Genomic DNA, 56,490 nt, shown 5'->3' on the forward strand with positions numbered 1-56,490 from the left:
TCGGTCCCATCATCGCCGCACCTCCGCTCATAAAACGAGTGAATCAGCGACAGACCGACCAATCAATGGACTTTTTCAACACTATCCGGACCTTACTGCCATTCGTCCCAATGATTTGAATGACCGCTCATGGTTCCAATGTAGTCAGGCATCTTCGGCTGAGCGCGCCGTTAGCCATGTCACGACATTGACGACCGATTCATTGGTTTTGGCGGTTCGTGGCATGAGGACATAGAAATCATTTCCGCTCGCGTCCCAAGCTGCACCAACCTCGATCAAACGTCGGGCTTCAAGGTCATTAGCCACCAGAAACCGGCTTACCAACGCCAAACCTTGCCCGGCGATTGCTGCATCGACCGCAAGGGAGGTTTGGCTCAGACGAAGGTGACGAGGAGACTGGTCCCGTACGCCTAAATGCGCAAGATAGCTGGGCCATAGGTCATGGGTATCATGGACCTTCGGCTGGTTGGCGAGGTTTTCTGGGTCAAGATGAGCGTCACCTTTGGCCGCAAACTTTGGCGCGGCGACAGCGATTAGCGACTGCTTGAACAAGAGCGTTACGTCCAGCGATGCGCCAAATGGCGGCGATCCCTGGCGCACTGCAAGGTCTATCCCGTCGCTGTGGAAGCTGGAAACTCTTTCGGTCGCCATAATCCGCAAATCGATATCCGGGTGCGCTGCGGTGAAGTCCGGTAGGTTGGGGATCAGCCATTTCGCAGCAAAGGTCGGTGTGACACTGATAAGAACTTTATTCGGCTCTGGTTTCAGTTCGGCAGTTGCGGCTCGAAGGTCTACGAACACTCCGGCAATGCGGTTGTGATAGCTGCGCCCGACTGGCGTAAAAGCCAAGCCTTTCGGCACCCTTTCAAACAAGACCACATCAAGATGCGCTTCGAGCTGGCGTACCTGTTGTGCAACGGCCCCTTGCGTAACGCCCAATTCATCGGCGGCTGAGCGGAAGCTGAGGCGGCGACCGGCTGCATCGAACGCACGCAAACTGTTGAGCGGGGGAAGTTCGGTCATTTTTCAATAGTAATTCTACTGTCATGCAACATCAATTCTGAATCGAATTTCACCAAAAAAATAACCATGTATGGTTCAATCAAGAAAGGATACTCGACATGACAGTAGAAAAAGTAGCTTTGATCACGGCTGGCGGCAGCGGCATGGGCGCGGATGCAGCCCGCAAATTGGCAGAAGATGGGTTCAAAGTCGGCATCCTGTCCTCGTCCGGCAAGGGTGAGGCGCTCGGCGGAGAACTCGGCGGCTTTGGCGTGACTGGCTCTAACCTTGATGGAGAAGCGCTGAACGCTCTGGTCGAGGGTGCGAAGGATCGTTGGGGCCGTATCGATGTCTTGGTGAACTCTGCTGGCCACGGACCGAAAGGACCGGTTCTCGAAATCAGCGACGACGATTGGCATCAAGGGATGGAAGTCTACCTGATGAACGTGATCCGTCCGACAAGGCTTGTCACACCCACAATGCAGGCGCAGCGCGGCGGGGCGATCATCAACATCTCAACCTTTGCGGCATTTGAACCTGACCCTCTTTTCCCAACGTCGGGGGTCTTCCGGGCCGGGCTTGCTGCATTCACGAAACTCTATTCGGATAAATATGCGTCCGAGAACATTCGCATGAACAACGTCCTTCCGGGATTCATAGACAGTCTGCCCGAAACCGAAGACCGCAAAGCGCGTATTCCCATGGGGCGCTACGGTTTCGCTTCGGAGGTGTCTTCTCTCATTTCGTGGCTCGCCTCGAATCATGGTGGCTACATGACAGGACAAAACTTGCGTCTCGACGGAGGATTGACACGTGCAGTCTGATACCTTGGCGCTCGCGTCATCGCGCGAGCGCCTTGTCTTCGCGGTCAAGTGGGGCGCATCCGCAGTTCAGATCATGGGATACACCGCGACCGGGTTTGGCTGGACACCATGGAACCTCTACCTGTTTCTTGTCGGAGTCGTGGGTTGGTTCGCCGTCGGCGCTCTATGGAATGACAAGGCGCTCATGCTGGTCCACCTTGTCGCGCTAGGCGCAATGATTGCAGGTATGGCAAGCGGCTGACACAAAAGAGCGGTCATTAGTGCGTCTTGCAGCATCGGTCAAAGAGGGCTCGAACCTGACATTGAAGTGCCGGTGATCTTGGTGTCAGTGGCACATGGTAGCCTTTCACTGCGCGGGATGTGTCGGCAGGTTCGGCATCGCCACCCAGCCCGGCAATTCATCCGGCGCGACCGAGACATGCAGGCGTTCTGACTGGTCCCGCCCGACCTTGCGGTGTTTGCGCAGCAAAAATATCTTGCCCCAGCCGCGCCAGGTTCCAACCGATTGCGCATGGGCATCCGTCGGGAAACGGGTGCGCCAGCCTTCGGGCATCGGCAGCCCGTGCATCTCGGCCTTGTCCAGCATCCAGATCAACGAGATATTGCTGAGCGGCCGGGCCTCTTCATAGCCGTTCAGCTGGCCGCCGATATCGCCGTGGGTGCCACGGAACCAGACCTGTTCCACATGGCCGTTGAACTCGGGCTTGCATCGCCACAGAACCGGCTCGAACACCTCGCGCGTTTCGTCGAGGGCCAGCGCGTGATAGCCATGCAGAGTGGCAGGGCCCAGCTGGTGGTTGTGAAAGGCATGACGATCCTCGGCCCAGCGCCACAGAAGCGGCAGGCGCAGGCCCAGCGCCTTGACCGTGTCCCAGACACCGACCATCTCGATCTTGACGTTGTCGTGGCAGAACTTGCGGCGGAAATCGCGGGCGGCGGTGCCGCTGACATTGCATTCATAATGGCGGTAGGCTTGCAGGATGTTCCGCTCGGTCGCGTGTTCGGCCTTGAGCAGGCCGATCATGTCGATCACCCCGGCAAGGCTGCGCACGCCGTAGGCCCCACGGGAATAACCGATGAAATAAATCCGGTCACCGGGCTTGTAGCGTGACGCCAGATAGCCATAGGCGCGGCGGATCTGGCGGTTGATACCCCGGCCCATCATCACGTCCATGGTGGATTTCCAGCTTTCCCACTGCACGCCCGCCTCGTAGAACACCGACACCTTGCTGCCCATTTCGCAGCACAGGCGATAGGTCTGACCGGCATGGGTTTCGAACCCCGGTTCGAGGGTGGACATGGTGCCATCTAGGATAATAACGTGGCTGATCGGTTCGCGGTGCCGCGTTTCGGCGGAGTGCTCGGACCGTAAGGGCCGCCCGAGCCATCCCAGAACCTTCCTACTCAGCCGCGACAGTTTCATGCGTCAGCAATTCCCAAACTTTATGAGGTGTGAAAGGCATATCCGCCTGCCGCACCCCGTGATCCCAGAGCGCATCCTGAACCGCGTTCGCCACAGCGGCCAGAGCGCCCACCGTGCCGGCCTCGCCGCATCCTTTCATCCCCATCGGGTTGGAAGTTGACGGCACCGGCGCCGAGGTAAACTTTATCATGGGTACGTCCACCGCGCGGGGCAAGGCGTAATCCATAAACGATGCCGTGAGCAGCTGTCCGTGATCATCATGCACCACATGTTCCGACAGCGCCTGCCCGATGCCCTGAACCACCCCGCCATGCACCTGCCCTTCGGCCAGCATCGGGTTGATAAGATTTCCGAAATCATCAACCACGGTGTAGCGGTCCACACGGGTTTCGCCGGTGACGGAATCGATCACGACCTCGGCAACATGCGCGCCGTTGGGATAGCTGCGGGCATCCAATTGCGCGCGGGACTCATGCGTCAGCAAGTCCAAACGCCCGTCGGCGCGCGCCATGGCCGCGGCTTCGGTCAGGGTCGGCGTCAGGTTCGAGCCCGGCGCGCGGAATGTTTCATGGTCAAATCGCACATCACTGTCCTCGACCCCCATCTTATCGGCCAGATAAGGCGTGAATGCGGCGATCATCTTGTCAATGGTGGCGAGGGTCGCGGTACTTTGCACCGTCACCGAGCGCGAGCCACCGGTTCCGCCGCCATGGCCAAGCCGGTCGGTATCACCCTGAATGACGGTGATCCTGTCCATCGGGACGCCGGTCTGATCGGACAGGAACTGGGCATAAACCGTCTCGTGCCCCTGCCCGTTCGATTGTGTGCCGACATAAAGGTTCACCGTGCCATCCTCGCAAAACTCGACCTTCGAGTTCTCGGAAGGGTCCCCCAAAATACTTTCGATATAGTAACAAAGACCCTGCCCCCGGATCAGACCGCGTTCGGCATCGGCGGCCTTGCGGGCTTCGAACCCGCTGGTCTGGCTGGCCGCGCGGCGCAGGACCATGTCGAAATCGCCGACATCATAGGTTTCACCCGTGGCAGAGGTGTAGGGGAAATCGCCGGGTCTGATGAAGTTTTTGCGCCGCAACTCCCACGGGTCAACGCACAGTTCGCGTGCCGCGCGGTCCATCACGCGTTCCAGCACATAGATCGCTTCGGGGCGTCCGGCACCGCGATAGGCGTCGACCTGTGTTGTCGTGGTATAGAACCCCTCGACCCGGAGATAGGTGGTCTGAACGTCATAGACCCCCATCAGCACCTTGCTGAACAGGCTTGTCTGGATCGCCTGCGCGAAATGGCTGTTATAGGCACCAAGGTTGACTTTGCTGTGGACGCGGTAGGCGGTGATCCGGTGGTCGGCATCAAAGGCCAGCTCGGCCAGAGAGGTCAGGTCGCGGCCGTGGTGATCGGACAGCATTGCCTCGGACCGGTCGGACATCCAGTGCACGGGTTGACCCAGTTTCATCGCGGCCACGGCCACGCAGAAATATTCGGGATATGGCATCACCTTCATGCCGAACCCGCCCCCCACATCCGGGGTGGTGACACGGATCGCATCCGCATCGAGTTTCAGCTTTTGCGCCAGCTGTGCCTTCATCGCCCAGACACCCTGCCCGCCATAGGAAAAGTGCAGACGCCCGCCAGACCAATCGGCCTGACAGCCCCGCGGCTCGAGCGAGCTGATGATGACGCGGTTGTCGTGCACGTTCAGCGACACGGTATGGGCGGCGGCCTGAAAGGCGGCTTTGGTCGCGGCCTCATCACCCAAGCCCCAGTCAAACGCGCGATTGTCGGGCGTTTGCGGGTGCAGGGCCTCACCCCCCGCGTTCACGTCCAGCTTGGCGGGGCGTTCCCGGATATCCATCCAGATCAGCTCGACCGCGCCCTGCGCCTGAACCAGCGTATCAGCGATGACAACGGCCACGGGTTCGCCCACAAAGCGCACCCGGTCCCTCGCCAGCATGTGCCGATCCGGCGCGGCAGAGCCGGTTCCGTCGCGGTTGGTCAAGGTTGCGGCATTCATCACTGTATCGATGCCCGAGGCGGCAAGATCGTCCAATGTCATGACCAGCCGCACCCCGTCGGCATCCCGCGCGGATTCAAGATCCAGCGCGGTGATATCGCCATGGGCCACAGGGCTGCGGAAGAAAGCGGCAAACAGCGCATTGTCGGGCACGGCATCGTCCATATAGCGCCCCTGCCCGGTCAGGAACCGCTGATCCTCGGTCCGTTTTACGGGCTGGCTTTTGCCGAATTTTTCCATGGGATGCTCCTGTCACTGCCTTGATGGCGACACTAGCCCTGCGCTCGCTTATGTCCAGCGCCTTGCATGAAAGCGTCTGGCGACACCGATGTCGTAAACAGGATTGCAGGAGCCACAGAGGGATTCGTAGGCTGTTTGAAAATGCAGCCTGCCGGAGGTCCCCCATGCCCGAACCCATTTCCCTGTCACAGGGCCGCCTGGACGCCCCATCGGTCGACGCGTATTGGCAAGACGGGTTTGCCTTTCCCATCACTGTCTTTTCGCCGGATGAGACCGAACAGTTCCGGGCCGAGCTGGAGCAGATCGAGGAGACCTGGCGCGTGGCTGACCTTCCGCTGCCGCTGAACATGTACAAACGCCTGAACGCCCATGTGGTGATGCCGCTGGTCGCCCGTATCGCACTGGACCCCAGGGTTCTGGACGTCGTCGAAGGAATACTGGGACCGGACTTGCTGCTGTGGTCTGCGGAACTGTTCATCAAAGAGCCACGCACGACGCAGGTTGTTGGAATGCATCAGGACCTGACCTATTGGGGGATGGGCGAAACACCGGATCAGATGACCGCGTGGATCGCATTGTCGCCTGCCACGGTAGCAAGCGGCTGCATGGACTTTGTCAGAGGCAGCCACAAAAACCCGATCCTGCCCCATAACGATACGTTTTCAGACAACAACCTGCTGTCGCGCGGGCAGGAGGTGGCTGTCGATGTGGCAGACGAGGACAAAACACATATTGAACTGCAGCCGGGTCAGATGTCGCTGCACCATGGCCTCACAATCCATGGCTCGGGGCCCAATACGTCGGACGATCGGCGGATCGGGCTGGCGATCCGGTATCTGAACCCGAACGCACAGCAAAAAGTGGCGGACCGCGATTACGCGGTTTTGGCGCGGGGCGAAGACCGGGTGGGCAATTTCATCCTCATCGAACCACCGACCGAGTTGTTTTCGCAGCCAGCCTTGGCGCTTCATGCCCGCATTCGGGAGGATCAGGCCAAGGCGATGACACAAGGCGCGGCACAAAGCACGCACCTGTACGGAAACGAGGCGACCGGCACGGGGTGACTTCGGCAATCGTCGCCGCACAGGGCCTTCCCCTTCCCGTCTCCATTCGCTATTGCAGGCGCTGACCCGAATTTGTTGACGCAGGACGCATCCCATGGCGATGGAAAAGACATTCAACGCGGCCGAGGCCGAGGCCCGTATCTATGAGGCCTGGGAACAGGCCGGAGCCTTCAAGGCAGGCGCGAACCGTTCGCGCGAGGAAAGCTTTACCATCATGATCCCGCCGCCCAACGTGACGGGCGCGCTGCATGTGGGTCATGCGTTCAACAACACGTTGCAGGATATCCTGATCCGCTGGCACCGGATGCGGGGCTTTGACACGCTGTGGCAGCCGGGGCAGGACCACGCGGGCATTGCCACCCAGATGCAGGTGGAAAAGATGCTGGCGGCGCAGGGCAACGAAGGTCGGCGCGAATTGGGACGCGAGAAATTCCTTGCGAAAGTCTGGGAGTGGAAGGGCGAATACGGCGGCACGATCATTGAACAACTCAAGCGCCTGGGCGCCAGCTGCGACTGGTCGCGCAACGCCTTTACCATGGCGGGCGCGCCAGGTGACCCGCGCACCGGGCACGAGAACAGCCCGAATTTCCATGATGCCGTTATCAAGGTCTTCGTCGACATGTACGAAAAGGGCCTGATCTATCGCGGCAAGCGACTGGTCAACTGGGACCCGCATTTCGAGACGGCGATTTCGGACCTTGAGGTCGAGAATATTGAAACGCCGGGCCACATGTGGCACTTCAAGTACCCCTTGGCGGGCGGCGAGACATATGAGTATTTGGAAAAAGATGAAGATGGGAACGTAATCCTTCGCGAAGAGCGGGATTATATTTCGATCGCGACGACCCGCCCTGAAACCATGCTGGGCGACGGTGCTGTGGCCGTGCATCCGTCGGATGAGCGGTACGCGCCGATCGTCGGCAAACTGTGCGAAATTCCGGTTGGCCCGAAAGAGCATCGCCGCCAGATCCCGATCATCACCGATGAGTATCCCGATCCCGATTTCGGCTCGGGCGCTGTGAAGATCACCGGTGCGCATGACTTCAACGACAATATGGTGGCCAGGCGCTGCGGCATTCCGATGTACCGCCTGATGGACACCAAAGGCGCGATGCGGGCTGATGGCGCGCCTTACGCCGAAGAGGCGGGCAAGGCGCAGGAATACGCGCGCGGCAAAGCGTTCACCGAGAATGAGATCGACGCGATCAACCTGATCCCGGATCACCTGCGCGGACTGGACCGGTTCGAGGCGCGTGCCAAGGTGGTCGAAGAGATCACCCGCGAAGGTCTGGCTGTTATGTGTCCAGCGGACGATCCGCGTCTGGGATCGAGCTGGGCTGAAGCCCGGCCTACAGAGGGCGAAGACGGTGGGCAGGACTTCAGCCCGGCACTTGTCCCACTGGTCGAGAGCAAACCGATCATGCAACCCTTTGGCGACCGCTCGAAAGTCGTCATCGAGCCGATGTTCACCGACCAGTGGTTTGTGGATGCCGAAAAGGTCGTCGGTCCTGCGCTGGATGCGGTCAAGGATGGCACGGTCAAGATTATCCCTGAATCGGGCGAGAAAACCTATTACCACTGGCTGGAAAACATCGAGCCCTGGTGCATCTCGCGCCAGCTGTGGTGGGGACATCAGATTCCGGTTTGGTATGGGCCAGGGATCAAGGATGGCACAGTCTCGCATCAAGCAGAAAGACAACCTTTTTGCGCTCCAACATTCGCAGAAGCGAAGACCAAAGCCGCCAAGTTTTATGCTGATGCGCTCGGTTATGAGATAGACTTTATCGAGATGCCGCCAATGGAAGGCTCATCACGGGGAAGCGAGGCCTTTATTGGATCTATCAACTTTGGACCGATCCAAGATGTTAGTCTCATTCGCGACCCCGACGTCCTCGACACCTGGTTCTCATCCGGCCTCTGGCCCATCGGCACGCTGGGCTGGCCCGAAGATACCGAGGAAATGCACCGCTATTTCCCGACAGACGTTCTGATCACCGGCTTCGACATCCTGTTCTTCTGGGTCGCCCGGATGATGATGATGCAATTGGCCGTGGTCGATCAGATCCCGTTCCACACCGTCTACCTGCACCAGCTCGTCCGCGACGAGAAGGGCAAGAAGATGTCTAAGACCACCGGCAACGTCATCGACCCGCTGGAAATCGTCGACGAGTTCGGTGCCGACGCGCTGCGCTTTACCAACGCTTCGATGGCGGCCATTGGCGGCGTTCTGAAACTGTCGCGCGAGCGCATCACCGGCTATCGCAACTTCGGCACCAAGCTTTGGAATGCCGTCCGCTTTGCCGAGATGAACGAGGTCTTTACCGACGCCGTCCCGCAACTGGACGTGGCCGACCTGCAGCCCAAGGCCGCCGTAAACCGCTGGATCATCGGCGAAACCGCCCGTGTGCGGGCGGAGGTCGACGCGGCGCTGGAGAGCTATCGCTTCAACGATGCCGCCAACGGCCTGTACGCCTTTGTCTGGGGCAAGGTCTGCGATTGGTACGTGGAACTGTCGAAACCCCTGCTGCAGGGTGACGACGCCCAAGCACAGGTCGAAACCCGCGCCACCATGCGCTGGGTTCTGGATCAGTGCATGGTTCTGCTGCACCCGATCATGCCCTTCATTACCGAAGAGCTGTGGGGCCTGACCGGCAACCGCGCGAAAATGGTCGTCCATGCCGACTGGCCGACTTACGGCACGGAACTGGTCGACGCCGACGCTGATCGTGAGATGAACTGGGTGATCTCGGTGATCGAGAACACCCGCTCGGCCCGTGCGCAGATGCGGGTGCCTGCGGGTCTTTACGTGCCGATGCTGGTGACCGAGATCGACGCCAACGGCCAAGCCGCGTGGGACCGCAACGAGGCGCTGATCAAACGTCTGGCCCGCATCGACAGCCTGACCAGCGCGGACGCGCTGCCCAAGGGCACCATCTCGATTGCCGCTCCCGGAGCCTCCTTCGGCCTGCCGCTGGCGGATATCATCGACATTGGCGCGGAAAAGGAGCGGTTGGAGAAAGCAAAGGGCAAGCTGGCCAAGGAACTGGGTGGCCTGCGTGGGCGTCTGAACAACCCCAAATTCGTGGCCTCGGCCCCGGATGAGGTGGTCGAGGAAGCCAAAGCCAACCTCGCCGCACGCGAGGAAGAAGAAGCCAAGCTGAACGAGGCGCTGGCCCGTCTGGCCGAGATCGCCTGATCTTCATCTTTTCAAAAATACTCATACCCCGAACCCCGCCGCTGATCTGGCGGGGTTTTCTTTTGCGCGTTCAGACCTTGCCCGTCCCTGCCGCCGCTTGTTAGCAATCACCAACCCCAACCGCCCGAGGCAGTCATGACCCAGTTTGCCCCACCGCTCCAGACAGTCTCGACCGGGCTTGTTGTCGCCATTGTCGGATTCTTCAGTTCATTTCCTATCGTGTTGCAGGGGCTGGCCGCGATGGGGGCGTCTCCGGCGCAGGCGGCCTCGGGCCTGATGATGGCGGCCATCGCAATGGGACTGACCGCCATTGTTCTGAGCCTGTGGTACCGGCAACCGATCAGCGTCGCCTGGTCGACGCCGGGGGCGGCGCTGCTGGCGGTGTCCGCGACACCGGCGCTGGGGTTTGCCGAGGCGACGGGCGCCTTCCTGTGTGCAGGGGCGCTGACGGTTCTGGCCGGGCTTTGGCGGCCACTGGGGCGGCTGGCGGCCGCCATTCCGACGACTCTGGCACAGGCCATGCTGGGGGGGGTTCTGCTGCCGCTTTGCATTCTGCCCTTTCAGGCCGCAGTCGAATTGCCCGCGCAAGCCCTGCCGGTGATCCTGACATGGTTCATCGCGGGCCGGATCAACCGGCTGTTCGCTGTTCCGGCGGCCGTTGTCGCCGCCGCGCTGGTTGTGGTGCTGAACGCAGGCGACGCATCGGTGACCCCGGCGCGATGGCTGGCGGCACCGGTCTGGACCTCGCCCAGTTTCTCGCTGGCTTCGACCATCGGGATCGCCATCCCGCTGTTCATTGTCACGATGGCGACCCAGAATATTCCCGGCATCGCGGTGATGCGCAGCTTTGGCTATACCCCGGCACCGGGCAGGCTGTTTTCATCCGTGGGTGGGGCGAGCCTGTTATCTGCGCCATTTGGTGCACCTGCCACCTGCCTTGCGGCGATCACGGCTGCGATGTGTTCCAATGAAGACAGCCACCCCGACCCCGCGCAACGGTACTGGTCGGCCATCATGAGTGGTGTGTTCTATGGTGTATTCGGTATCTTTGCCGTGGCGATTACCGGCTTTGCATCCCATGCCGATCCGCTGTTGATGGGGACACTGACCGGTGTCGCCCTGATCGGCGTTCTGGCCAATTCGATTTTCGCAGCACTTGAGGTTCCGGCCGAGCGTGAGGCCGCGATGTTGACCTTTGCGATCACCGCATCGGGCGTCACCGTCTTTGGCCTGGGCGCGGCGGTTTGGGGTCTGCTGGTCGGCGGGCTGGCCTATCTGGTCAGCAACAGAGTTCGGTAGCCGCTTTCGCATCCCGCCCTTACCGGGTATAGTTGCGCCATGTTCGGTTCACTTGGAAAACTGGTGGAGCGCCAGATCAAAAAGGCACAGGCCGAGGGGCAGTTGCAGGGCCTTGTCGGCGAAGGTCTCCCCCTGCCCGACCGGTCCGGCGAGGCGCAGGGCGATCCGGCCATCGCCGCCGGGCACCGGATCATGGCGCAAGCCGGGGTTCTTCCCGAAGAGTTCGACATCAAAAAGAAACTGGATGCGGCCCGCAAAGCGTATCCGGCCCTGACCGACCCCGCGGAACGCCGGGCCGCGATGTCGGAGATCGCTGATCTGGAAATGCGTTACAACATGGCCCGCGATGCGCGGCGGGCTTTCATGCGCTGATCACTTGAACTCGGGCTTGCGGCCCTGCATCTGCGCCATCACGACCTCCATCTGATGAGGCTTGCCGATCAGCTCCACCTGCTCGGCGGATTCCGCCTTGAGAACGTCCGCACGGGGCTGGGTTTCGGCCACTTCGATCAGCCGCTTGGCGGCACGGATAGCCGAGGGGCTTTGACCGGCGATATTCTCGGCAATGGCCAGAGCTTCGGTCAGCGGGTCATCTGAAAGCTGCGTGACCAGTCCCCAATCCATCGCCTGCTGCGCGCCGATGGGCCGGGCCGTGTAGGTCAGCAGGCGCAGCACGTCCGAACGCACAAGCCGGGGCAGCAGAACCATGCCGCCCATATCGGGGATGATACCCCACTTCATCTCCATCACCGCCAGTTTCGCCTCGGGGTGCGCGATACGGATATCCGCGCCCAGAGCGATTTGCAGGCCACCGCCATAGGCGACACCCTGAATGGCGCAGATCACCGGCACCGGTACGCGACGCCAGATCAGCGCCAGCTCCTGCATTTCGTTGGCATCTTCGTGGCTGCGGGTCATCAGCCATTCGGTGGGGTCCATATGGGCCATCTTGGCAAAGCTTGCCATGTCGAGCCCGGCGCAGAAGCTTTTCCCCTCGCCCGACAAAACCACGGCGCGGGCGTCCGAGGCGGCGACCTCTTGCCCGGCAGAGAGCAATGCCTTGACCATCGCGTCATCCAGCGCGTTCATCTTGTCACCCCGGGTCAGGATGACATGGGCAACATGGTCTTGATAGGTGACGGATACGCGTGACATGGGGGACCTCCCGAAATTCAGTTGCGGCGACCATGCCCGGACGGGACGCCGATTTCCACTGCGACGTCAGGGCAGATCGCTGACAGGCATCCGCCCGAACCAGGGAGAATCGAGCGTCATGACATAGAACTGATCGCCCACGATCCGGCCCCCTGTCGTGATGCCAATACGGCCCTGCGGATCCTGTAGCGTGCGCAGGATCGTGCCTTCACCATCGAACTGAACCAGCATACCCCGATGGATCGGCGCCGGGCGCACAGCCGGGCCCAGCCGCCAGATCACCTTGCGCAGGAAGGGATACGGCATCAGCGCCTCGGACGGCACACGCGGGCTGGCGAAGGCCATCCAGTAGGTGCCATCGCCCTGTGCTTCGAGATTGTCGGGATAGCCCGGCAGATTGTCCAGCAAGACCTCTTGCTGACCGGCTTTCGGCCCGCTGAGCCACAGCTTGTGCACCCGTGCGCGGCCGGTCTCGGCGATCAGCAGGAAATCTGTATCGGGCGAGAGGGCAATGCCATTGGTATAGACGAATTCAGTGGCAATCTTTTCGGTGCTGCCGTCGGGTGTGTGACGGGCGACATAGCCTGTATCGGATTGTTCCCAGATGGTCAGGACCGAGGTCAGCTTGGTCCCGCCCATGGTTTCGGGGTCGAACCGGTCAGAGGAGTTCGAAAAATAGATCGTGCCGTCCTGTGCCACGTCCAGTTGGTTTGCATAGACCACGGGTGCACCGTTGATATCTGCCACCACGGATTCAAGCGTGCCCGACCCGGTCCAGCGCATCACCCCGCGAAAGCTGTCGGCAATATATAGCGCGCCATCCGGCCCGGCCCTGAGGCCCAGAGGACGCCCGCCAAGCTGGTCGACCACAACAGGGTCGGCCCCGTCAATCCGATAGAGCGTGCCAGACCGGCTGGTCGTATAGACCGCGCCGTCGGGCAGGATGGCGATATCTTCGGGGCCGGTTTCCCCATCCGGCAGGCGGATCAGCTGCGCGGCGTCCAGCGCGGTGTTTTCTGCGAAATCTCCTGTGAAACCGGCATCTTCCGGTATCTCAACGGCGACGGGGATAACGGGAACGGGCCAGAACAGAAGATAGGCAAGGCCCAGAAGAACAATGGCAGACAGTATGCGCATCTGCGCTCCTTACTTTTGTTTCAATACGTTCTGACGCGCGGGATGAGGTGCGCGCTTGCCCGAAGCTCGGGCTTGGGGTTATCTGCAGGCATGACAGGACCTCGATACACCCCGCTTGCCCAATCCCTGCCCGCCACCGTGCCCTTTGTGGGCCCCGAAACGCAAGAGCGTCAGCGCGGCGCGGCGTTCATTGCCCGTCTTGGGGCCAATGAGAGCGTGTTTGGCCCCTCGCCCCGCGCGATCCGGGCCATGGAGCAGGCCGCGTCTGATATCTGGATGTATGGCGATCCCGAGAATCACGATCTGCGCCATGCTTTGGCCGAGTATCATGGGGTAACCCCCGAAAATATCGTCGTAGGCGAAGGGATTGACGGGCTTCTGGGTTATCTTGTGCGTCTGATTGTAGGGCCCGGGGATGCGGTTGTAACCTCGGACGGGGCGTATCCGACGTTCAATTATCATGTGGCCGGGTTCGGTGGCGTTCTGCACAAGGTTCCCTATGCCGGGGATCACGAGGACCCGGCGGCCCTGTTTGCGAAGGCGGCCGAGGTGGGGGCAAAACTGGTCTATTTGGCCAATCCGGACAATCCGATGGGCAGCTGGCATTCCGGCGCGGATATCGTGGCGGCGATGGATGCCCTGCCCGAGGGTTGCCTGCTGATTCTGGATGAGGCTTATGTGGAATGCGCGCCAGAGGGGACAGCGGCACCCGTCAGCGCAGACGACCCTCGCGTGATCCGAATGCGGACATTTTCCAAGGTCTATGGCATGGCGGGCGCACGGGTTGGCTATGCCATTGGAGCGCCCGACCTGATTGCAGCCTTCAACAAGGTGCGCAACCATTTCGGCATGAACCGCGCGGCGCAGGCCGGGGCGCTGGCCGCGTTGCAGGATGGTGCGTGGCTGGAGCACATTCAGGCACAGATCGCAGAGGCGCGTGAGCGGATAGGAACGATTGCCCGCGAGAACGGGTTGGAGCCCCTGCCCTCGGCCACCAATTTCGTGACGATTGATTGCGGGCGGGATGGCGAGTTCGCCAGAGCGGTACTGGAGGCTTTGGTTGCGCGGGGTCTGTTTGTTCGGATGCCGTTTGCAGCGCCCCAGAACAGGTGCATCCGGGTAAGCTGTGGTGAAACAGCAGATCTGGATGCTTTTGCGGCCGCCTTGCCCAAGGCGCTAGTGGAGGTGCGGTCACATACTGCCTAGCACTGGTCTGTCTTGCCATCGGGGCAAAGGGGGGGCTGTCTGCCCCCCATCGCGCAATGCGCGATTCCCCCCGAGGATATTTTTGGCCAGATGAAGGGGCGGATCAGTGCTGTTCGTCTGACGTGTATCAGGCGGCCAGGACGGCGGCGGCGGCCTCGAGCGCGCCTTTGCCACGGGGGATATCAAGCGCGGCCATGGCCGTTTCCATACCGCCCAGCATCGCCATCACCATTTGCCCGTTGACATGGCCCATATGCCCGAGGCGGAAACAGCTGTCGTAATCCTCCATCCCAAGGCCAATGCCCAGTGTCAGGCCCAGTTGATGTTCGGTGAACGCGCGCAGGGCCGTGCCGCGCCCTGCGGTCAGGCGCAGGGCTGTAACGGCATGGCTGCGGTGGTCGCTGTCGGCAACGTTCAGATGCAGCGCGCCGCCTTCGGACCATGTTTCGCAGGCCGCCCAGATGGCAGTAGCCAGACGCTCATGGCGGGCCCAGACCTGTTCGACCCCTTCCGCATGGATCAGGTCGAGCGCGGCGCGCAGACCATAAAGGTGATGTGTCGGCGCGGTACCGTCGAAATACTGGTAGAACAGGTCGGGATTGGCGCGCGGCTGCCAGTCCCAGTATCGCGACACACGCGGCATGGCGGCCCGCTTGGCCTGTGCTTTGTCGTTGAAAAAGACAAAGCCTGTGCCTGCGGGGGTCATCAGGCCTTTCTGGCAGGCGGTGACCGTGACATCGACGCCCCATTCATCCATCTCGAACCGGTCGCATCCCAGCGAGGCGATGCAATCGGCCATCAACAGCGCCGGGTGGTCCAGATCGTCGAGCAGTTTGCGCAGTGCCGGGATATCGTTGCGGATCGAGCTTGATGTGTCCACATGAACCGCGAGAACGGCCTTGATCTGGTAGCTTTTGTCCGCGCGCAATGCGTCGGCAATTCGGTCGAGATCCCAGGCGGATGAGGTGCCAAAATCGATTAGTTGCACCTTTGCCCCGATGCCTTCGGCCATCTCGGCCCAGCCATGGGTGAACCGGCCCGAGGCAGGAGCCAGAACGGTTTCGCCGGGGGCGATCACGTTGGACAACGCGGCCTCCCACGTGCCGTGACCGTTGGCGATATAGATGGCGACGTCATGGCCTGTGCGAGCAACCCGGCGCAAATCGCGGGTCAACGCGGGCATCATGTCGATGAGCGCGCCATCGTAGATATTGGGCGACGGGCGATGCATCGCCTGCAGGACTGCGTCCGGCATCACCGACGGGCCCGGGATCGCCAAATAAGTTCGCCCCTGGGAGAGGGCAGATGTCTGTGTCATGGGGTCAACCTGTCTGAGTTGACGCCCACATTACCGAGGGGCTTCGCGGCGTCAATCCGCCAGCTTCGATGCCTCGCGCGCAAGTGTTTCGATCCCGGCCCAGTCGCCGCTTTCGACCATCTGCTTGGGCGCGACCCAGCTGCCACCGGCGCAGACCACATTGGACAGGGACAGGTAGTCACGGGCGTTGGACGGCGACACCCCGCCTGTCGGGCAAAAGCTGATCTGCGGCAGGGGTGCGCCGATGGCTTTGAGTGCGGGCGCGCCGCCCGAGGCCTCGGCCGGAAAGAATTTCAGCATGTCATAGCCTTTTTCCAGCAATGCCATCGCTTCGCTGGCCGTGGCCGCGCCGGGCAACAGCGGCAGGCCCTCGGCCTCGCACGCCGCGATGAGCGCGTCGGTTGCGCCCGGAGAGACGCCGAACTGCGCGCCCGCCTCTTTGGCGGCGCGGACGTCTTCCGGTGTGACCAGCGTACCTGCGCCGACCACGCCGCCGGGCACCTTGGCCATCGCGCGGATCGCGTCGAGCGCGGCGGGCGTGCGCAAAGTGACCTCAAGCGCTGGCAGACCGCCGGCGACCAATGCCTCGGCCAGCGGGCAGGCCTGCGCGACGTCATCGACAACCAGAACCGGAACGATCGGGGCCAGTGCGCAGATTTCACGGGTGCGTTGGGATTTGGACATGAGGTTAAACTCCGAAAATGCTGGCACCGGTGTCGGCCGAGCCGACATTCTGGCGGAACGCGCCAAAAAGATCGCGCCCTGTACCGTGTTGATTGGCGGACAGGTCGGCGGTGACGGGCGCACGGTCCAAAACGCCTGCGGTGAGGATTTCCAAATCACCCCTGACCGCGTCAACGCGCAGGATGTCACCATCCTGAAGGTATGCAATGGGGCCGCGGTCGAGCGCCTCGGGGACGACATGGATGGCGGCGGGTACTTTGCCGGATGCGCCAGACATACGGCCATCGGTGACCAGCGCCACTTTCTGGCCCCGGCCCTGCAGGATCGACAGCATGGGCGTCAGTGAGTGCAGTTCCGGCATCCCGTTGGCCTTGGGGCCCTGGAAGCGCACGACGACGATGACGTCACCGGTGAACTCGCCAGCCTTGAAGGCTGCCTTGACCGCGTCCTGGTCGTGGAAAACGCGGACCGGAGCCTCGACCACCTGATGTTCTGGCGCGACGGCTGATACTTTCATGACCCCGGTGCCCAGATTGCCGGTCAGGCGCGACAGGCCGCCGGTGGGCTGGAACGGATCGCGGGCGGGGCGGACGATCTTGTCATTCAGGCTGTGGCCTGTACCGTCTTGCCAGGTCAGCTCACCATTGATCAGCTTGGGCTCGCGCGTGTAATTGTGCAGGCCCTGCCCGGCGACGGTCAGCGTATCGGGGTGCAGCAAACCTTCTTCGAGCAACGTGCCGATGGTGAACCCAAGCCCGCCTGCGGCGTGGAAGTGGTTCACGTCGGCCAGACCGTTGGGATAGACCCGCGCGACCAGTGGAACAACGGCGGAGATATCGGAAAAATCCTGCCAATCCAGCACGATGCCCCCGGCGCGCGCCATGGCGATCAGGTGGATCAGCAGATTGGTCGAGCCTCCGGTCGCCATCAGGCCGACGATACCGTTCACAAAGGCCCGTTCGTCGAGCACCTGATAAACCGGGGTATAGCTGTTTCCCAGCGCGCTGAGCGACAGGGCGCGGCGCGCGCCCTCTTGGGTCAGCGCGTCGCGCAAGGGCGTGTTGGGATTGACGAAGCTGGAGCCCGGCAGGTGCAGGCCCATGAACTCCATCAGCATCTGGTTGGTATTGGCGGTGCCGTAGAAAGTGCAGGTGCCGGGGCCGTGATAGGCGGCCATTTCGGCGGCCATCAGTTCGTCGCGCCCGACCTCTCCGGCAGCGAATTTCTGACGGACCTTGGCCTTTTCGTCATTGGGCAGACCGCTGGTCATTGGTCCTGCGGGCAGGAACACGGCAGGCAGATGCCCGAACGCCTGCGCACCGATGATCAGACCAGGGACAATCTTGTCGCAGACGCCGAGGAAGACAGCCGCGTCATAAGTGTTGTGGCTGAGTGCTACGCCAGTTGCCAATGCGATCACGTCGCGTGAAAACAGCGACAATTCCATCCCTGCTTCGCCCTGGGTGACACCGTCGCACATGGCTGGCACGCCACCCGCGACCTGTGCGGTGCCTCCGGCAGCGCGGATCGCATAGCGGATCAGGGCGGGGTACCGTTCAAAAGGCTGATGGGCAGACAGCATGTCGTTATAGGCGGTGACGATGCCCAGATTGCCCGCCGTGCCGGTAGCCATGGATTGCTGGTCTTCACCCGCACCCGCATAGGCATGGGCCTGACCACTGCAGGACAGGTGCGCACGGGCGGGACCCTTGGATCTGGCCTGTTCCATCCGGTCGATATGGGGGCCGCGCAGACCGGCGCTGCGGTCGATGATCCGTTTGGTGACGTCGGAAATGACAGAGTGAACCATGATTACCCTCCGATCTGACGCCAGCGACGCCCATCGCGATGCATCAGCATCAGTGCTTCTTCGGGGCCTGAACTGCCCTGATCGTACTTGGCGGGTTTGTCCCCGCGCTGTTCCCAGCCGTGAATGATGGGATCGACCCAGGCCCAGGCGGCCTCGGCCTCGTCCCCGCGCATGAACAGGGTCTGATCGCCCCGGATGACATCCATGATCAGGCGTTCATATGCGTCCGGGGATTGCGAGTCATCACCCAGCGCGTCGGCAAAACTCATGTCCAGAGCAACATCGGACAGGCGGAACCCGCCCTGCCCCGGTTCCTTTATCGTTGTGCGCAGGGTGATGCCTTCGTCAGGTTGCAGACGGATCACCAGCACGTTGCCATGCAACGGGCCGACATTGGGAAAGATCGTGTGTGGCGGGTCGCGGAAGAACACCGCGATTTCAGAGGCACGGGCGCGCAGGCGTTTGCCTGTGCGCAGGTAGAACGGCACCCCGGCCCAGCGCCAGTTGCCGATATGGACCTTGAGTGCAATGAAGCTTTCGGTGCGGCTGGCCGGCTTGCCAACGTGATCAAGGTATCCGTCACCGCCCTTGCCCGTGCGATACTGACCACGGGCGATGTCCCTGGGTTCGACTGGTTCCAGCGCCTCGATCACCTTGACCTTCTCGTCACGCACTGCATTGGGAGAAAACTTTGACGGAGGTTCCATCGCGGTCAGGCACAGCAATTGCACCAGATGGTTCTGGATCATGTCCCGCATCGCGCCGGATTGATCGTAATAGGCCCCGCGCCCTTCGACCCCGACGGTTTCCGCCACTGTGATCTGCACATGATCGACATGGGTCGAGTTCCAAAGCGGCTCGAACAGGGAATTCGCAAAGCGCAGCGCCATCAGGTTCTGCACGGTTTCCTTGCCCAGATAATGGTCGATCCGGTAAATCTGGTGTTCCTTGAAACACGCCCGCAAGCCTTCGTTCAGCGCCCTGGCCGAGGCCAGATCATGGCCGAAAGGCTTTTCGACAACGATGCGGCTGTCCGGCGTGGCCAGACCGGCGTCATGCAGGCGCTGCGCAATGCCCGAAAACAGGCTGGGACCCACTGACAGGTAAAAGGCCCGCACCACGTCGGGGCGCAGCATCTTGGACAGATCGGACCATCCGGCATCGCCCAGTGCATCCACCGGCACGTATTCAACATGGGACAGGAACCGGTCCAATGTGTCCTTTTTGAACTTCGGCGCGAATTCCTGCATCGATGCACGGACCTGATCGCGAAACCCATCGCTGTCGATATCCGAGCGCGCCGTGCCGATGATCCGCGCCCCATCAGGCATCTGGCCGACCTCGAACCGATGGTACAGGCCCGGCAGGATCTTACGTTGCGCCAGATCCCCGGTCGCGCCGAACAACACAAGATCGAACGGCTCTACCGGAATTACGCGTGAAACCATCACAGGCTCCTTCTCGAGTTTGCCGATATCAGTTCAGCACGGCATGAAACGGCTCTGCGGCACACTGTTACCGCTAACATTGCCTGCGTGATAGAAAGCCTGCGCGAAAAAATCAAGCATAGTTTCCCCAAAAAGCGAGGTTTTGCGGGCTATACCTGACTGCGCAGCCACTCCATCACGGCCGGGCGCACGGATTGTTCGCCACGATGGCGCGCGTCGGCGATGATTTTTCGCACCTCCATCAGGTCGCACCGCAGCAACAGGCTTTTGACCGGACCAATCGACGCCGGGCGCATCGACAGGGTGCGAATACCCATGGCCGCAAGGCACAGCGCCTCGACCGGGCGGCCCGCATCCTCGCCACAGAAGCTGAGCGGGGTGTCCGAAAGCCCGCAGCGTTCGACAATGCGTTCCATCAGGCTCAGGAAACTGACATTCAACGTGTCATAGCGGCGGCGGACCAGTTCATTTTCGCGGTCAGCCGCAAAAAAGAACTGCTTGAGGTCGTTCCCGCCGATCGAGATGAAATCGACCTCGTCAAAGAACTTTTGCGGGGCAAAGGCCAGCGACGGGGTTTCCAGCATCGCGCCGACTTCAAGCGTTTCGGGCAGAACGTGGCCCAGTCGCTTTTCGCGTTCGATGGTTTTGTTTACCTCCCAGCGGGCTTCGCGATACTCCTCGGCCTGCGCGACAAAGGGGAACATGATGGTCAGTGGGCGGCCATTGGCGGCGCGCAGAAGGGCCTGCAACTGCATCCGCATCACGCCGCGTTTGTCCAGACCGACACGGATGGCGCGCCAACCCAGGGCCGGGTTGGGTTCGGCCACGTGTTTCATATAGGGCAGCACCTTGTCCGACCCGATATCCAGTGTGCGGAACACCACCCTTTTGTCACCTGCCGCATCCAGAACCCGCTGATACTGGGTGACCAGCTCGGACCGTTTGGGCATCTGATTGCGGATCAGGAATTGCAGCTCGGTTCGGAACAGGCCAACACCTTCGGCACCTGATGTTCCCAGCGACGGCAGGTCGGCCATAAGGCCTGCGTTCATCACCAGATTGATGCGCGTTCCGTCGCGTGTGATACAGGGCGTTTCGCGGATCGAGGCATAGCGTTCCTGCGCTTTGGCCTGCATCGCGATCTTGTCGCGGAAGGCGCCGACCACGCTGTCTTCGGGGCGCAGGTGAACAACGCCCTGATCGCCATCAACCAGCACGTGGTCGCCATTCAGCGCTTCGGTCGTGATGCGGCCCACATGGACCACCAGAGGGATCGCCAGCGCTCGGGCCACAATGGTGGCGTGACTGCCGACTGAACCTTCTTCGAGGATGATCCCCTTCAGCGCCCGCCCGTATTCCAGCAAGTCGCCGGGGCCGATATTGCGTGCGACCAGAATCGGGTCGGGCGGCAGATCGGCGCTGTCGGTTTTTCCCTGCCCGGTCAGAATGCGCAACAAACGGTTGCTGAGATCGTCAAGATCCGCCAGCCGTTCGCGCAGATAGGGATCAGACACCTGCCCCATCCGGGCGCGCGCCTGGGATTGTTCTTTCTCGACCGCGGCTTCGGCGCTTAGCCCCAGGGCAATGTCCTCTTCCATCCGGCGCATCCAGCCTTTGGAATTGGCAAACATCCGGTAGGCTTCCAGCACCTTGAGCTGTTCGGTGTCACCATCCCTGGAAATTTCGAGCATCTTGTCGACGCCGACGCGCAGCTCTTCCACCGCCTCATTCAGTCGTTCGCGTTCCCGGTGCGGGTCCTCGGCGATCGGATTGGTGACAACTACACGGGGTTCATGCAGCCAGACATGGCCTTCGGCAGAACCTTCCTGCGCCGGGCCGCCGCGCAGCAGAACCGATTGCTGGTGCCGTGGCGACAGGGCCGCGCCTTCGCCGACAAAAGCGCCCAGTTCGGCCATTTCGGCCAGCACCATGGCCACCACTTCCAGCGCATAGATCTCGTCGGCGGAAAATTCACGCGCTTTGCGGGACTGGACAACCAAAACACCCAGCTTTTCCCCAAGGCGCTGCACCGGCACGCCGAGAAAGGACGAAAACCGCTCTTCCCCGGTTTCCGGCATATACCGGAACCCTTTTTCAGACGGCGCGTCCGGGGTGTTGACCACCTTGCCGGTCTTGGCGACCCGGCCCACCAGCCCCTCGCCCATGCGCATCCGGGTCTGGTGTACCGACTCAGGCGCAAGTCCCTGGGTCGCGCAGAGTTCCAGGGTCTCATCATCGCGGAACAGATAGATCGAGCACACTTCGCTGCGCATGCTGTCAGCGATCAGATGGGTGATCTGATCAAGACGCTCCTGCCCAGCGGCTTCGCTGGCCATCGCCTCGCGCAACCGCCCCAGCAGCTTGCGGGATTCTGTTTCCGTGCCGTCTGCCATGGCCCAACCAATTCAGTGCGTCAGGCGAAACCCTTGGCCGATCAGCTCAGGCCGCCTTGTCCAGTTCAAAGGCATCATGCAGTGCCTGAACGGCAAGTTCCATGTATTTCCTGTCGATAAGAACGGAAATTTTGATCTCGGAGGTTGTGATGACCTTGATGTTGATCCCCTCATCCGAGAGTATCTTGAACATTTTGGCCGCGACACCCGATTGCGAGCGCATACCGATTCCCACCACCGAGACCTTGCAGACACCGGTATCGGCGACCAGTTCGGCATAGTTGAGCTCGCCCTTGTCCTTGATCGCCAGCAGCGCTTTTTCGGCACGAACCACCTGATCGGTGGGGCACGAGAAGGTCATGTCCGTGCGCCCCTCGTCCGAGATGTTCTGCACGATCATGTCGACATTGACGCCCTCATCGCTGAGCGCGGTGAAGATGGTCGAGGCGATACCGGGACGGTCCGCCACCGAAACGACGGTCATCTTGGCCTCGTCACGGGAATAGGCCACACCGGCCACAACATTGGATTCCATGATATCCTCCTCGTCAACGACCAGCGTACCGGCCTCGTCGGATTGTTCTTCGAAACTTGAAAGAACGCGCAGTTTTACTTTGTAGCGCATTGCCAGCTCGACCGAGCGGGTCTGCAGCACCTTGGCGCCCAGCGACGCCAGTTCGAGCATTTCCTCGAACGAGATCCTGTCCAGCTTGCGCGCCTTTTCGCAGATGCGCGGATCGGTAGTATAGACGCCGTCCACGTCGGTATAGATGTCGCAGCGTTCCGCACCAAACGCGGCGGCAAAAGCCACGGCAGTGGTGTCAGAGCCACCCCGGCCCAGCGTGGTGATGCGGCCTTCGGGGCTGAGCCCCTGAAACCCGGCCACAACGGCCACTTTCATGCCTTCGCCGAATTTCTGGTTGATGTTCGTGGTCGGGATGTCTTCGATCCGGGCCTGGCTGTGCGCGCTGGTTGTCAGCAGCGGCACTTGCCAGCCCTGCCAGCTGCGCGCAGGAACATCCATTTCCTGCAATGTCAGCGCCATCAGGCCAGCGGTAACGTTTTCGCCCGAAGATACCACAGCATCGTATTCACGTGCATCAAACAGCGGCGAGGTCTCGTTCACCCAGCCCACCAGCTCGTTGGTTTTGCCCGACATGGCCGAGACGATGACGATCACGTCATAGCCCTTGGCAACTTCGACACCGATGCGCTTGGCAGCACGGCGGATGCGGTCCAGGTTGGCGACCGAAGTGCCGCCGAATTTCATAACGAGTACGGGCATGGGGGCAAATGTCTCCGCGCCTTGGATTAGAGGTCCCGAGCCTCATAAGCGAGGGGCACCCCAAGAGCAAGAGCGCAAACAGGACCCGCCTGTGGCACAGGGCCGCTTTACATTGCGCAGGTGCGGTGTCAGCCTGCGAGTAACAACCAAATCAAGAGGTTCCCCATGTTTCGCCTAGCCCTTGCCGTTACTTTGTTGTCGTCGCCTGCATTGGCGCAGGTTGCCAGTGTGGCCGGCACGGACGGAAAGAATGCACTGGGCAAGGTGCCCTGCGCCGCAAATGCCGGTGACCCGATGCAAAGCTGCAATGCAGAACTGCGCCGCCATGATGACGGCACAACGACGCTGGCCGTGGCTTTGGGGGGTGGCAAGGTGCGCAACATCTATTTCAAGGATGGTGCGCCGGAGTCCAGCAGCTCGACCTCGAAGATGACTTATGAAACGCTGGGCGACGTGCTTGTGGTCTATATTGAACCCGGTGAGGTCTATGAAATTCCCAAAGCGGCGCTGACCGGTCAGTAAGCGTGCGCCTGCCCGTCATAGGTTTCAAAACAGCCGGTAGAGCTGATTGACAGGGCCTCAAAGCGTTCCATCAGGCCCGAAACGGCCTGATCGACATCAATATCGGCGGCCGCGCCGCCCATGTCGGTTTGCACCCAGCCCGGATGATAGATACCCACGGCGATCCCGTCGGCTTTCAGATCCGTCGCCAGATTCCGCCCCAGGTTCAACGCCGCCGCCTTGGAGGCGCGGTAGATATAGCTGCCCCCCGGTGCCCGCGTATGGGACGCCATCTGCGACGAGATGATCGCGACCTTGCCGCCTGCGGCGCGCAGATTGGGCAACAAGGCCTGAACGGTCAGGAAAACGCCGGTCACGTTGGTGGCAAAGCTTTGCGCCCACATTTCGGCGGGGTAGTCGTTGATCGTGTGCCCCTTGTCCAGATAGACCCCGGCATTGCAGATCAGAAGATCAACGGGCTGGTCTTTCAGCTGTTCGGCCATTGCTGCCTGTTGGGCCGGGTCCGACACGTCCAGACAGACCTGTGCACTGCCATCGCGTGCGGTTCCGGTAACCGCGTCACCGCGGGTGTCGTAGCGCGTGGCAAGGGCGCGGCCGATACCGCGATTGGCACCGGTGATCACGACATGCATGGATCAGTTGGTCTTTCTGCTGGGCAGAAACGGCAGCGGTGCCACCGGCACGCCATCTTCGATCAGCGATTTCGCCTCATCCGGTCTGGCTTCACCATAGATCGAACGCTCTGGCGCCTCTCCCAGATGCATCTTGCGCGCTTCGCTTGCAAAATCCTTGCCAACGTAGTCCGAGTTCTTTTCGACATGGCGGCGTATTTCGGCCAGAACTTTCTCGATCTCGGGCGAAGGGGTGGCGACGTTGATCTGTTCATTGGATGCAGGCGCGTTTTCGGGCTTTCCCTGCGCATTCCGGGCCGGTCGGACACGCGGTGTCATGATCGCCTTCGCAACCTGCGTACATCCGCAGATCGCGCAGGTCACCATCTTGGCAGAGGCCAGCTTGTCAAAGGCTTCTGCGGATTGAAACCAGCTGTCGAATGTGTGGCCTTCACTGCATTTCAACGCGTATTGAATCATGTTCAGTCCAAAATTACGATTGGCGAATAGATACCGACCAGACTGACAATATCAAGCCTCTCTGGCGCTATCTTAATGCGTATGGGTCTTAAAGTCGCGTAACAATTCGGCAAGCTCGGGTGATCTGACCTTTTGGGCCGCGCATTCAGGTGCAAACCACTTGCGCCTGCGCTCGTGCTTTTCGGGGAAGTCCTGCGACATTACCTGTACATGCAGCGCAAAAACATCGACCAGAATCAAGGTCGGGGGCTGATTTGGGTGGTGCTTGACGTGCAGAAACTGCCCCAGCCCCGCTTTGCTGCATCGCCCCGTCACGCCCGCTTCTTCCCAGGCCTCCTGCACTGCGGTTTCCGATGGGGTCAGGCCGGGGATGAGCCACCCTTTGGGGACAATCCACCGCTGGGCCCGGCGTGTCGTGATCAGCAACACCTCTGGATGGCCACGCCGTATCCGGTAACACAGGGCAGAGGATTGCCGCAAAACAGGGTGTTCCGCAGTCTCAGCCAATTCACGCAGTACCGGTCTTGCATTCATTGCGCGACGCACCTTTTGTTCGGGCAAAGGACCCGTTGGCGTTATAGGCCCGCAGGACACGCCTATTTAGCGCCTTTCTCTTGAAAAACTACCATATGAAGTGGTGTCCGCCAAGTCCGGCGTGATGGCGCATTTGTTGATCACATACGGGCTGACAGCTGTTTCACCAGCTCGTTATGCGGGATATCGGCATCAACCGCCAATCTTCGCAGGCCGAAATGCACACGCGCGATTTGCTGGTAATAGCGCGAATAGACATAGTTCGTTCCACCACCGGCCAACGCGCCGAGCACCGGGACGGACTGTGCCGCCAGTTTTTGCCCCAGCACGATTGAAAAGCGTGGTGCCACTGCAGCAATCAGACGCTGCATGGCCGGACCCGTCAGTGTCAGGCGCACCGAGAAAAAGCCAAGATCCGCACCGTCATCATGCGACAGCGGGCCCGATGCGGACAAAACCCGCACACAGTCGAACTTTACGTTCTCGGCAGACGGATCGAAACCTTCGCGCGCGGCGGCCCCCTGAATGGCGCGTAACAGCATGGCGGTTGTTGCAGGCAGCTCCATCAGGGCTGTCGAAACACCGCCCAGTCCACCGGCCGCGCCCATGGCCGTGGTGAGCGCGGTATTGACCCAGGGCTGCTGATCAGGGATCGCACGCCGGGACCCCTGAGCCGCGTGCATCGCAAGCCACAACGCCTGCTCGGTGGCCCCTGTCAGGCCGTTCCGAACCGGTTCGGGCAATTGCTCGAGCAGTGACTCGGCTGATCCGCCCAGCTTGTTCAGCAGTTTGACACCAGCCCCTCCGGCAGATCGGTAATAACCCGCCAAACGATCCAGTTCAGCGTCGGCATCCACGTTTTCGACAAGAACCACGTTCTGCATGTGCGTCCTCCTGCCTATCAACATCGGCGTTAAGCCACGCCGATTCAATAGGTCAGCGGGTCCAGCGGGTGACAGCCCCCTGAACTCCGGACCAGACACCAGGCATCAGTTCCAGCCCCAAAACCCGGTCCGGGTTGGTGGGCGGCGGCATCTCGACACCTTGCAGCCGCGCAAAACCAAATCGCCTGTAATAGGGTTCGTCACCGACCAGCATGACCCGCTGCCACCCGCGCTTACGCCCGGCTTCGACACCGGCATGGATCAGATAACCGCCCAGACCCTCGCCCTGGTGGGTTGGGTGTACGGCAACCGGGCCTAGCAGCAATGCGTCGTGTTCACCGACATGGACCGGCCAGAAGCGGATCGCCCCGGCCAGAATGCCCTGACCGTCGCGCGCGACCAGTGACAGGTCAGAAACCGGCGGCACATCATCGCGCAACCGGTAGGACGACAACGCCTCACGGCCCGGCGCAAAGCACAGGTCATAGAGGGCTTCGACCTCCCACCAATCGTCCGGCTCTTCTGGCCTGATCCCGAATTGCTGCACACCCGCCCTCGTTTCCTTGCTGGAAATCGCCCTAGCACTTCGCTACGCCTTGGGCAAACGCTTGGAGATATGATGTTCTACCGCCCCGAAGACGGCCACGGCCTGCCGCACAACCCGTTCAACGCCATTATCACGCCACGCCCGATCGGTTGGATATCGACCCGTGATGCGGATGGGATCAACAATCTGGCACCCTATTCCTTTTTCAACGGGGTTGCTTACACACCGCCGCAAGTAATGTTTGCCACAACCGGCACGAAACACGATCAGATCGGCGGCAAGGACAGTATCGCCAATATCGAGGCGACAGGTGTATTCTGCGTGAATGTCGTGGCCCTTGCGCATCAGGATGCGATGAACGCCAGCTCGGCCAGCCTTCCCAAGGAGGTGGACGAGTTTGCCCATGCCGGATTAACCCCGGTCGAATGTGAAACCATACCCTGCGCCCGCGTACAAGGCGCCCCGGCAGCACTGGAATGCAAGTTGACCCAGATCGTCACTCTGCCGGGCGCGGCCAACCGCGTCGTGTTCGGCGAAGTAACAGGCGTGCATCTGCTCGACGACCACATCCGAGAGGGCAAGTTCGACGTAACCTCGTTCAAACCTCTGGCGCGGCTTGGGTACCGGGACTATTCGGTCGTGTCCGAGCTGTTCTCGCTCAGTCGCCCGGATGATTGAGGGTGTCGGGGGCTCTGCCCCCACCGCCCGTTCCGGGCGGCTCCCCCGGGATATTTTTTGGCCAGATGAAGCAGGGATCCTTCATTCATCTGGCTTCAAATATCCCGGAGCGCGAGGCAGAGCCTCGCAAATGGATCAGTGGCCGCCCAGAATGCCGGTACGGACCGAGTAATCGACGGCAAGTTCGTAATCCGGGTCATCGTCACTGTCGACCATAAGGTGGCCTGCCTTGTTCAACAGCTTGTGACAATCCCGGCTCAGGTGGCGCAACATGACGCGTTTACCCGCGGCCTCGTATTTGGCCGCGATATTTTCGATGGCTTGCAACGCCGACTGGTCCACCACACGGCTTTCAGCGAAATCGACGATGACGGTTTCCGGGTCATTCGGCACATCGAAGAGTTCGATAAAGCCATCCGATGACCCAAAGAACAGCGGCCCCTGGATTTCATAGACCTTCGCCCCTTTTTCGGTCGCGGACTCACGGGTGACGGCGTGGATGCGCTTGGCGTTGTTCCAAGCGTAGGCCAGAGCCGAGACAATGACACCGACCACAACAGCAACCGCGAGGTCTTCCATCACTGTCACGACGGTGACCAGAACGATGACAAAGGCGTCGGTCAGTGGAACCTTGCGCAGGATCTTGAACGAGTTCCACGCAAAGGTGCCGATGACCACCATGAACATCACCCCAACCAGCGCGGCCAGCGGGATCTGCTCGATCAGCGGTGAGGCAAACAGGATGAAGGTCAGCAAAAACAGCGCCGCAGCGATCCCGGCGATACGGGTCCGGCCACCGGATTTCACGTTGATCATCGACTGACCGATCATCGCGCAGCCACCCATGCCTCCGAAAAAGCCGGTAACGATATTCGACGCTCCCTGGGCGATACATTCCTGAGACGCCCCGCCGCGCTTGCCGGTGATTTCGCCCACAAGGTTCAGGGTCAGAAGGGATTCAATCAGGCCAATCGCGGCCAGAATGACAGCGTAGGGCAGGATGACCTCAAGCGTGCCCCAGTTCAGCGGAACCATCGGGATGTGGAAGGCAGGCAGACCACCTTCGATCGAGGCCAGATCACCGACGCGCGGAACATCCAGACCCAGACCGATCACCAGCGCAGCGACAACCAGAATACCGGCCAGAGGCGCAGGAATGATGCGCGTGATGCGCGGCACCACCCAGATCACCGCCATGGTCAGTGCCACAAGGCCCAGCATGGTGTATAGCTGCGCACCGGAGAGCCATTCTCCACCACCCATGCCGTGACCGGTGTTTTCCATGGTACCCGGCACCTTGAACTGGCCCATCTGGGCCAGAAAGATCACGATGGCCAGGCCATTCACAAAACCCAGCATCACCGGGTGCGGCACCAGTCGGATGAAGCGGCCCCAATGCATCGCCCCGGCGATAACCTGGAGGATCCCCATCAGCACCACCGTCGCGAACAGGTATTCGACCCCATGTTCGGCCACCAAAGCCACCATGACGACCGCCAGCGCGCCCGTCGCGCCCGAGATCATGCCGGGTCGCCCGCCGATCAGCGCGGTGATGAGCCCCACAAGGAAAGCGGCATATAGGCCCACCAGCGGGTGCACGCCAGCCACAAAGGCAAAGGCCACGGCCTCGGGCACCAGTGCGAGGGCCACGGTCAGGCCGGACAGCAGCTCGATCCGCAGGCGAGAGAAGGTCAGCCCCTCATCCGGCACCCAGCGCAGATCGGGTATGGCGATACGGTTGGCAAAACTTGCCAGCAAGGCTCGGGGCATTGGACAGTCCTAAAGGATTTTATGTTCGCGCGAAGGGGTCGTTGTAGCGGGCGCGCCGCTGTTAAGCCACCGCAGGAGGTGGGATGCAGCCATGCGCACAGCGCATAACTCGCCTCTCGGCAACGTGATTTGCGGCACCCGGATCAAGCACCCAAATGTGAGTTCATGCGTTGGATTGCCCTTATATTTCTATCGGCCCTGCCCGCCTTTGCACAGGACTTGCAAGGGAATGACACGGCTGGAAACTGGCGTGTCACGCACCATGAAATTTTCGGCATCTGGAATTCGATTTGTGACGAGCGTGAGGAAGCCGGTACTTTGGTGCAGCGCTGCTACATAAGGCGCGCCGAGGTGTTTTCCTTGCGTCCGAAATTTGCGGCGCAATTCATGTTCATCACACCTGAACCAGATGGTTTCAAAATCGAGTTCGGGATTGAGCCCGGCACCTTCTTCAGCCCTTCTGGATTCCGCATAGAGAAAGATCAGGATGTGATCTGGCGCACGCGGCGCCCCGGGTGCCTGACAGGGTTAAGCTGCACATTCGAGGATCATCGCGCCGACGGCCTGCTGGATGCCATGCTGAACGGGGATGCGTATCGTTTTGAGTTTCGTGACAGGCATGGTCAATCGCAGGACCTGACGTGGCCGCTGGATGAGTTTGGATCCGCGTGGGCGGATTTCAATACGCAATCTCAACAGCGTAACCTGCTGGCGAAACAGGAATAGACCTCTTGTCAATTTCGGGTCGAACCCGCACAAATTCAATATCAGTATCTCAGGCGGAGCAGGACAGTGACCCAAACCAGGATTGCCGTTATCGGCGGATCAGGCATCTATGACATCGATGGGCTGGAAAATGCGGAATGGGTCAGTGTCGATACCCCTTGGGGGGCACCGTCGGATCAGATCCTGACCGGGTCGCTGGACGGTGTAGCCATGGCCTTTCTGCCGCGCCATGGGCGCGGGCATGTGCATTCGCCGACCGATGTGCCCTATCGCGCCAATATCGACGCGCTGAAACGGATTGGTGTAACGGATGTGATCTCGGTCTCGGCCTGCGGGTCGTTTCGCGAACATATGGCACCGGGCGATTTTGTAATCGTCGATCAGTTCATCGACCGGACATTTGCGCGCGACAAGAGCTTTTTCGGAACAGGCTGCGTCGCCCATGTCAGCGTTGCGCATCCGACCTGCCCGCGCCTGTCGGACGCCTGTGAGACCGCAGGCAAGGCTGCCGGTATCACGATCCATCGCGGCGGCACCTATCTGGCGATGGAAGGGCCGCAGTTTTCGTCTCTGGCGGAATCGAAGATGTATCGCGAGCAATGGGGCTGCGACGTGATCGGCATGACCAACATGCCCGAAGCCAAGCTCGCCCGCGAAGCCGAGCTTTGTTATGCCTCAATCGCGATGGTCACCGATTTTGACAGCTGGCACCCGGATCATGGTGAAGTGGATGTGACCACCATCATTGCAACCCTGACCGGCAATGCCGACAAGGGCCGTGCACTGGTCAAAGGCCTTCCCGCCCTGTTGGGGGCCGACCGCGCGCCCTGCCCGCATGGCTGTGACCGGGCGCTGGAATATGCCATCCTGACTGCGCCCGAAAAGCGCGATCCGGCGCTGCTGGCCAAGCTGGACGCGGTGGCGGGTCGGATTCTGTAGGTTCTGCGCGACGCGTCGGGCATTGCAGCCGACAGCAGATCGGTTTTCCGGATCACGTTGTGCAAGAGTCCAAGCATGGCATCGACCCTTGCGCCCGAAACTGTCCGGGCACAGGGGATGCGGGTTCTTTCTGCCGTGATACTCGCCGCAAGAATGCGACGGTTGTGACGGATCGCACTCGTATCAGTTTTCGTGCAAGTCTCGGCCTGATCCGACCGATTTGAAGGGCCCGAAAGCTGGTCGCCATGAAAATTGTCAAGCACTGGTAGTTTGGCTATAGCGGTACCAAAGGAACGTATTGCGAGCAGACCCTTATGTCTCTGGAACTCTGGCTGGCCTTTGTTGCCGCATCCACCGCCTTGCTGCTGATCCCTGGCCCAACCGTGCTGTTGGTGCTGAGCTATGCGCTGTCCAAGGGGCGCAGCGTTGCCGTGGCCTCGGCCACAGGGGTCGCTGTGGGGGATCTTGTGGCAATGACCGCGTCTTTGTTGGGACTGGGCGCGCTTGTTCTGGCCTCGGCCACCTTGTTTTCCGTCCTCAAATGGGTCGGAGCGGCCTATCTGGTCTGGCTTGGGATTAAACTGCTGCGCAGCGCCCCGGCAAGTGGGTTGGGAACGGTCGCGACCGGGCGGGATGTCACCCCCCGCAGCGTGTTTGGACATGCGGCCGCTGTCACGGCACTGAACCCGAAATCCATCGCCTTTTTCATCGCCTTTGTGCCGCAGTTCCTGCGCCCGGCTGAACCGCTGGGGCCGCAATTTGCCATCCTGATTGCCACTTTTGTAGGACTGGCCTGGCTGAATGCGCTGGCTTACGCGTTGCTGGCCGACCGGTTGCGGCGGCTGATTGGCCGCGCCAGCGTGATCACCGGGATGACGCGGTTTGGCGGGCTGACCCTGATCGGGATGGGTTTCGCCACGGCAGTTCTGCGCCGCCCGGCCTAACCCCTTTTTCAGTTTTCGGCGTTTTCCTTCATGAACCCGCGGATAAACCGGCGGATTTCGCGGGCAGCTGACGTATCCAACTCCCTGCACAACTCGACAAACGCGTCGCGCTCATCCTTGTCCAGACGCAGAACCAGCTGACTGTTTTTCTTCGTCGATCCCTTGCCGTCTTTCTTTGGCACGCGCGTTGCTCCTACCAAATGCTCGGTTATTCAGGCGATGCATTGTGTATACGTAGCATAGTGATTGTCGTTATCGGGCACTTAACAGCACCGGAACGGAAATGGCAATGAACCTTCAAACCGTCTGGGGTCTTTCTTTTGCGAGATCAACGCAAATGCACAAGCCGTACCTGTCTTGGCCACCTGCCACATATCACCGGTATTACGGATTGCCCAAGGCTGTGGTTTCGTGCCGCTGGTGATCGCGCGAATGAATTGTTCCTTGCATGGCTAACCCTCTTGGGCCAAACACGTTTTGGTATTTGAAGCGGAAAAGGGTTGGTTCATGTCAAGGAACAAGACTGTCAAAGACTACATCCGGACGATTGTCGACTTCCCGCATGAAGGAATTCTGTTTCGTGATGTGACGACTCTTTTTGCCGATCCGCGCGGATTTCGGATGGCCATTGACCAGATGCTGCACCCCTATGCCGGGGAACGCATCGACAAGGTCGTCGGCCTTGAGGCCCGGGGTTTTATCCTTGGCGGCGCGATTGCGCATCAGCTGAGCCTGGGTTTCGTGCCGATCCGCAAGAAAGGCAAGCTGCCCGGCACAACAATCAGCCAGGACTACAAGCTGGAATATGGTGAAGCGATCGTCGAAATCCACGACGACGCCATCCAGCCGGGCGAAAAGATCCTTGTCGTTGACGACCTTCTGGCCACAGGCGGCACTGCGGCGGCGGGCATCAAACTGATCGAGCGCTTGGGCGGTGAGATCGTCTCATGCGCGTTCATTATCGACTTGCCTGACCTCGGCGGGCGCAAAGTACTGGAAGATATGGGCATGGACGTGCATGTCCTGTGCGAATTCGAAGGGCTTTGACGCGACAAGCTTCGGATAGCGAAACAAGAGTCTGAGCCGGGTTCACGCCTTCAGCACCGCGCCCGGGTTCATGATGCCATAGGGGTCCAGCGCCGCCTTGATGGCCCGCATCGCATCCAGCTTTACCGGATCGCCATAGCGTTCCAGATCGTCCGTTTTCATGCGGCCCACGCCGTGTTCCGCGCTGACCGAACCGTCAAAGGCATGGACCAAATCATGCACGGCCCGCTTGACCACGGCGCTCTGACCCTCAAATTCCGCGCGGCGCTGCCCCTTGGGGGGAAAGACGTTGTAATGCAGATTGCCATCCCCGAGATGGCCAAAGCAATTGATCCGGAACGGCCCGAGACCGGAAACCACCTTTTCCCCTTGGCGCACAAATTCCGGAATTTCTGAGATCGGGATCGAGATATCATGGCTCGACACCGAGCCGATCAGGCGGTTGGCCTCGGGGATTCGCTCGCGCACGGCCCACAACTCATCACGCTGCGCCTCGCTTTGTGCAATCACGCCATCCTGCACCAGCCCAAGCGCTTGCGCGTGGACAAAGATATCCTCCAGCGCGTCGGACGGAGACTGCCCCGTGGCCAGCCCCAATTCGATCAGAACGCTCCACTCTGGCGGTGTTTCAAACGGTTGCCGGACATCCGGCAGAACCTCGGACAAGAACTTCAGCCCCTGCCGGTGGATCAGTTCGAAAGTGCTGACAGCCTCGCCCACGCGATCACGCGCCTGGGCCAGCAGGGAAATGGCAGCCTCGGGTGACGCCACCTGAAACATCGCCGTCCCGATCGCGGCAGGCCGGGGAAACAGCTTGAGCGCGGCTGCGGTGATGATCCCCAGCGTGCCCTCGGCCCCGATCAGCAGATTGCGCAGGTCATAGCCTGTGTTGTCCTTTCGCAACCGGCTGAGACCCTGCCAGATTTGACCATTGGGCAGAACGGCCTCGAGCCCAAGGCACAGGTCGCGCGCATTGCCATAGCGCAAGACGTTGACGCCCCCGGCATTGGTGGACAGGTTGCCCCCGATCCGACAGGATCCCTGCGCCGCCAGCGTCAAGGGAAACAGGCGGTCTTGCGCCTCGGCCGCGGCTTGGACATCCTGCAAAATGGCGCCGGCCTCGGCAATCAGTACGTATTCGGTGGGATAGACGGACCGGATGGCGGTCATCCGTTCCAGCGAAATCACAAGGGGCGCTGGCCCATGCGGCATTACCTGCCCCCCGACCAGACCGGTTCCGCCGCCATAAGGCACCACCGGAACACGCATTTCGGTCGCCACCTGCACCAGTACCGAGACCTCCTCGGTTGTGCGGGGCAAGGCCAGCAGGCCAGCCTGTCCGACAAGTCGCCCACGCGGCTCTTCCAGATACCGGTCGGTCACCGGGCGCAGCACGTGATCGCCCAGTTTCGAGCGGATCAGCGTGGCAATGCGGTCATCAGCGGGGTTCAGACTCATACGCTTTCAATGCCCAACCGATCCCACCACGGCAAGCCTTATTCCAGATCAATCAGATAGCGCGGCTCCAGCACGACAACCGTTGGACGGTCCGGCAAGTCACGCAGAGAGACGGTGATCTCGGACACGCCGTCACGTTCAACCGGGAACTCATCCCGGATATCCACGAGGAAGCGATCCAGCGAAAACTCCGAGAACCAGTGCATCGGAATGATCACCGAGCTTTTCAGCCGCTTGAGAACCGAGATCATGTCGGGCAAGGGCATGGTTGTTCCGCCATCGACGGCGGCCATGACCACATCCAACCGACCCAGCGCAGCAAACTGTTCGTCTGACGGTACATGATGCAAATGTCCCAGATGGCCGATACACAGCCCTTCGACCTCGAACACGAAGATAGAATTGCCGCGTTCCTCAACTCCGCCATAGGCCGAGCGGATATCGGTTGGGACATTGCGTATCAGCATCTCGCCCAGATCCAGATGATGTTCGATTCCTTGCCCGAACTCTCCCCATCCCGGCAGGACATGCGGGATCGCCGGGTCGGGATGCGCCGTCCAATGGGTGTCATGGGCATGGTTCATCGTCACCACATCGGGAATCAGATCGGCACCCCCGATGAACCCGGTAAAATCGGTCACCACATTCAACCCGCCACGGGTCTGGATCATAAAGGCGGCATGCGCGACATAGCTGATGCGCACCGAAAACTCCGGTACCGGGTCCTGCCACGCAGCTTTGTGCAGATATTCGATCCCCGGCGCAGCATCGGCGATGGCGATACAATGGCTCGGCCGTCGCTCCTGCGCCACGGCCCCGCCCGAAATCACCATCAATGCTGCAACCAACCAGCGCATACCCGAAGTGTAGCGCAGATCGCCACCAAGTCATGCCCCTTGTTCATCTGGCCAAAGATATCCCGGGGGAGGCGCGGCTTGCCGCGACGGGGGCAGAGCCCCCCTAGCCCGCGTCCGTCTTGCCACGCCGGTCGGACCGCAGGCTGGCATAAAGAACATGCGTCCGCCATCGCCCGTTGATCTGTAGATAAGACTGCGCCACGCCTTCATATTTGAAGCCCGAGCTTTCCAGCAAACCGCGCGACGCCCGGTTTTCCGGCAGGCACGCGGCTTCGATCCGGCTCAGGTCCAGACGGGTAAAGGCGTGATGCACCATCGCGCCAATCGCTTCGCGCATGTATCCCTGACGGGCAAAGGACTCACCGGTCCAGTAACCCAGAGTTCCGGCCTGCGCAGGACCGCGCCGGATATTGTCCAGTGTGATCGCCCCGACCAACACATTGTCTTCACGGCGAAACAGGAACAGCGGGATTGCTGTGCCACTCGCGACCGAGCGCTGAGCCCAGTAGACCCGATTGGTAAAGGATTTGCGGCTCAGGTGATCCTTGGCCCAGATCGGCTCCCATGGGGTCAGGTAATTTTTTGAGGCGCGCCGCAACGCCGCCCAATCGTTGAAATCGGAATGTACAGGCGGACGCAAGCTAAGCCGCGCGGTCTCGAGTTTCAACTTGCGTCTGCCCAACAGCATCACGCTGCACGCCTCTCCTGCAAGTCCGCCAATGTCGGTGCGTCTGCGACCGGTCCGTAAAGCGCCAGCGCCGCCGGGGCCTGAACAGCCATGGTTTCGGCAAAGGCGCGCACGTCTTCGGTGCTGACTGCATCGATCTTGGCGACCGTGTCTTCCAGCGAAGGTACCCGTCCCCAGATCTGCACCAGCCGCGCCAGACGCTCAGCCCGATTCGACGGGCTTTCCAGCCCCATCAGCATCCCGGCCTTCATCTGGGCGCGGGCACGGGCGACCTCTTCGGGGCTCATGTCCTCGGCGGCGCGCTTCATCTCATCGATCGTGATCGTCGCCAGCTCGGCCACCTGATTGGCCGAGGTTCCGGCATAGATCGTGGTTGTTCCGGTATCGGCATAGGCACCGGTCTGCGCAAAGATCGTGTAGCACAGCCCACGTGTTTCACGCACTTCCTGAAACAGGCGCGAAGACATGCCACCGCCCAATGCGGTCGAATAGATCTGCGCCGTATAGATCGCATCGTCGCGATAGCCGGGACTTTCCAGCGCCAGAGCGAAATGCGCCTGTTCCAGCTCTTTTACCTGCCGGGCTTCGCCACCGGTAAAGCGTGCAACCTCGGGGATCAGACCCTTACGGGATTGCAGATGGCCAAACATCTCTTCGGCCAGTTTCATCAGCATATCGTGATCCACAGCACCTGCTGCAGACAGGATCATCTGTTCGGGGCCATAATGTTCCGTCACAAAGCCCGACAGATCCTCACGCGAGAAGGCACTCACCCGCTCCGTTGGGCCCAGGATCGTCCGGCCCAGGGGCTGGTCGTGATAGCTCTGCTCCTGCAGCCAGTCAAAGATCACATCGTCGGGCGTGTCATGGGCCTGACCGATTTCCTGAAGGATCACGCCCCGCTCGACCTCGATCTCGCGCGGATCGAAAACCGGGTTCAGAACGATGTCGCCGATGACATCCATCGCCAGCGCTACGTCGTCCTTCAGAACGCGTGCATAATACGCCGTCACCTCGCGCGAGGTATAGGCGTTGATATAGCCGCCCACATCCTCGATCGCCTCGGCAATCTGCAAGGCCGAACGGCGCTCGGTTCCCTTGAACGCCATATGTTCAAGGAAATGCGCGATGCCGTTCTGCTCGATCCGCTCATGCCGCCCACCGGCGGTTACCCAGATGCCGATGGCCGCAGATTGCAGCCCCGGCATATGTTCACTGACGATACGAAACCCGTTCTTCAGTTGGTCTTGTCTGACAGTCACTCAGCGATGTGCCTTTTTATATGATCCTCAAGGGCACCCAGATCATTGGCGATGCGGGTCACCCGTTCCGGACGTTCATACAGATCAGACATGCGGGAGGGAAGAGGCGGATGTTCGCCGCTCGCCTTCTCGACCGCGGCCGGGAATTTCGCCGGGTGAGCGGTGGCCAGCGTGATCATCGGAACGTCTGCCGCGCGGTGTTCTTCTGCGACCTTGATGCCCACGGCAGTGTGCGGGCAGACCAGTTCGGCGCTGTGCACCAGCGTGGATTTGATCGTGGCCAGCGTTTCCTCTTCGGACACACGGCCCGAATCGAAATTCTCACGCAGCGCTTCCATCGCGCCGTGGCTGATATTGAAGCCACCCTGTTTCAGCTCATCCATCAATTGTGCGATGGCCCCGCCATCTTCGCCATAGGCATAATAGAGCGCGCGTTCGAAATTCGAGCTGACCTGAATGTCCATCGACGGGCTGATCGAGGGGATAGTCTCGCCCTTGAAATACCCCTCGCCCGAGAGGCAGCGATGCAGAATGTCGTTCTGGTTGGTCGCCACCACAAGGCGGTCAATCGGCAGCCCCATACGCTTGGCCAGATAGCCAGCGAAGATGTCACCAAAGTTGCCGGTTGGCACCGTGAAGCTGACCTTGCGATGCGGCGCACCAAGGCTGACGGCAGCCGAGAAGTAATAAACGATCTGCGCCAAGACGCGGGCAAAGTTGATCGAGTTCACACCCGCCAGTTTCACGCCGTCGCGGAAGTCGAAATCGTTGAACATGTCTTTCAGCGCAGCCTGACAATCGTCAAAATCACCATCAACGGCCAGAGCATGCACATTGCTGTCCGCAGGCGTGGTCATCTGGCGGCGCTGCACTTCGGACACGCGGCCATGCGGGAACAGGATGAACACATCCACCGCGTCCAGCCCGCGGAACGCCTCGATCGCGGCTGAACCGGTATCCCCGCTGGTCGCGCCGACGATGGTCACACGGTCACCACGGCGTTTCAGCGCCACCTGGAACAACTGGCCGATCAGCTGCATGGCAAAGTCCTTGAAGGCCAGTGTGGGGCCGTGGAACAGTTCCAGCAGGAAGTGGTTCTCGTTCAGCTGCTTCAATGGCGCGCGGGCATCGTGGCCGAAACCTTCATAAGCGCGGGCGATGATCGCCTTGAACTCAGCCTCGGCGAATGAGCCGCTGACATAGGGCCACATCACGCGGAATGCGATTTCTTCATAGGGTAATCCGGCCAGCGCCGAGATCTCGTCCTGCGACATCACCGGGATTTCGGCGGGCAGATACAGGCCACCGTCGCGGGCAAGTCCGGTCAACATCGCCTCTTCAAACGTCAATTCGGGCGCCTGCCCGCGGGTCGAGATATATTTCATGTCGCGTCACTTTCAGAATTGGCACGGCTGCGCCACAGGAAGTATCCGGTCATCGCGGCCCAGACCAGAGCCAGACCAAACCAGGTTATTGCATATTGCAGGTGATCGTTTGGTATGCCCGCCGTGTCCACCGGCAGCGGCGTCACATTCGGATCGGTTTGCGAACGGGCGATCAGCAGAACCGGTTCCGCGCCCAGTGCACCCGCAAGCGCGGGCACATCGCGGGCGAACCAGATGTTGGCGTCGAGATCAGGTGCGGGCGTGTAACTGTCGATTTCATCTGGCCAGTGCAGATTGCCGGTGATCTCCATCGGACCGGTCAGACGTTCGGTCTGCTTCGCAGTTGTCGGGACAAAACCCCGATCAACTAGAATAGTGCGATCTTCGGTGTTGAAAGCCTGAATGATCCGGTACCCCGCCCCCACCTGCTTGACAGAAACCAGAACATGGATTTCCCCCGGCACCATCTCTCCTTTGATTGCTACGGGCAGATATTTGTCTTCGTCTTCGAAAACTTGCTGGGGTAGAGAAACCGCTTCGGCAGAGATACGACTTTCGATATCGGCGAGTTGGCCTTCTTTCTCTGCCAAGCGATCCACCTGCCAAAAACCCAACCACAACAGCACGCCCAAACCAGCGAGGCCGAAGATCAGCAGGAACAGGATACGGCGCATGTCAGGACCAAACTTCTTTGCAGGAACCGGCGTCTTGTTAAGGGGCGCGCGTGCTGAATTGCAACCACGCAATTGTATGGGGCGCAATCTTACGCCCCGCATAGAGAAAAAGCCGCCCCTTGGGGCGGCTTTTGCAACTGATCAGCCTGACCGGCGTTACATCAGCGGAGCCTGGCCCCAGATGTAGACGGCAAAGAACAGGAACAGCCAGACCACGTCGACGAAGTGCCAGTACCAAGCGGCGGCCTCAAAACCGACGTGTTTTTCGGGGGTGAAGTCACCCTTAAGCGCGCGGATCAGGCAGACGGTCAGGAAGATTGTCCCGATGATCACATGTGCGCCGTGGAAACCCGTTGCCATGAAGAAGTTGGAATAGAACTGGTCGCCGCCGAATTCCCAGCCTTCATGCTTGAGCAGTTCGGCGTATTCATAGCCCTGAAGGAAGGTAAAGGCGATGCCCAGCACGATGCCAATGGCCAGACCATTGATCAGCGCCTTGCGGTCGTTGTCATGCACCAGCGCATGGTGCGCCCAGGTGATCGCACAGCCTGACAGTAACAGGACCAGAGTGTTGATCAGCGGCAGGTGGAACGGGTCAACCGCATGAATGTCCGGCTGGATGTATTCGGTGCCGGCATAGTCGTACATCGGATACATGCGATGTTTGAAGAACGACCAGAACCAGGCGAAGAAGAACATCACCTCGGACATGACGAACAGGATGAAGCCGTAACGCAGACCGATGCGGACAACAGGCGTGTGATCGCCCTGACGGCTTTCCGCAACCACATCCGACCACCAGGCGAACATCGTGTAAAGCACAGCTGCCAGACCGGCCCAGAACATGAAGGGCGTGATGCCTTGCATCCAGAGAACGGCTCCGAACAGCATGACAAAGCCGCCGACGGCGCCGATCAGAGGCCAGATCGACGGGGCCAGAATGTGATAATCGTGGTTTTTAGCGTGTGCCATCAGCGTCCCTCACCTACAGGCGTTAGTTCGTGTTTGTATCTGCCTGCGCATCGAGGGCGGCATAGCCCTCGGGCAGGTCAATTTCGTAGAATGTATACGACAGCGTGATCGTATGAACATACTTGGCTTCAAGATCCTCGACCATTTCCGGGTCGACGAAGAAAGTCACCGGCATCTCAACGCGCTCGCCGGGTTGCAGCACCTGCTCTTCAAAGCAGAAACAGGCAATCTTCTGGAAATACCCACCCGCAGAATAGGGCGCCACGTTGTAAGACGCCTGCCCGGCAATGGGGCGGTCTGTCGGGTTATAGGCCTCGTAAAACGCGAGACCTGTTTCGCCGATGCGCACATCCATCTCGCGCACGACCGGCTTGAACTCCCATTGCATGTCCTTGGCCTTGGACGCGTCAAAGCGGATGGTAACGGTGCGATCCAGAATGGTATCGGGGGCGGTTTCGGCAACACCAGTGGTGCCGCCAAATCCGGTCACCCGGCAGAACCAGTTGTAGAACGGCACCGACGCCCAGGCCAGACTGCCCATCAGGACAACCACGCCGACGGTCTGGACAACCGTTTTCTGAGGACCGGACAACGCCATCAGTTCTGAACCTCTTGCGTCGCCCTGTTGAAATCAGTGCCCGAGACCTTGACGATGGTCAGGCCGAAGATGATCACGATAAAGGCAGCCAGCGTCAGGCCGACACCCAGATTGCGGCTGAACCGGCGCTGATGTAGCTCGTGACCTTTGCGAAGGCTCATGACCATCCCCCCAGACCATAGGGTTTCAGCAGGGCTTCGGCCAGAACGGCACCGAAATGCAGGAACAGATACAGCAGCGACAGCTTGAAGAAACCGCGTTCAACCTTGAAGTTATCTGCCTCGGAATCGTCCTCGGTCCGGCGCGAGATTTTCCACGCGCCCCGCAGGAACAGGATGTTCAGAATCAATGCAACGGTCAGATAGATCGGGCCGCCAATGCCTGAAAATGCAGTTCCGATGGCCAGCAGGGCCAGCAGGGCTGTATAGACAAGAATATGGACACGTGTCGCGCGGCGACCATGGGTGACGGTCAGCATCGGCACGCCCGCGTCGTCATAGTCCGAGCGCATGAACAGGGCCAGCGCCCAGAAATGTGGCGGCGTCCACATGAAGGTCAGTGCAAACATCAGCCAGGGCTCGACCGACATCGATCCTGTGGCGGCCACCCAGCCGATGACCGGAGGGAACGCACCCGCTGCGCCACCGATCACGATGTTCTGCGGCGTCGAACGCTTCAGCCACATCGTGTAGACGACAACGTAGAAGAAGATGGTGAAGGCCAGAAACGCGCCTGCAAACCAGTTGGTCGCAAGGCCCAGCATGATCACCGACAGACCCGACAGAGCCAGACCAACGGCCAGCGCCTCGCCTTCCTCGACCTTGCCCGAAGGGATCGGGCGGGATTTGGTGCGTTTCATGACACGGTCGATATCCGCGTCCCACCACATGTTCAGCGCACCTGAGGCTCCGCCGCCGATGGCGATGAACAGGATGGCGCAGAACCCGACGAAGGGATGGACAGGAACAGGAGCCGCCAACAGGCCGACCAATGCCGTGAACACGACCAGCGACATCACACGTGGCTTCAGCAGGGCGAAGTAATCGCCAAAGCCGGCCTCGTCCGCCCGGGCGGTCGCAGTGCTGGCATTGATGCTTGCGTCGGTCATTTCCGGTCCTTCTGGGGCGAAAACTGCGCGGATCGCCCGCGCAGCCTGCATCTTGTGTCAGGCGGGGTTCAACCCGCCCCTATCGTACTCAGTTCGAGGCGACCTGATAGCTTTGCGGCAGACCCGCATATTCTTCGATCGCGCCCTGCAGCCATTCGTCATAGACTTCCTGGCTGACGACCTTGACGGTAATCGGCATATAGGCGTGGTCCTTGCCGCACAGTTCCGAACACTGACCAAAATAGATGCCTTCCTTGTCGGCCTGGAACCACAGCTCGGCCAGACGTCCGGGCACACCGTCCTGCTTTACGCCAAAGGCCGGGATGGTCCACGAGTGAATCACGTCGGATGCAGTCACCTGCATCACGATGACCTTGCCGACCGGAACGACAACAGCGGTGTCGGTAGCCAGCAGCCATTCATCATCGCTGTAGCCTGCATCGATCAGCTTAGCGCGCATTGCGTCATCCAGAACAAACGGCGTCACGTCCGCGTCCGCAGGGCGTGCGCCCTCGTCCAGGGTCGCCGGGTGGCCCAGCAGATAGCTGTCGAATGCGAAATCGTGATCAACATACTCGTAGGTCCAGTACCACTGGTTGCCGACGACTTTGATGGTGATGTCACCTTCGGGGATTTCCTGCTGTTTGAAAAGAACCGGCAGCGAGAACGCGCCAATAAAAACCAGAATCAGGATTGGTCCCAGGGTCCAGGCGATTTCAACCGGAGTATAGTGCGAGAAACGCGCCGGAGTTGGGTTTACGCGCTGGTTGTAGCGCACAATGCAATAGATCAACAAAGCTGCAACCAGCAGACAGACTGCGGTGATGATCACGAGAATCATGCTGTCCAGATCCCGGATACCCTGGGCAAGGCTGGTGGCCGCGGGCTGGAAGCCCATGCCGCCGTCTACCGGCTTGCCAATAATCTCAAGCTCCTGAGCCATGGCGGGTAGGCTGGAGAGGGCTGTCATAAACCCTGAAAGCATCAAAGCATTCTTCATGTTCTGTCCTGATCGTTTGATCTTTGCGTCCCTGACGGAAAGGTGTGAATCGGTCGCACCTCTCCCGTTGTCTTTGGCCGCGTTAAAAACCATATTCCAGCGGGTAGATAAAGCAAAATGCTTGCGTCAAACAGACGCTATTTTTGATCTGGATCAAACCCGAAAGGTCGCAACCCATGCCTGAAGCCCCGTTTCGCCCCTTAGAGAGCGCCCTGCCGCAAGATGAAGCACTGGCCATATTGCGCTCGGCAACGGACGGGGCCGAGGATGGAGAGCTGTTTGTCGAGCGTCGGAAATCCGAATCTCTGGTGTTTGACGACGGGCGTCTTCGCACCGCGTCTTATGACGCATCCGAGGGATTTGGCCTGCGCGCCGTTCAGGGCGAAGTTGCCGGATATGCGCATTCGACTGATGTATCGATTGCCGCGCTGAAACGTGCCGCCGAAACCGCGCGACTGGCGGTTGGCGATGGAGGCGGAACGCTCGCCGAAGCGCCCCGGCCCACGAATACGCGCCTGTACACGGACGAAGACCCAATCGAATCCGCCGCCTTCCCGGTGAAAATCGAAACCCTGCGGGAGATTGACGCCTTTGCCCGCGACCTGGATCCGCGGGTGGTTCAGGTCAGCGCAATGATCGCAGCCGCCGTTCAGGAGGTGGAAATTCTGCGACCCGATGGTGTGACGGTGCGTGACGTGCGCCCCATGACGCGCGTGAATGTCTCGGTCATTGTTGAACAGGACGGGCGGCGCGAAAGCGGATCGGCCGGTGGCGGCGGGCGGGTTGGCCTGAGCGGGTTGATCGACCCTGCCGACTGGCAGGCCAAGGCGCGCGAAGCCCTGCGCATCGCATTGGTCAATCTGGACGCGGTTCCCGCCCCTGCCGGCGTGATGGAGGTTGCACTTGGCCCCGGCTGGCCCGGTATTTTGCTGCACGAAGCCATCGGTCACGGGCTTGAGGGCGATTTCAACCGCAAGGGAAGCTCGGCCTTTGCCGGGCTGATGGGACAACAGATTGCATCCAAGGGCGTGACCGTGGTGGATGACGGCACGATTGCTGACCGTCGCGGATCGATCACTGTGGATGATGAAGGCACGCCCAGCTCGCGCACGGTGTTGATCGAAGACGGCATATTGACCGGCTACATGCAGGATCGGCAAAACGCCCGGCTGATGGGCGTTGCGCCCACGGGCAACGGGCGGCGGCAAAGCTATGCGCACAAGCCAATGCCACGCATGACAAATACGATCATGTTGGGAGGCGACGCTGATCCGGCAGCATTGGTGGCAGATATTAAAGACGGCATCTGGGCGGTTGGATTCGGAGGCGGCCAGGTCGACATCACCAACGGCAAGTTCGTTTTCTCGTGCACCGAGGCGTATCGTGTCGAAAACGGCAAGATCGGAGCGCCTGTCAAGGGCGCCACGCTGATCGGCGACGGGCCTTCGGCGTTGAAGCGCATCCGCGGCCTTGGCAATGATATGGCTTTGGATCCGGGTATGGGCACCTGCGGCAAGGACGGTCAATGGGTGCCCGTGGGTGTGGGTCAACCGACAGTGCTGATGGACGGGTTGACTGTCGGCGGGTCGGCGGCCTGAGGCGGAAGAGAAGCGCAAAGGCAGGCGCAGGGTTAACCATGCGCCACTTTGATTCGATAGCACTCCAACCGACGCCATTGATTTGAGCGCCGGTTGGAAAATGTTCTTTTATTTATTTTCAGACACTTAACCGGTGTGTTCTCCGAGAAATACAGAAAAATCGCTGCTAATTATCTGCGATTCAGAGGCTGTTAACCCCCTGTCCCGTAAACCAGTTCTGCAATCAGGCGGAGCAACGGATGACCGAAGAGCAGCTTTCTTCCAATCACCCCCCACTCCCACCCACCACGGAAGAGGACCGGTTTTCGTGGCTTCGCCTGTTGCGCTCGCGCAAGGTCGGCCCGGCGACGTTTCGTCGGCTGCTGCGTGAACATGGCTCGGCGCAGAACGCGCTGGCCGCGCTGCCTGAAATGGCACGCGCCGCCGGAATAGATGGGTATGAAACCTGTCCCCCCGGCGTGATCGAGGCGGAACTCAGGGCCGCAGAAGCCGCCAAAGCGCGGCTTTTGTGCCTTGGGTCCGCAGATTTCCCCGACGCATTGAACGACCTATCCGATGCCCCGCCCTTGCTTTGGGCCATCGGGGATGTGTCGCTGTTGCAGAAACCGGCGATTGCGATGGTGGGCGCGCGCAACTGTTCCTCGCTGGGCGCACGGATGGCGCGTGGTCTGGCGCGCGCCTTGGGTGAAAAGGGACATGTGATTGTCTCGGGTCTGGCGCGCGGCATTGATACGGCAGCGCATATGGCGTCGTTGGACACCGGCACTGTTGCCGTCATGGCGGGCGGTGTCGATGTCATTTACCCGGCCGAGAACACGGAACTGGCGCATAAAATCGCGACCAAGGGACTGCGGCTGTCGGAACAACCGATGGGCGTGACGCCTCAGGCAAGGCATTTTCCGCGCCGCAACCGGATCATCTCGGGCCTGGCCCAAGCTGTTGTGGTGGTCGAGGCCGCAGCAAAATCCGGCAGCCTGATCACGGCGCGTGACGCCCTGGATCAGGGGCGCGAGGTTCTGGCCGTGCCTGGCCACCCGTTTGACGCCCGCGCTGCCGGGTGCAACCTTTTGATTCGGGATGGTGCGACGCTGGTCCGTTCGGCAGACGACGTTGTCGAGGCGCTGCCACAACAAGGCGATCTGATCTTTGCAAAACCCGAGGAGCCGCCCGCCAAGCAACCACGGCCCGCCGCACTGGATTTGCAGGCGCAAATCCTTGAGCGGTTGGGACCTTCCCCCATCGCCGAAGACCAGTTGCTGCGCGACATTGCGGCCTCGGCCGGGGATCTGGGGCCAGCGCTGGTCGACCTTGAACTGGACGGACGAATCCAGCGCCAGCCGGGCGGGTTGTTGTCTCTGGCAAGCTGATTAGGATGGAAGGCAAGATTGCATAGTCGAATGCTCTGCCTGCAATCCGGCGCGGGTATCACGCTGAAATCACGTCGCTTTTCCGCCTGCCAAAGGAACGCATTGACAATCCCCGCTTGCCCCACACATTTTGCACCACCATAAAAGGCGCCAAATTCGTCGAGCGAGGTTTCCCCTTAAATGCCTGTAGTTGTTGTAGAATCTCCGGCCAAAGCAAAAACAATCAATAAATATCTCGGCCCTGACTACACCGTTCTGGCCTCTTACGGCCATGTGCGGGACCTGCCACCAAAGGACGGATCGGTCGATCCGGACCATGGATTTTCCATGACATGGGAAGTGGGCAATGACAGCCGCAAACATGTAAAGGCCATCGCCGACGCGCTGAAAGAAGACAACGCGCTGATCCTCGCCACTGACCCTGATCGTGAGGGTGAGGCAATCAGCTGGCATTTGCAGGAAGCGCTGACCAAGCGCCGCTCGATCAAGAAAGACACACCGGTTAGCCGGGTGACCTTCAACGCCATCACCAAAGAAGCGGTGACCGAGGCGATGAAGAACCCGCGCGACGTCGATATGCCCCTGGTCGAAGCGTATCTGGCACGCCGCGCCTTGGACTACCTTGTTGGCTTCAACCTGTCACCGGTTCTGTGGCGCAAACTGCCCGGCGCAAAATCCGCAGGTCGGGTGCAGTCGGTCTGTCTGCGCCTGATCGTCGAGCGTGAGATGGAGATCGAAGCGTTCAAGCCGGTCGAGTACTGGTCGGTTCGGGCCCTGTTCGAGACACCGCGTGGTCAGACCTATGAGGCGCGGCTGGTCACGTTGGCGGGCAAGAAACTGGACAAGCACGATCTGGCCAACGCAACACAGGCCGAACTGGCGGTTCAGGCCGTCACCAGCCGCGCGCTGCGTGTGACTTCGGTCGAAGCCAAGCCCGCCGCGCGCAATCCAAGCGCGCCGTTCATGACTTCGACCCTGCAACAGGAGGCGAGCCGCAAATTCGGCATGGGCGCGCGCCATGCGATGCAGGTTGCGCAGCGCCTCTATGAGGCCGGATACATTACCTATATGCGAACCGACGGGATCGACATGGCACCCGAGGCCGTGACGGCAACGCGCGACACCATCGCGGACCGGTACGGTGCAGAATATGTGCCGGACAGCCCGCGTATGTACAAGAACAAGGCCAAGAACGCGCAGGAAGCACACGAATGTATCCGCCCCACGGATATGACGCGCGATGCCAAGGCGCTGAAGGTCACGGATGAAGATCAGCGCAAGCTTTATGATCTGATCTGGAAACGGACCATTGCCTGCCAGATGGCGGCAGCACGATTGGAGCGCACAACGGTCGAGATTGGCAGTGACGACGGTCAGGTCGGTCTGCGAGCCACCGGTCAGGTGGTAATGTTCGACGGGTTCATGCGCGTCTATGAGGAAGGCCGCGATGATGTCGCCGATGATGACGAAAAGCGCCTGCCACAGATCATGGAGGGCGACCCCGCGCGCTTTTCCAAGACCACGCTGCGCGATCAGTTTGCCAAGGCCACCAGCGAGTCGGACAAAGCCGCTATCATGGCTGATAACGAAGCCGTTCTGGCGTTGCAGCATCACACGCAACCGCCCCCGCGCTATACCGAGGCCACTTTGGTCAAGCGGATGGAGGAGTTGGGGATCGGACGTCCTTCGACCTATGCCTCGATCGTGACCACGATTCAGGACCGCGAATATGTGCGCAAAGACAAGAACCGGCTGATCCCCGAGGAAAAGGGTCGGATCGTCACCATCTTTCTGCTGAACTTCTTCCGTCAATACGTTGGATACGAATTCACCGCGAATCTGGAAGAGCAACTGGATGACGTCAGCGCCGGTGATCGTGACTACAAGGATCTGCTGGGCAAGTTCTGGCGTGATTTCTCAGCAGCGATTGGTGAAACATCCGAACTGCGCATATCGGAAGTGCTGGACAAGCTGGACGAGGCATTGGCGCCACAGCTTTACCCCCCGCGTGAAGACGGGTCCGACCCGCGCATCTGCCCGAAATGCGGGTTGGGACAATTGCACCTGAAAACCTCACGCACCGGCGGGTTCGTGGGCTGCGGAAACTATCCGGAGTGCACTTATACGCGGCCTATCGCCGGTGAAGGCGCGGAAGGCGACGAACAATTGCTGGGCGAAGACGCCGGGGATGAGATCTGGCTGAAGTCCGGCCGATTTGGGCCGTATGTCCAGCGAGGCGAACCCACGCCCGAGAACAAGAAGCCTCCGCGCGCCTCGCTTCCACGCGGCTGGAGCAAGGATGACATGGATCTGGACAAGGCGCTGACGCTTCTGTCCCTGCCGCGCCAGATCGGTGAGCACCCCGAAGGCGGCATGATCACCTCGAACTTCGGGCGTTTTGGCCCCTATCTGATGCATCAGTTGGCCGATGAAGCCAAGCCGGTCTATGCCAACCTCAAAGACCCAAACGATGTGTTCGAGATCGGTATGAACCGCGCCGTAGAGCTTTTGGCGGAAAAACGAGCCAATCCCGGTGGGCGCGGGCGCGCAGCGGCAAAAGCTTTGAAAGACCTGGGCGAGCATCCCGATGGCGGCGCGATGCAGGTTCTGGACGGACGGTACGGGCCATATGTGAAGTGGGAAAAGGTCAACGCGACCATCCCGAAAGACATCAAGCCCGAAGACGTGACGCAGGAAATGGCCATCGAACTGGTCAATGAGCGCGCATCCAAGAAGGGCACCAAGAAAAAGGCTGCACCCAAAAAGAAGGCTGCCGCCAAGAAGACAGCAAAGAAAGCGGCTGAATAAACCGGACTTTTGACCGGGACATGTCACCAAACACGCGGGCCGGTTTCTGAATAAAGGAACCGGCCCGCGTGTTTATGGACTGACGCGATACAGGATTGCGTTGTTCAGTAAAGGAGTTGAGACATGTTCAGAACCGCCATTCTTGTTGCGGCGATAAGCGTTGCGGCTGCCACGCAGGGCCATGCCGCGCATCACGTCAAGTCCGCCACAGCCGAAATCATCAACGCGCAAGGCGACGTCATTGGTCAGGCGAAGGCGACGCAAGGGCCCAATGGTGTTCTGCTGCACGTGCGCGTCACAGACCTGCCGCCGGGAAAACATGGGTTGCACCTGCACAGCCATGGTGTCTGCGAGGCCGGCGAAGGGTTCAAGACGGCCCAAGGCCATGTTGGCAAAGTTGAAGGCGCACATGGGCTGCTGAACCCTGAAGGCCCCGAGCCCGGCGATCTGCCCAATCTATATGTGGGACAGGATGGCGTGGGCGAGATGGAGGCCTTTACAAACCTTGTTTCGCTTGAAGGTGATGGAGATGTATTGCTGGATGGGGACGGATCAACTTTCATCATCCACGAAGCTGGCGACGATCACATGAGCCAGCCCATTGGCGGTGCAGGTGGGCGCATCGCCTGCGGGATCCTGATCGCCGACTGACACTATTGTCAGCTGAACTACCGTAGAAATACCTGAACCTTCTGGTTTCATTGACTTCCCCATGACGTGGCGGCAAAACCTGCCCATCACCATGTCATTGGGGGAGTTTTCCATGAAGAAAGTCTATGCCAATGCCGCCGAGGCACTCGATGGGGTGCTGACGGATGGCATGCTGATTGCCGCGGGCGGGTTTGGCCTGTGCGGCATTCCCGAACTGTTGCTTGCTGCCATCCGGGATTCGGGCGTCAAGGACCTGAGTTTTGCGTCGAATAACGCCGGTGTGGACGATTTCGGTATCGGCATCCTGTTGCAGACCAAGCAGGTCAAAAAGATGATCAGCTCGTATGTCGGCGAAAACGCCGAATTCATGCGTCAGTATCTGAGCGGCGAGTTGGAACTGGAATTCAACCCGCAAGGAACACTGGCCGAACGGATGCGCGCCGGTGGTGCCGGTATTCCCGGGTTCTACACCAAGACGGGCGTCGGCACCGTGATTGCGGAAGGCAAGGAGCACAAGGATTTCAACGGCGAGACCTATATCCTTGAGGAAGGCATTTTTGCCGATCTGGCTATCGTCAAGGCCTGGAAAGCTGACGACACCGGCAATCTGGTGTTCCGCAAGACCGCCCGCAACTTTAACGTGCCCGCTGCCACCTGCGGCAAGATCTGCGTGGCCGAAGTGGAAGAGATTGTTCCGCGCGGCTCACTGGACCCGGACAAGATCCACCTGCCCGGCATCTATGTGCATCGCATCATCCAAGGCGATCACGAAAAGCGCATCGAACAGCGCACCACCCGCAAGAAGGAGGATGCATAATGCCCTGGGACCGCAATCAGATGGCCGCACGCGCGGCAGAGGAACTGGAAGACGGCATGTATGTGAACCTCGGCATCGGGATTCCGACGCTGGTGGCGAACTATGTGGGCGACAAGGACATCACTCTGCAATCGGAAAACGGAATGCTGGGTATGGGCCCTTTCCCGTATGAGGGCGAAGAAGACCCGGACCTGATCAACGCGGGCAAACAGACGATCACCGAGCTGTCCCGCACTGCCTATTTCGACAGCGCCACGTCCTTTGCGATGATCCGGGGCGGCAAAATCGCTGCTGCGATCCTGGGTGCCATGGAAGTGGATGAGAAAGGCGACCTGGCAAACTGGATGATTCCCGGCAAGCTGGTGAAAGGCATGGGCGGCGCCATGGACCTGGTTGCAGGCGTTGGGCGCGTGATCGTGGTTATGGACCACACCAACAAGCACGGTGAAAGCAAGGTCCTGAAGGAATGCACTCTGCCACTGACAGGCAAGGGTGTCGTGGATCGCATCATCACCAATCTGGGCGTTCTGGACGTGGTCGAGGGCGGATTGAGAATCGTCGAACTGGCAGATGGTGTCAGTGAAGACGAAATGCGCGCTGCGACCGAAGCGACAATCGTCGGCTGAAAAAAAGAAAAGGCCCGCCGGATCGAGGCGGGCCTTTTTCAATTTGAGGTCTGGAACACGCAACCATCTGAAATCAGATCCGGCGGTGTCGCGCACAAAGCCCGCGCGATCTGGAAAGCGGCCAGAACCTTGGGGACATAATCCCGGGTTTCGGCATAAGGCGGCACGCCGCTGTGTTTACGTACAGCCCCCTCACCCGCGTTGTAACCGGCCAGAACCAGAATCGGATCATTCCCGAACTCTTCCATCAGCCAGTTGAGGTATTTCACGCCCCCGGCGATGTTCTGCGAGGGTTGCAGACTGTCCTTAACACCAAAGCGGGCAGCTGTGGCGGGCATCAACTGCATAAGCCCCTGCGCGCCGGCCGAACTGACGGCATCTGCGCGACCGGCTGATTCAACCGAAATGACGGCCAGCACCAGCGCTGGCGACACATTGGTTCCCACGGTTGACCGCAAAATCTCGATCCCGCGTTCTTTTGCTATGTTTTGCAGCGATTGCAGCCGGGGTGATCTTACATTCGTCGCCGCCAGCGCGTTAATCGCAGCATCAAGCCGCCCGGCCCCACCTTCATCGATATGCGGTGAAATGCGGTCCCAGAATGCCTTGTACGACCCTTTCGGGTCAGGCGCGGCACCGATTCCCGGCACTGTGGGCTGAACCACTTTGGTTCTTGCTATGATTTCTGGAACCACCAGCTCCACCCCTGTGCTGGGGGCTGAGGGCTTGGCCGCGTGTTCCTCGGGTGTGATCTGAATGGTCACGCGAGGACGCTCACCCGGCTTGGGGGCCTTGATCCGCTTGTAAACTCCGCGCGGCTCAACCTCGGTCGCATACCCGGGTGCGACACCAGATAGTAGAAACGCCAGTACACCGGCGCATTGAAGTGCGTTCCGGAGAGTCATGTGCCTGCCTCATGTATTCTTTTTACGCGATTTGAACCGCGAATCTTCGCCCAAAGCCAGAAAAACAAAGCGAATTGGGGCAATTTCGCCTCATTTGGCGTAAATTTGCACCGCTACAGAGCGCTTGGCATCAATCAAAGAATTTTTTTTTGCCTTATTTACAAACGCTTACGCATTTAGTGACTAAAAAGTTAAGCCGCGCGAAAAAAAATCTGTGTTTGGCCCAATTCCTGCCACGCACAACAGGCAAACATTAATCCATACCGAGACGGACATGAGCGGACTGAGAGAGAAAGCTCTGAAGAACGCCGAGGTTTGTTAAACTCTTTTTGATCCTTTAGGAGGGACGTAACATGATCAAGTTCATCAAGAACTTCCGCAAAGACGAAGACGGCGCAGTAACAGTTGACTGGGTTGTTCTGACCGCAGCAGTCATCGGCCTGGCAGCCGTTGCATACCAGCAGATCTCGGCTGGCGCGACCGGCCTGGCAACAGACGTGAACCAGGCCCTGAACGGCGCATCGCTGAGCACCGGCAGCAACACCGCAACCGGCGGTATCACAACTGCAGGCAGCAACAGCGGCAGCTAAGCTTCTGCTTGAGCAAGATTTTGACGCCGCGCCATTCAGGCGCGTCTTTTTTTCGTTCAGAGGTCTTTCAATATCTCTAAGAATAGAGTTTGACGGTCCTACCTCGCACGCCACGCCGCGAGCGCCACCGAATTGATCACGCCCAATTTGCAGGTCTTTGCGCACAAAAGAGCCCGTGAAAAAGTTTGGAATCTTGGATATTTCCACCGAAATCAACTTTTGGCCTGATTTCCGCCATCCGAACGAACCACTGTTAGGCGACGTTACAGGAAACACTGAATTGTCGTATTGGAGATAAGTAGATGCTAAAGTTCCTTAATCGGTTCAAATCGGACGAAGCAGGAGCGGTGACCGTTGACTGGGTGGTTTTGACCGCAGTGCTCATCGGTCTGTCAAGCGCGACCTACCTTGTCATCAGATCAAGTGTTGATGGTATCGGCGGTAACATCAACCAAGCCATGAGTTCCTCTGTTGTCAGTACCGGCTCGAACACCGCTCCTGGTGGCCTTGTAACAGCGGGAACCAACTGACCCACAGCGAGTTTTCACATTCACCAGCTTTCCTGAGCTTGTTGGTGAACGTGTCGGGCAAATAATCGCGGCGACCTTTTTGGGCGCGGCGTTTGTTTCGTTGTTCTTCGTCTGGCCTGCCGCAGGGAGATGACAGCAGTCGTTTTGCGGAATTGTGCGAAAGCTGACGCAGAATCTAACAAGCAGACATTTTTGTCCCACATTTCGACACAATTTACATTTAACACTTGGGCTGTTTCAAAGTGGCCCTTTGGCCGCTTAGTATCCGACTAAATAAGAAAGAGGTGCATGTATGCGAGCGGTATTCGGACTTGTCCTGATTGTCGGCGTTGCTCTGGCTGGGGGCGCCGTTTACATGGCGCGCAACTATATTGCGGCTTATCAAAGCGAACTGGCACGGCAGAAACAAGCGGCAGAAGAAGCGCTGGCCAATGCCAAAGTCGATGTCATCCCGACGGTAACTGTTTACGTTTCAAATCGTCCTCTGAAATACGGTGAACGCCTGACGCAGGAAGACGTGCGCGCTGTAGACTGGCCGGAAAACGCGATTCCCGAAGGTACGTTCTCTGATCTCACTGCCTTGTTTCCCGAAAGTGGCGCCAATGAGCGTTATATTCTGAGGACCATGGAAAAAGACGAGGCGATTATGGAGGTCAAGATCACACGGCCAGGCGAATCGGCCGGGCTGACCTCTCGTCTTGAAAAAGGTATGCGCGCCTTTGCGATCAGCGTGGACGTGGCCTCTGGTGTTTCAGGCTTCTTGCGCCCCGGCGACAATGTCGACATCTACTGGACCGGGTCAAGCGGGACGGTAGAAGGGAATTCTGGCGGCATCACCAAACTGATCGAAACCAACGTTCAGCTGATCGCCGTCGACCAGACCGCTGGTTCGGACGTCGCAAGCGCAACGATTGCACGCACAGTCACGGTCGCAGCCACGCCGGAACAGGTCGCAGCACTCGCGCAGGCCCAGAACACCGGGCGGCTGTCGCTGGCCCTTGTTGGGGTGCAGGATGACTCTGTTGCGTCGGCAATCGAGGTGGATCAGCGCAAACTGCTTGGAATAACGGCAGCCGCTCCGGAACCGAAGGAAGAGGTTGAACAGGTCTGCACGACGCGCATCAGACGCGGTGGAGAGATTGTCAACGTGCCTATACCCTGTACAAATTGACGCCAATTCAGAGTGTTACAAGATCGGAGCCGCATCTCAGATGCGGCTCTTTTCTTGTTGTTGTTGCCAATTCTCCACATAAGGAAAATTCCAGAAACCATTGATTATTGCAATAAATTCGGATTTCGCGCAGTCTCTTAGCACATAGGGCATAAGACCCAAAAAACGAGGCGTGATCGGAGAGGCAGGTCACATGACAATACGTTCCTGGATCAGCGCAACCCTGCTGGGGTTGTCGCTTGTTATGAGCCCGGTCGGCGATGCCGCCTGGGCTGAAACCCTTCGCGTGGTGAAAAAGGGCACAGTGGAAACGCTGGAAGTTCCGATGAATCGCGCGATTGTTGTGGAAAGCGAACAACCGTTTGCAGAGCTCAGCATTGCCAACGCAGGCATTGCGGATATCTCTTCGCTTTCGGATCGCACAATCTATGTTTTGGGCAAGGCCCCTGGCCTGACCACGCTAACACTGTTTGATGGCGCAGGAAATCTGCTTGCCAACGTACGTGTCCGGGTCTCGCCCGATGTAACCGAATTTAAAGAGCGTCTGCGTCAGATCCTGCCAAGTGAGCAGATTGAAGTGCGCACCGCCAATGATGGCATCGTACTGTCCGGCACGGTTTCAAGCGCCGCCAAACTGGCCCGCGCACTTGAATTGGCTGAACGCTACGCGCCCGAACGTGTATCGAACCTGATGTCTGTAGGTGGCGTGCAGCAAGTGATGCTGAAAGTACGCTTTGCCGAGATGAATCGCTCAGTCGCAAAAGAGCTTTCTTCAACACTTTCAGTTGCGGGCACTGATTTTCTCGGTGGCTTCAATCCGCAGAACCTTGTTCCCCCTATCACCGTGGAAAATGGTACGTTGTTGTTTGGCTTCGGGGTCGGATCAGCTCAGGTCAACTTGCTGCTGCAAGCCCTCGAGTCGAAGGGCCTTGTTCGCAACCTTGCCGAACCAAACCTTTCGGCCCTGTCCGGACAGGAAGCAACGTTCCTGGCTGGCGGTGAGGTTCCGATTCCAGTGCCGCAAGACGACGGTGTCGTGGCAATCGAGTACAAAGCCTTCGGTGTGAATATGAACTTCATCCCGCGGGTTGTGGACGGCGACCTGATCAATCTGGAAATGGGCACCTCGGTTTCGAGCATCGACACCAGCACGAACTTCACGATCAATGGAGACACCGTTCCCAGCTTTATCGTGCGGGAAGCCAAGACCACTGTAGAGTTGCGCGACGGGGAAAGCTTTGCCATCGCAGGGCTGCTTCAGGACAACTTTGTTGACCAGGTCAACCAAGTGCCGTGGCTGGGAGATGTGCCGGTTCTGGGGGCCTTGTTCCGCAGCGCTGACTATCAGCGCGAACAAAGTGAACTTGTCGTCATCATAACGGCGCATCTGGTGACGCCGACGCGTGGCGAGGCGCTAGCCCTTCCCACCGATCGTGTCAAACCACCCAGCGAATTTGACCTGTTCGCGAATGGTCGGGTTGCTCGTACACAGCGGCCCGGAGCCGGCGGAGCATCCGAAGTTGCCAAACAGAATTTTGGCAGCTCGTACGGCTACGTCCTAGATTGATCAGGAGGATAGGACCAATGCAGAAGTGGATCATCACACTGGGTCTTACGGTCGCCGTTGCCGCATGTACGCGCGAGGTCGGATATGAGATCGATGCCGGAACCTTTGGAAACGCGACATTGAACAATATCCAGGTTCAAAACGGCGAGTTGACCTATGCTCAGATTCTTGGGCGCAGATTTGCCGCGGATGTGCCCAGCCAAGTGAACTTTGCCTTCAACAGTTCGCAACTGGACGCATCAGCGCAAAGCATACTGTTGCAGCAGGCTGACTGGATCAAACAGTTCCCCGAAGCCAGGTTCCGGGTTTACGGACACACAGATGCTGTAGGATCAACCAGTTACAACAAGAGCCTTGGTCTACGCCGCGCACAGGCAGTAGTCGCATTCCTTGAACGGCAAGGAATCTCGCGTTCACGTCTTGAAGCCGTTGTATCCTTTGGAAAAACGCAGCCGTTGATCGCGACACCGAATCGGGATCGCCGCAACCGCCGGACGGTAACGGAAGTTTCTGGCTTTGTTGACCGTCACCCGCAGCTGCTGGACGGCAAATACGCCAACATCATCTATCGCGAATACGTTGAAAGTGCGACGTGGAAGAGCGTGATCGAAGATGTATCAACAACAGATACGGCCAACTAGTGCCGCTGGCATTGGTGGATAA

General features: G+C 59.8%; 54 protein-coding genes. 24 read left to right on the forward strand and 30 right to left on the reverse strand.

Translation table 11 applies throughout. The annotated features are described in order from the left end of the window. Positions 1-144: 144 nt before the first annotated feature. Positions 145-1,023: a LysR substrate-binding domain-containing protein gene (locus ACR0M3_RS16255; protein WP_480901146.1), complete on the reverse strand. Its 879-nt coding sequence runs from the start codon at positions 1,021-1,023 to the stop codon at positions 145-147. A 98-nt stretch (positions 1,024-1,121) separates the two neighbouring features. On the opposite strand from ACR0M3_RS16255, the gene ACR0M3_RS16260 reads away from it, so the two are divergent. Next, a complete protein-coding gene (locus ACR0M3_RS16260; RefSeq protein WP_480508601.1) occupies positions 1,122-1,826 on the forward strand; it encodes an SDR family oxidoreductase in 705 nt (234 codons plus the stop codon). Continuing rightward, positions 1,816-2,067, forward strand: a complete 252-nt coding sequence (locus ACR0M3_RS16265) for a DUF6552 family protein (RefSeq protein ID WP_480508603.1) — start codon at positions 1,816-1,818, stop codon at positions 2,065-2,067. Before ACR0M3_RS16260 ends, ACR0M3_RS16265 begins: the two co-directional genes overlap by 11 nt. A gap of 105 nt (positions 2,068-2,172) precedes the next feature. Here ACR0M3_RS16265 and ACR0M3_RS16270 read toward each other — a convergent pair whose 3' ends face one another. Together ACR0M3_RS16270 and ACR0M3_RS16275 are read right to left on the reverse strand one after the other, a co-directional pair. Further along, positions 2,173-3,249: a DUF2235 domain-containing protein gene (locus tag ACR0M3_RS16270; protein ID WP_480539545.1), complete on the reverse strand. Its 1,077-nt coding sequence runs from the start codon at positions 3,247-3,249 to the stop codon at positions 2,173-2,175. After that, positions 3,227-5,518 (reverse strand): xanthine dehydrogenase family protein molybdopterin-binding subunit, encoded by a 2,292-nt coding sequence (locus tag ACR0M3_RS16275; protein WP_480911712.1) that lies wholly within the window; start codon positions 5,516-5,518, stop codon positions 3,227-3,229. Before ACR0M3_RS16275 ends, ACR0M3_RS16270 begins: the two co-directional genes overlap by 23 nt. A 164-nt stretch (positions 5,519-5,682) precedes the next feature. On the opposite strand from ACR0M3_RS16275, the gene ACR0M3_RS16280 reads away from it, so the two are divergent. The 4 genes from ACR0M3_RS16280 (at position 5,683) to ACR0M3_RS16295 (ending at position 11,449) form a co-directional block, all read left to right on the forward strand. After that, entirely contained in the window at positions 5,683-6,582 is a 900-nt protein-coding gene (locus ACR0M3_RS16280) for a phytanoyl-CoA dioxygenase family protein (RefSeq protein ID WP_480911713.1), read from the forward strand. Positions 6,583-6,676: 94 nt separating this feature from the next. Continuing rightward, entirely contained in the window at positions 6,677-9,778 is a 3,102-nt protein-coding gene (locus tag ACR0M3_RS16285) for a valine--tRNA ligase (RefSeq protein WP_480911715.1), read from the forward strand. Between the two features lie 135 nt (positions 9,779-9,913). Continuing rightward, the gene (locus ACR0M3_RS16290) at positions 9,914-11,077 is read left to right on the forward strand and encodes a benzoate/H(+) symporter BenE family transporter (RefSeq protein WP_480484399.1); all 1,164 of its coding nucleotides are present in this window, start codon (positions 9,914-9,916) and stop codon (positions 11,075-11,077) included. A 39-nt stretch (positions 11,078-11,116) separates the two neighbouring features. Continuing rightward, positions 11,117-11,449, forward strand: coding sequence for a DnaJ family domain-containing protein (locus tag ACR0M3_RS16295; RefSeq protein ID WP_267363466.1), 333 nt, complete (start codon positions 11,117-11,119; stop codon positions 11,447-11,449). Here the strand turns inward: ACR0M3_RS16295 and ACR0M3_RS16300 are convergent, their stop codons facing one another. Together ACR0M3_RS16300 and ACR0M3_RS16305 are read right to left on the reverse strand one after the other, a co-directional pair. Further along, positions 11,450-12,232, reverse strand: coding sequence for a crotonase/enoyl-CoA hydratase family protein (locus ACR0M3_RS16300; RefSeq protein WP_480488459.1), 783 nt, complete (start codon positions 12,230-12,232; stop codon positions 11,450-11,452). Positions 12,233-12,298: 66 nt separating this feature from the next. Next, complete coding sequence (locus ACR0M3_RS16305) at positions 12,299-13,369, reverse strand: SMP-30/gluconolactonase/LRE family protein (RefSeq protein WP_480911717.1); 1,071 nt, start codon at positions 13,367-13,369, stop codon at positions 12,299-12,301. A 90-nt stretch (positions 13,370-13,459) separates the two neighbouring features. Here ACR0M3_RS16305 and ACR0M3_RS16310 point away from each other — a divergent pair, with 90 nt between their 5' ends. Further along, positions 13,460-14,575 (forward strand): pyridoxal phosphate-dependent aminotransferase, encoded by a 1,116-nt coding sequence (locus tag ACR0M3_RS16310; protein ID WP_480911719.1) that lies wholly within the window; start codon positions 13,460-13,462, stop codon positions 14,573-14,575. A gap of 127 nt (positions 14,576-14,702) precedes the next feature. Here the strand turns inward: ACR0M3_RS16310 and ACR0M3_RS16315 are convergent, their stop codons facing one another. From ACR0M3_RS16315 to ACR0M3_RS16340, 6 genes are all read right to left on the reverse strand, one after another. Further along, entirely contained in the window at positions 14,703-15,893 is a 1,191-nt protein-coding gene (locus ACR0M3_RS16315; RefSeq protein WP_480911721.1) for a pyridoxal-phosphate-dependent aminotransferase family protein, read from the reverse strand. A 51-nt stretch (positions 15,894-15,944) separates the two neighbouring features. After that, a complete protein-coding gene (locus ACR0M3_RS16320; protein WP_480773914.1) occupies positions 15,945-16,577 on the reverse strand; it encodes a bifunctional 4-hydroxy-2-oxoglutarate aldolase/2-dehydro-3-deoxy-phosphogluconate aldolase in 633 nt (210 codons plus the stop codon). Between the two features lie 4 nt (positions 16,578-16,581). Further along, complete coding sequence (edd, locus tag ACR0M3_RS16325) at positions 16,582-18,387, reverse strand: phosphogluconate dehydratase (protein WP_480911723.1); 1,806 nt, start codon at positions 18,385-18,387, stop codon at positions 16,582-16,584. Positions 18,388-18,389: 2 nt separating this feature from the next. Further along, entirely contained in the window at positions 18,390-19,835 is a 1,446-nt protein-coding gene (zwf, locus tag ACR0M3_RS16330) for a glucose-6-phosphate dehydrogenase (protein ID WP_480911725.1), read from the reverse strand. Positions 19,836-19,984: 149 nt separating this feature from the next. Continuing rightward, positions 19,985-22,228 (reverse strand): phosphoenolpyruvate--protein phosphotransferase, encoded by a 2,244-nt coding sequence (gene ptsP, locus ACR0M3_RS16335; RefSeq protein WP_209505648.1) that lies wholly within the window; start codon positions 22,226-22,228, stop codon positions 19,985-19,987. Between the two features lie 46 nt (positions 22,229-22,274). Next, positions 22,275-23,513 carry an aspartate kinase gene (locus tag ACR0M3_RS16340; RefSeq protein WP_480488466.1) on the reverse strand — a complete coding sequence of 413 codons (1,239 nt, stop codon included), beginning with the start codon at positions 23,511-23,513 and terminating at the stop codon, positions 22,275-22,277. Positions 23,514-23,678: 165 nt separating this feature from the next. On the opposite strand from ACR0M3_RS16340, the gene ACR0M3_RS16345 reads away from it, so the two are divergent. Beyond that, positions 23,679-24,035, forward strand: a complete 357-nt coding sequence (locus ACR0M3_RS16345; protein ID WP_480488468.1) for a hypothetical protein — start codon at positions 23,679-23,681, stop codon at positions 24,033-24,035. Here ACR0M3_RS16345 and ACR0M3_RS16350 read toward each other — a convergent pair. The 5 genes from ACR0M3_RS16350 to ACR0M3_RS16370 all read right to left on the reverse strand — a co-directional run bounded on the left by ACR0M3_RS16350 (position 24,029) and on the right by ACR0M3_RS16370 (position 27,091). Then, the gene (locus ACR0M3_RS16350) at positions 24,029-24,667 is read right to left on the reverse strand and encodes an SDR family NAD(P)-dependent oxidoreductase (protein WP_480560367.1); all 639 of its coding nucleotides are present in this window, start codon (positions 24,665-24,667) and stop codon (positions 24,029-24,031) included. The genes ACR0M3_RS16345 and ACR0M3_RS16350 overlap by 7 nt on opposite strands. 3 nt (positions 24,668-24,670) lie before the next feature. Further along, complete coding sequence (locus ACR0M3_RS16355) at positions 24,671-25,126, reverse strand: DUF1178 family protein (RefSeq protein ID WP_480546425.1); 456 nt, start codon at positions 25,124-25,126, stop codon at positions 24,671-24,673. Positions 25,127-25,198: 72 nt separating this feature from the next. Beyond that, positions 25,199-25,660, reverse strand: coding sequence for an NUDIX hydrolase (locus tag ACR0M3_RS16360; RefSeq protein ID WP_480560369.1), 462 nt, complete (start codon positions 25,658-25,660; stop codon positions 25,199-25,201). 140 nt (positions 25,661-25,800) lie between these two features. Next, positions 25,801-26,544, reverse strand: coding sequence for an EcsC family protein (locus tag ACR0M3_RS16365; RefSeq protein WP_480911727.1), 744 nt, complete (start codon positions 26,542-26,544; stop codon positions 25,801-25,803). Between the two features lie 52 nt (positions 26,545-26,596). Next, complete coding sequence (locus ACR0M3_RS16370) at positions 26,597-27,091, reverse strand: GNAT family N-acetyltransferase (protein ID WP_267363076.1); 495 nt, start codon at positions 27,089-27,091, stop codon at positions 26,597-26,599. A gap of 72 nt (positions 27,092-27,163) precedes the next feature. Between ACR0M3_RS16370 and ACR0M3_RS16375 the strand changes: the two genes are divergently transcribed. Then, the gene (locus tag ACR0M3_RS16375; RefSeq protein WP_480484413.1) at positions 27,164-27,769 is read left to right on the forward strand and encodes a flavin reductase family protein; all 606 of its coding nucleotides are present in this window, start codon (positions 27,164-27,166) and stop codon (positions 27,767-27,769) included. A gap of 135 nt (positions 27,770-27,904) precedes the next feature. Here the strand turns inward: ACR0M3_RS16375 and ACR0M3_RS16380 are convergent, their stop codons facing one another. Next, the gene (locus ACR0M3_RS16380; RefSeq protein ID WP_480488476.1) at positions 27,905-29,539 is read right to left on the reverse strand and encodes a SulP family inorganic anion transporter; all 1,635 of its coding nucleotides are present in this window, start codon (positions 29,537-29,539) and stop codon (positions 27,905-27,907) included. 165 nt (positions 29,540-29,704) lie between these two features. Here ACR0M3_RS16380 and ACR0M3_RS16385 point away from each other — a divergent pair, with 165 nt between their 5' ends. From ACR0M3_RS16385 to ACR0M3_RS16395, 3 genes are all read left to right on the forward strand, one after another. After that, positions 29,705-30,265 carry an invasion associated locus B family protein gene (locus ACR0M3_RS16385; protein WP_480911729.1) on the forward strand — a complete coding sequence of 187 codons (561 nt, stop codon included), beginning with the start codon at positions 29,705-29,707 and terminating at the stop codon, positions 30,263-30,265. A gap of 66 nt (positions 30,266-30,331) precedes the next feature. Further along, positions 30,332-31,204: an S-methyl-5'-thioadenosine phosphorylase gene (locus tag ACR0M3_RS16390; RefSeq protein ID WP_480507776.1), complete on the forward strand. Its 873-nt coding sequence runs from the start codon at positions 30,332-30,334 to the stop codon at positions 31,202-31,204. A 314-nt stretch (positions 31,205-31,518) separates the two neighbouring features. After that, the gene (locus ACR0M3_RS16395) at positions 31,519-32,148 is read left to right on the forward strand and encodes a LysE family translocator (protein WP_267363067.1); all 630 of its coding nucleotides are present in this window, start codon (positions 31,519-31,521) and stop codon (positions 32,146-32,148) included. Positions 32,149-32,156: 8 nt separating this feature from the next. On the opposite strand, the gene ACR0M3_RS16400 is transcribed toward ACR0M3_RS16395, so the two are convergent. Further along, positions 32,157-32,330 carry a hypothetical protein gene (locus tag ACR0M3_RS16400; protein WP_209505622.1) on the reverse strand — a complete coding sequence of 58 codons (174 nt, stop codon included), beginning with the start codon at positions 32,328-32,330 and terminating at the stop codon, positions 32,157-32,159. Positions 32,331-32,655: 325 nt separating this feature from the next. Between ACR0M3_RS16400 and ACR0M3_RS16405 the strand changes: the two genes are divergently transcribed. Beyond that, positions 32,656-33,195, forward strand: a complete 540-nt coding sequence (locus ACR0M3_RS16405; protein ID WP_209505620.1) for an adenine phosphoribosyltransferase — start codon at positions 32,656-32,658, stop codon at positions 33,193-33,195. Positions 33,196-33,237: 42 nt separating this feature from the next. Here the strand turns inward: ACR0M3_RS16405 and ACR0M3_RS16410 are convergent, their stop codons facing one another. The 11 genes from ACR0M3_RS16410 to coxB all read right to left on the reverse strand — a co-directional run bounded on the left by ACR0M3_RS16410 (position 33,238) and on the right by coxB (position 43,197). Then, a complete protein-coding gene (locus ACR0M3_RS16410) occupies positions 33,238-34,653 on the reverse strand; it encodes an FAD-binding oxidoreductase (RefSeq protein WP_480911731.1) in 1,416 nt (471 codons plus the stop codon). Between the two features lie 38 nt (positions 34,654-34,691). After that, positions 34,692-35,510, reverse strand: a complete 819-nt coding sequence (locus ACR0M3_RS16415) for an MBL fold metallo-hydrolase (protein WP_480900294.1) — start codon at positions 35,508-35,510, stop codon at positions 34,692-34,694. A 103-nt stretch (positions 35,511-35,613) separates the two neighbouring features. After that, positions 35,614-36,198 (reverse strand): GNAT family N-acetyltransferase, encoded by a 585-nt coding sequence (locus ACR0M3_RS16420; protein ID WP_267363063.1) that lies wholly within the window; start codon positions 36,196-36,198, stop codon positions 35,614-35,616. Further along, positions 36,198-37,460, reverse strand: a complete 1,263-nt coding sequence (locus ACR0M3_RS16425; RefSeq protein ID WP_480473691.1) for a M16 family metallopeptidase — start codon at positions 37,458-37,460, stop codon at positions 36,198-36,200. The genes ACR0M3_RS16420 and ACR0M3_RS16425 overlap by 1 nt, the downstream gene beginning before the upstream one ends. Beyond that, positions 37,457-38,845, reverse strand: a complete 1,389-nt coding sequence (thrC, locus tag ACR0M3_RS16430) for a threonine synthase (protein WP_480911733.1) — start codon at positions 38,843-38,845, stop codon at positions 37,457-37,459. The genes ACR0M3_RS16425 and thrC overlap by 4 nt, the downstream gene beginning before the upstream one ends. Continuing rightward, the gene (locus tag ACR0M3_RS16435; RefSeq protein ID WP_480539568.1) at positions 38,842-39,519 is read right to left on the reverse strand and encodes an SURF1 family protein; all 678 of its coding nucleotides are present in this window, start codon (positions 39,517-39,519) and stop codon (positions 38,842-38,844) included. Before ACR0M3_RS16435 ends, thrC begins: the two co-directional genes overlap by 4 nt. 156 nt (positions 39,520-39,675) lie before the next feature. Next, positions 39,676-40,491: a cytochrome c oxidase subunit 3 gene (locus ACR0M3_RS16440; protein WP_209505605.1), complete on the reverse strand. Its 816-nt coding sequence runs from the start codon at positions 40,489-40,491 to the stop codon at positions 39,676-39,678. Positions 40,492-40,513: 22 nt separating this feature from the next. Beyond that, positions 40,514-41,089, reverse strand: a complete 576-nt coding sequence (locus tag ACR0M3_RS16445; protein WP_480773927.1) for a cytochrome c oxidase assembly protein — start codon at positions 41,087-41,089, stop codon at positions 40,514-40,516. Further along, entirely contained in the window at positions 41,089-41,250 is a 162-nt protein-coding gene (locus ACR0M3_RS16450; RefSeq protein ID WP_209505601.1) for a hypothetical protein, read from the reverse strand. The genes ACR0M3_RS16445 and ACR0M3_RS16450 overlap by 1 nt, the downstream gene beginning before the upstream one ends. Then, positions 41,247-42,197, reverse strand: coding sequence for a heme o synthase (gene cyoE / locus ACR0M3_RS16455; protein WP_480484378.1), 951 nt, complete (start codon positions 42,195-42,197; stop codon positions 41,247-41,249). Before cyoE ends, ACR0M3_RS16450 begins: the two co-directional genes overlap by 4 nt. A gap of 88 nt (positions 42,198-42,285) precedes the next feature. After that, the gene (gene coxB / locus ACR0M3_RS16460; RefSeq protein ID WP_267363050.1) at positions 42,286-43,197 is read right to left on the reverse strand and encodes a cytochrome c oxidase subunit II; all 912 of its coding nucleotides are present in this window, start codon (positions 43,195-43,197) and stop codon (positions 42,286-42,288) included. A gap of 176 nt (positions 43,198-43,373) precedes the next feature. On the opposite strand from coxB, the gene tldD reads away from it, so the two are divergent. From tldD to ACR0M3_RS16490, 6 genes are all read left to right on the forward strand, one after another. Beyond that, positions 43,374-44,795: a metalloprotease TldD gene (gene tldD, locus ACR0M3_RS16465; protein WP_480911736.1), complete on the forward strand. Its 1,422-nt coding sequence runs from the start codon at positions 43,374-43,376 to the stop codon at positions 44,793-44,795. A gap of 239 nt (positions 44,796-45,034) precedes the next feature. Further along, complete coding sequence (gene dprA / locus ACR0M3_RS16470; RefSeq protein ID WP_480911738.1) at positions 45,035-46,162, forward strand: DNA-processing protein DprA; 1,128 nt, start codon at positions 45,035-45,037, stop codon at positions 46,160-46,162. 180 nt (positions 46,163-46,342) lie between these two features. Then, entirely contained in the window at positions 46,343-48,970 is a 2,628-nt protein-coding gene (topA, locus tag ACR0M3_RS16475) for a type I DNA topoisomerase (RefSeq protein ID WP_209598180.1), read from the forward strand. 123 nt (positions 48,971-49,093) lie between these two features. Then, a complete protein-coding gene (locus ACR0M3_RS16480; RefSeq protein ID WP_480539575.1) occupies positions 49,094-49,621 on the forward strand; it encodes a superoxide dismutase family protein in 528 nt (175 codons plus the stop codon). 112 nt (positions 49,622-49,733) lie between these two features. Beyond that, complete coding sequence (locus tag ACR0M3_RS16485; protein WP_209505579.1) at positions 49,734-50,438, forward strand: CoA transferase subunit A; 705 nt, start codon at positions 49,734-49,736, stop codon at positions 50,436-50,438. Then, the gene (locus ACR0M3_RS16490) at positions 50,438-51,064 is read left to right on the forward strand and encodes a CoA transferase subunit B (RefSeq protein ID WP_267363038.1); all 627 of its coding nucleotides are present in this window, start codon (positions 50,438-50,440) and stop codon (positions 51,062-51,064) included. Before ACR0M3_RS16485 ends, ACR0M3_RS16490 begins: the two co-directional genes overlap by 1 nt. Before the next feature lie 38 nt (positions 51,065-51,102). Here the strand turns inward: ACR0M3_RS16490 and ACR0M3_RS16495 are convergent, their stop codons facing one another. Beyond that, positions 51,103-51,969 carry a lytic transglycosylase domain-containing protein gene (locus tag ACR0M3_RS16495; protein WP_480911739.1) on the reverse strand — a complete coding sequence of 289 codons (867 nt, stop codon included), beginning with the start codon at positions 51,967-51,969 and terminating at the stop codon, positions 51,103-51,105. A 353-nt stretch (positions 51,970-52,322) separates the two neighbouring features. Here ACR0M3_RS16495 and ACR0M3_RS16500 point away from each other — a divergent pair, with 353 nt between their 5' ends. From ACR0M3_RS16500 to ACR0M3_RS16520, 5 genes are all read left to right on the forward strand, one after another. Next, on the forward strand, positions 52,323-52,559 hold the full coding sequence (locus ACR0M3_RS16500) for a Flp family type IVb pilin (RefSeq protein ID WP_480484372.1): 237 nt from the start codon (positions 52,323-52,325) through the stop codon (positions 52,557-52,559). A gap of 302 nt (positions 52,560-52,861) precedes the next feature. Then, positions 52,862-53,089 carry a hypothetical protein gene (locus ACR0M3_RS16505; RefSeq protein ID WP_480484371.1) on the forward strand — a complete coding sequence of 76 codons (228 nt, stop codon included), beginning with the start codon at positions 52,862-52,864 and terminating at the stop codon, positions 53,087-53,089. Positions 53,090-53,381: 292 nt separating this feature from the next. Continuing rightward, positions 53,382-54,260 carry a Flp pilus assembly protein CpaB gene (gene cpaB, locus ACR0M3_RS16510; RefSeq protein ID WP_480484370.1) on the forward strand — a complete coding sequence of 293 codons (879 nt, stop codon included), beginning with the start codon at positions 53,382-53,384 and terminating at the stop codon, positions 54,258-54,260. A 193-nt stretch (positions 54,261-54,453) separates the two neighbouring features. Continuing rightward, entirely contained in the window at positions 54,454-55,827 is a 1,374-nt protein-coding gene (locus ACR0M3_RS16515; protein WP_480484369.1) for a type II and III secretion system protein family protein, read from the forward strand. 17 nt (positions 55,828-55,844) lie between these two features. Then, the gene (locus tag ACR0M3_RS16520; RefSeq protein ID WP_480484368.1) at positions 55,845-56,468 is read left to right on the forward strand and encodes an OmpA family protein; all 624 of its coding nucleotides are present in this window, start codon (positions 55,845-55,847) and stop codon (positions 56,466-56,468) included. The last annotated feature ends 22 nt before the right edge of the window (positions 56,469-56,490 follow it).

The sequence above is a fragment of the Ruegeria sp. O5 genome (assembly GCF_056535105.1).

What these genes read in the sequence shown, in the direction of transcription:
- ACR0M3_RS16255 (WP_480901146.1), bottom strand. Translation starts at nt 1,023, where the DNA reads ATGACCGAACTTCCCCCGCTCAACAGTTTGCGTGCGTTCGATGCAGCC.
- ACR0M3_RS16260 (WP_480508601.1), top strand. Translation starts at nt 1,122, where the DNA reads ATGACAGTAGAAAAAGTAGCTTTGATCACGGCTGGCGGCAGCGGCATG.
- ACR0M3_RS16270 (WP_480539545.1), bottom strand. Translation starts at nt 3,249, where the DNA reads ATGAAACTGTCGCGGCTGAGTAGGAAGGTTCTGGGATGGCTCGGGCGG.
- ACR0M3_RS16275 (WP_480911712.1), bottom strand. Translation starts at nt 5,518, where the DNA reads ATGGAAAAATTCGGCAAAAGCCAGCCCGTAAAACGGACCGAGGATCAG.
- ACR0M3_RS16280 (WP_480911713.1), top strand. Translation starts at nt 5,683, where the DNA reads ATGCCCGAACCCATTTCCCTGTCACAGGGCCGCCTGGACGCCCCATCG.
- ACR0M3_RS16285 (WP_480911715.1), top strand. Translation starts at nt 6,677, where the DNA reads ATGGCGATGGAAAAGACATTCAACGCGGCCGAGGCCGAGGCCCGTATC.
- ACR0M3_RS16290 (WP_480484399.1), top strand. Translation starts at nt 9,914, where the DNA reads ATGACCCAGTTTGCCCCACCGCTCCAGACAGTCTCGACCGGGCTTGTT.
- ACR0M3_RS16295 (WP_267363466.1), top strand. Translation starts at nt 11,117, where the DNA reads ATGTTCGGTTCACTTGGAAAACTGGTGGAGCGCCAGATCAAAAAGGCA.
- ACR0M3_RS16300 (WP_480488459.1), bottom strand. Translation starts at nt 12,232, where the DNA reads ATGTCACGCGTATCCGTCACCTATCAAGACCATGTTGCCCATGTCATC.
- ACR0M3_RS16305 (WP_480911717.1), bottom strand. Translation starts at nt 13,369, where the DNA reads ATGCGCATACTGTCTGCCATTGTTCTTCTGGGCCTTGCCTATCTTCTG.
- ACR0M3_RS16310 (WP_480911719.1), top strand. Translation starts at nt 13,460, where the DNA reads ATGACAGGACCTCGATACACCCCGCTTGCCCAATCCCTGCCCGCCACC.
- ACR0M3_RS16315 (WP_480911721.1), bottom strand. Translation starts at nt 15,893, where the DNA reads ATGACACAGACATCTGCCCTCTCCCAGGGGCGAACTTATTTGGCGATC.
- ACR0M3_RS16320 (WP_480773914.1), bottom strand. Translation starts at nt 16,577, where the DNA reads ATGTCCAAATCCCAACGCACCCGTGAAATCTGCGCACTGGCCCCGATC.
- edd (WP_480911723.1), bottom strand. Translation starts at nt 18,387, where the DNA reads ATGGTTCACTCTGTCATTTCCGACGTCACCAAACGGATCATCGACCGC.
- zwf (WP_480911725.1), bottom strand. Translation starts at nt 19,835, where the DNA reads ATGGTTTCACGCGTAATTCCGGTAGAGCCGTTCGATCTTGTGTTGTTC.
- ptsP (WP_209505648.1), bottom strand. Translation starts at nt 22,228, where the DNA reads ATGGCAGACGGCACGGAAACAGAATCCCGCAAGCTGCTGGGGCGGTTG.
- ACR0M3_RS16340 (WP_480488466.1), bottom strand. Translation starts at nt 23,513, where the DNA reads ATGCCCGTACTCGTTATGAAATTCGGCGGCACTTCGGTCGCCAACCTG.
- ACR0M3_RS16345 (WP_480488468.1), top strand. Translation starts at nt 23,679, where the DNA reads ATGTTTCGCCTAGCCCTTGCCGTTACTTTGTTGTCGTCGCCTGCATTG.
- ACR0M3_RS16350 (WP_480560367.1), bottom strand. Translation starts at nt 24,667, where the DNA reads ATGCATGTCGTGATCACCGGTGCCAATCGCGGTATCGGCCGCGCCCTT.
- ACR0M3_RS16355 (WP_480546425.1), bottom strand. Translation starts at nt 25,126, where the DNA reads ATGATTCAATACGCGTTGAAATGCAGTGAAGGCCACACATTCGACAGC.
- ACR0M3_RS16360 (WP_480560369.1), bottom strand. Translation starts at nt 25,660, where the DNA reads ATGAATGCAAGACCGGTACTGCGTGAATTGGCTGAGACTGCGGAACAC.
- ACR0M3_RS16365 (WP_480911727.1), bottom strand. Translation starts at nt 26,544, where the DNA reads ATGCAGAACGTGGTTCTTGTCGAAAACGTGGATGCCGACGCTGAACTG.
- ACR0M3_RS16375 (WP_480484413.1), top strand. Translation starts at nt 27,164, where the DNA reads ATGTTCTACCGCCCCGAAGACGGCCACGGCCTGCCGCACAACCCGTTC.
- ACR0M3_RS16380 (WP_480488476.1), bottom strand. Translation starts at nt 29,539, where the DNA reads ATGCCCCGAGCCTTGCTGGCAAGTTTTGCCAACCGTATCGCCATACCC.
- ACR0M3_RS16385 (WP_480911729.1), top strand. Translation starts at nt 29,705, where the DNA reads ATGCGTTGGATTGCCCTTATATTTCTATCGGCCCTGCCCGCCTTTGCA.
- ACR0M3_RS16395 (WP_267363067.1), top strand. Translation starts at nt 31,519, where the DNA reads ATGTCTCTGGAACTCTGGCTGGCCTTTGTTGCCGCATCCACCGCCTTG.
- ACR0M3_RS16405 (WP_209505620.1), top strand. Translation starts at nt 32,656, where the DNA reads ATGTCAAGGAACAAGACTGTCAAAGACTACATCCGGACGATTGTCGAC.
- ACR0M3_RS16410 (WP_480911731.1), bottom strand. Translation starts at nt 34,653, where the DNA reads ATGAGTCTGAACCCCGCTGATGACCGCATTGCCACGCTGATCCGCTCG.
- ACR0M3_RS16415 (WP_480900294.1), bottom strand. Translation starts at nt 35,510, where the DNA reads ATGCGCTGGTTGGTTGCAGCATTGATGGTGATTTCGGGCGGGGCCGTG.
- ACR0M3_RS16420 (WP_267363063.1), bottom strand. Translation starts at nt 36,198, where the DNA reads ATGCTGTTGGGCAGACGCAAGTTGAAACTCGAGACCGCGCGGCTTAGC.
- thrC (WP_480911733.1), bottom strand. Translation starts at nt 38,845, where the DNA reads ATGAAATATATCTCGACCCGCGGGCAGGCGCCCGAATTGACGTTTGAA.
- ACR0M3_RS16435 (WP_480539568.1), bottom strand. Translation starts at nt 39,519, where the DNA reads ATGCGCCGTATCCTGTTCCTGCTGATCTTCGGCCTCGCTGGTTTGGGC.
- ACR0M3_RS16440 (WP_209505605.1), bottom strand. Translation starts at nt 40,491, where the DNA reads ATGGCACACGCTAAAAACCACGATTATCACATTCTGGCCCCGTCGATC.
- ACR0M3_RS16445 (WP_480773927.1), bottom strand. Translation starts at nt 41,089, where the DNA reads ATGGCGTTGTCCGGTCCTCAGAAAACGGTTGTCCAGACCGTCGGCGTG.
- ACR0M3_RS16450 (WP_209505601.1), bottom strand. Translation starts at nt 41,250, where the DNA reads ATGAGCCTTCGCAAAGGTCACGAGCTACATCAGCGCCGGTTCAGCCGC.
- cyoE (WP_480484378.1), bottom strand. Translation starts at nt 42,197, where the DNA reads ATGACCGACGCAAGCATCAATGCCAGCACTGCGACCGCCCGGGCGGAC.
- coxB (WP_267363050.1), bottom strand. Translation starts at nt 43,197, where the DNA reads ATGAAGAATGCTTTGATGCTTTCAGGGTTTATGACAGCCCTCTCCAGC.
- tldD (WP_480911736.1), top strand. Translation starts at nt 43,374, where the DNA reads ATGCCTGAAGCCCCGTTTCGCCCCTTAGAGAGCGCCCTGCCGCAAGAT.
- dprA (WP_480911738.1), top strand. Translation starts at nt 45,035, where the DNA reads ATGACCGAAGAGCAGCTTTCTTCCAATCACCCCCCACTCCCACCCACC.
- topA (WP_209598180.1), top strand. Translation starts at nt 46,343, where the DNA reads ATGCCTGTAGTTGTTGTAGAATCTCCGGCCAAAGCAAAAACAATCAAT.
- ACR0M3_RS16480 (WP_480539575.1), top strand. Translation starts at nt 49,094, where the DNA reads ATGTTCAGAACCGCCATTCTTGTTGCGGCGATAAGCGTTGCGGCTGCC.
- ACR0M3_RS16485 (WP_209505579.1), top strand. Translation starts at nt 49,734, where the DNA reads ATGAAGAAAGTCTATGCCAATGCCGCCGAGGCACTCGATGGGGTGCTG.
- ACR0M3_RS16490 (WP_267363038.1), top strand. Translation starts at nt 50,438, where the DNA reads ATGCCCTGGGACCGCAATCAGATGGCCGCACGCGCGGCAGAGGAACTG.
- ACR0M3_RS16495 (WP_480911739.1), bottom strand. Translation starts at nt 51,969, where the DNA reads ATGACTCTCCGGAACGCACTTCAATGCGCCGGTGTACTGGCGTTTCTA.
- ACR0M3_RS16500 (WP_480484372.1), top strand. Translation starts at nt 52,323, where the DNA reads ATGATCAAGTTCATCAAGAACTTCCGCAAAGACGAAGACGGCGCAGTA.
- ACR0M3_RS16505 (WP_480484371.1), top strand. Translation starts at nt 52,862, where the DNA reads ATGCTAAAGTTCCTTAATCGGTTCAAATCGGACGAAGCAGGAGCGGTG.
- cpaB (WP_480484370.1), top strand. Translation starts at nt 53,382, where the DNA reads ATGCGAGCGGTATTCGGACTTGTCCTGATTGTCGGCGTTGCTCTGGCT.
- ACR0M3_RS16515 (WP_480484369.1), top strand. Translation starts at nt 54,454, where the DNA reads ATGACAATACGTTCCTGGATCAGCGCAACCCTGCTGGGGTTGTCGCTT.
- ACR0M3_RS16520 (WP_480484368.1), top strand. Translation starts at nt 55,845, where the DNA reads ATGCAGAAGTGGATCATCACACTGGGTCTTACGGTCGCCGTTGCCGCA.